General features: G+C 61.6%; 53 protein-coding genes and 1 pseudogene (2 of these 54 cut by a window edge). 27 read left to right on the top strand and 27 right to left on the bottom strand.

Translation table 11 applies throughout. From position 1 onward, the window contains the following. The 3 genes in view from hemL to ACYP2Q_RS20650 are tightly spaced (at most 18 nt apart) and all read right to left on the bottom strand, a layout consistent with a single transcriptional unit that may run on beyond the window. Positions 1–884, bottom strand: the 5' portion of a protein-coding gene (gene hemL, locus ACYP2Q_RS20660) for a glutamate-1-semialdehyde 2,1-aminomutase (protein ID WP_046815829.1). It extends 400 nt beyond the left edge of the window; the window shows 884 of its 1284 coding nt (coding positions 1–884); its start codon is at positions 882–884; its stop codon lies off the left edge, out of view. Positions 885–899: 15 nt separating this feature from the next. Further along, positions 900–1523 (bottom strand): thiamine phosphate synthase, encoded by a 624-nt coding sequence (thiE, locus tag ACYP2Q_RS20655; RefSeq protein WP_459732228.1) that lies wholly within the window; start codon positions 1521–1523, stop codon positions 900–902. Positions 1524–1541: 18 nt separating this feature from the next. Further along, the gene (locus ACYP2Q_RS20650; protein ID WP_046815827.1) at positions 1542–2339 is read right to left on the bottom strand and encodes a hydroxymethylpyrimidine/phosphomethylpyrimidine kinase; all 798 of its coding nucleotides are present in this window, start codon (positions 2337–2339) and stop codon (positions 1542–1544) included. 303 nt (positions 2340–2642) lie between these two features. Between ACYP2Q_RS20650 and ACYP2Q_RS20645 the strand changes: the two genes are divergently transcribed. The 4 genes from ACYP2Q_RS20645 to ACYP2Q_RS20630 all read left to right on the top strand — a co-directional run bounded on the left by ACYP2Q_RS20645 (position 2643) and on the right by ACYP2Q_RS20630 (position 9136). Further along, on the top strand, positions 2643–5027 hold the full coding sequence (locus tag ACYP2Q_RS20645; protein WP_459732227.1) for a 7TM diverse intracellular signaling domain-containing protein: 2385 nt from the start codon (positions 2643–2645) through the stop codon (positions 5025–5027). 75 nt (positions 5028–5102) lie between these two features. Continuing rightward, on the top strand, positions 5103–6752 hold the full coding sequence (locus tag ACYP2Q_RS20640) for an acyl-CoA dehydrogenase family protein (RefSeq protein WP_459732226.1): 1650 nt from the start codon (positions 5103–5105) through the stop codon (positions 6750–6752). 179 nt (positions 6753–6931) lie between these two features. Next, positions 6932–8431 (top strand): AMP nucleosidase, encoded by a 1500-nt coding sequence (gene amn, locus ACYP2Q_RS20635; RefSeq protein ID WP_459732225.1) that lies wholly within the window; start codon positions 6932–6934, stop codon positions 8429–8431. Between the two features lie 69 nt (positions 8432–8500). Further along, complete coding sequence (locus tag ACYP2Q_RS20630) at positions 8501–9136, top strand: pseudouridine synthase (RefSeq protein WP_459732224.1); 636 nt, start codon at positions 8501–8503, stop codon at positions 9134–9136. On the opposite strand, the gene ACYP2Q_RS20625 is transcribed toward ACYP2Q_RS20630, so the two are convergent. Beyond that, complete coding sequence (locus tag ACYP2Q_RS20625) at positions 9131–9340, bottom strand: DUF2788 domain-containing protein (protein ID WP_007937369.1); 210 nt, start codon at positions 9338–9340, stop codon at positions 9131–9133. The genes ACYP2Q_RS20630 and ACYP2Q_RS20625 overlap by 6 nt on opposite strands. Positions 9341–9534: 194 nt before the next feature. Beyond that, positions 9535–10014: an Lrp/AsnC family transcriptional regulator gene (locus tag ACYP2Q_RS20620; protein ID WP_007894448.1), complete on the bottom strand. Its 480-nt coding sequence runs from the start codon at positions 10012–10014 to the stop codon at positions 9535–9537. 438 nt (positions 10015–10452) lie between these two features. Here ACYP2Q_RS20620 and ACYP2Q_RS20615 point away from each other — a divergent pair, with 438 nt between their 5' ends. Next, on the top strand, positions 10453–11457 hold the full coding sequence (locus ACYP2Q_RS20615) for a DUF6515 family protein (RefSeq protein ID WP_459732223.1): 1005 nt from the start codon (positions 10453–10455) through the stop codon (positions 11455–11457). On the opposite strand, the gene ACYP2Q_RS20610 is transcribed toward ACYP2Q_RS20615, so the two are convergent. After that, positions 11439–12347 carry a cation diffusion facilitator family transporter gene (locus tag ACYP2Q_RS20610; RefSeq protein ID WP_459732222.1) on the bottom strand — a complete coding sequence of 303 codons (909 nt, stop codon included), beginning with the start codon at positions 12345–12347 and terminating at the stop codon, positions 11439–11441. The genes ACYP2Q_RS20615 and ACYP2Q_RS20610 overlap by 19 nt on opposite strands. A 29-nt stretch (positions 12348–12376) precedes the next feature. Beyond that, positions 12377–12796, bottom strand: coding sequence for a polyribonucleotide nucleotidyltransferase (locus ACYP2Q_RS20605; RefSeq protein ID WP_459732221.1), 420 nt, complete (start codon positions 12794–12796; stop codon positions 12377–12379). A gap of 109 nt (positions 12797–12905) precedes the next feature. Between ACYP2Q_RS20605 and hrpB the strand changes: the two genes are divergently transcribed. Beyond that, positions 12906–15425 carry an ATP-dependent helicase HrpB gene (gene hrpB, locus ACYP2Q_RS20600; protein ID WP_459732220.1) on the top strand — a complete coding sequence of 840 codons (2520 nt, stop codon included), beginning with the start codon at positions 12906–12908 and terminating at the stop codon, positions 15423–15425. A 9-nt stretch (positions 15426–15434) separates the two neighbouring features. Here the strand turns inward: hrpB and ACYP2Q_RS20595 are convergent, their stop codons facing one another. Together ACYP2Q_RS20595 and ACYP2Q_RS20590 are read right to left on the bottom strand one after the other, a co-directional pair. Then, entirely contained in the window at positions 15435–16514 is a 1080-nt protein-coding gene (locus ACYP2Q_RS20595) for an endonuclease/exonuclease/phosphatase family protein (protein WP_459732219.1), read from the bottom strand. A gap of 66 nt (positions 16515–16580) precedes the next feature. Then, positions 16581–17255, bottom strand: coding sequence for a YciC family protein (locus tag ACYP2Q_RS20590; RefSeq protein ID WP_459732218.1), 675 nt, complete (start codon positions 17253–17255; stop codon positions 16581–16583). 178 nt (positions 17256–17433) lie between these two features. On the opposite strand from ACYP2Q_RS20590, the gene ACYP2Q_RS20585 reads away from it, so the two are divergent. The 3 genes from ACYP2Q_RS20585 (at position 17434) to ACYP2Q_RS20575 (ending at position 19434) form a co-directional block, all read left to right on the top strand. Beyond that, positions 17434–18198 carry a DUF2076 domain-containing protein gene (locus ACYP2Q_RS20585; protein WP_459732217.1) on the top strand — a complete coding sequence of 255 codons (765 nt, stop codon included), beginning with the start codon at positions 17434–17436 and terminating at the stop codon, positions 18196–18198. Positions 18199–18326: 128 nt separating this feature from the next. After that, positions 18327–18806 carry a LabA-like NYN domain-containing protein gene (locus ACYP2Q_RS20580; protein WP_007946629.1) on the top strand — a complete coding sequence of 160 codons (480 nt, stop codon included), beginning with the start codon at positions 18327–18329 and terminating at the stop codon, positions 18804–18806. Positions 18807–18828: 22 nt separating this feature from the next. After that, on the top strand, positions 18829–19434 hold the full coding sequence (locus ACYP2Q_RS20575) for a 3'-5' exonuclease (RefSeq protein ID WP_459732216.1): 606 nt from the start codon (positions 18829–18831) through the stop codon (positions 19432–19434). Positions 19435–19563: 129 nt separating this feature from the next. On the opposite strand, the gene ACYP2Q_RS20570 is transcribed toward ACYP2Q_RS20575, so the two are convergent. Next, a complete protein-coding gene (locus ACYP2Q_RS20570; protein ID WP_459732215.1) occupies positions 19564–20022 on the bottom strand; it encodes an Lrp/AsnC family transcriptional regulator in 459 nt (152 codons plus the stop codon). Positions 20023–20185: 163 nt separating this feature from the next. On the opposite strand from ACYP2Q_RS20570, the gene yedA reads away from it, so the two are divergent. Continuing rightward, the gene (gene yedA / locus ACYP2Q_RS20565) at positions 20186–21115 is read left to right on the top strand and encodes a drug/metabolite exporter YedA (RefSeq protein WP_459732214.1); all 930 of its coding nucleotides are present in this window, start codon (positions 20186–20188) and stop codon (positions 21113–21115) included. Between the two features lie 64 nt (positions 21116–21179). Continuing rightward, positions 21180–22520: a DEAD/DEAH box helicase gene (locus tag ACYP2Q_RS20560; RefSeq protein ID WP_323626400.1), complete on the top strand. Its 1341-nt coding sequence runs from the start codon at positions 21180–21182 to the stop codon at positions 22518–22520. 117 nt (positions 22521–22637) lie between these two features. On the opposite strand, the gene ACYP2Q_RS20555 is transcribed toward ACYP2Q_RS20560, so the two are convergent. After that, positions 22638–23879, bottom strand: a complete 1242-nt coding sequence (locus ACYP2Q_RS20555) for a TIGR03862 family flavoprotein (protein WP_459732213.1) — start codon at positions 23877–23879, stop codon at positions 22638–22640. A gap of 189 nt (positions 23880–24068) precedes the next feature. Continuing rightward, positions 24069–24989, bottom strand: a complete 921-nt coding sequence (locus ACYP2Q_RS20550; protein WP_459732212.1) for a histone deacetylase family protein — start codon at positions 24987–24989, stop codon at positions 24069–24071. 76 nt (positions 24990–25065) lie between these two features. Here ACYP2Q_RS20550 and ACYP2Q_RS20545 point away from each other — a divergent pair, with 76 nt between their 5' ends. The 3 genes from ACYP2Q_RS20545 to ACYP2Q_RS20535 all read left to right on the top strand — a co-directional run bounded on the left by ACYP2Q_RS20545 (position 25066) and on the right by ACYP2Q_RS20535 (position 27186). Then, positions 25066–25635 carry a GNAT family N-acetyltransferase gene (locus tag ACYP2Q_RS20545; protein ID WP_459732211.1) on the top strand — a complete coding sequence of 190 codons (570 nt, stop codon included), beginning with the start codon at positions 25066–25068 and terminating at the stop codon, positions 25633–25635. Positions 25636–25726: 91 nt separating this feature from the next. After that, a complete protein-coding gene (gene tesB, locus ACYP2Q_RS20540) occupies positions 25727–26596 on the top strand; it encodes an acyl-CoA thioesterase II (protein WP_459732210.1) in 870 nt (289 codons plus the stop codon). Continuing rightward, positions 26593–27186, top strand: a complete 594-nt coding sequence (locus ACYP2Q_RS20535) for an HAD family hydrolase (RefSeq protein WP_459732209.1) — start codon at positions 26593–26595, stop codon at positions 27184–27186. Before tesB ends, ACYP2Q_RS20535 begins: the two co-directional genes overlap by 4 nt. Before the next feature lie 27 nt (positions 27187–27213). Here ACYP2Q_RS20535 and ACYP2Q_RS20530 read toward each other — a convergent pair whose 3' ends face one another. From ACYP2Q_RS20530 to ACYP2Q_RS20510, 5 genes are all read right to left on the bottom strand, one after another. Then, entirely contained in the window at positions 27214–28170 is a 957-nt protein-coding gene (locus ACYP2Q_RS20530; protein ID WP_459732208.1) for an alpha/beta fold hydrolase, read from the bottom strand. Continuing rightward, positions 28171–29064: a KPN_02809 family neutral zinc metallopeptidase gene (ypfJ, locus tag ACYP2Q_RS20525; protein WP_459732207.1), complete on the bottom strand. Its 894-nt coding sequence runs from the start codon at positions 29062–29064 to the stop codon at positions 28171–28173. 149 nt (positions 29065–29213) lie between these two features. Then, positions 29214–30083 (bottom strand): KPN_02809 family neutral zinc metallopeptidase, encoded by an 870-nt coding sequence (ypfJ, locus tag ACYP2Q_RS20520; protein ID WP_459732206.1) that lies wholly within the window; start codon positions 30081–30083, stop codon positions 29214–29216. 148 nt (positions 30084–30231) lie between these two features. Then, positions 30232–31065 (bottom strand): aldo/keto reductase, encoded by an 834-nt coding sequence (locus ACYP2Q_RS20515; RefSeq protein ID WP_459732205.1) that lies wholly within the window; start codon positions 31063–31065, stop codon positions 30232–30234. Further along, on the bottom strand, positions 31049–32791 hold the full coding sequence (locus ACYP2Q_RS20510) for an FAD-dependent oxidoreductase (protein ID WP_459732204.1): 1743 nt from the start codon (positions 32789–32791) through the stop codon (positions 31049–31051). Before ACYP2Q_RS20510 ends, ACYP2Q_RS20515 begins: the two co-directional genes overlap by 17 nt. A 175-nt stretch (positions 32792–32966) precedes the next feature. Between ACYP2Q_RS20510 and ACYP2Q_RS20505 the strand changes: the two genes are divergently transcribed. The 4 genes from ACYP2Q_RS20505 to ACYP2Q_RS20490 all read left to right on the top strand — a co-directional run bounded on the left by ACYP2Q_RS20505 (position 32967) and on the right by ACYP2Q_RS20490 (position 36746). After that, a complete protein-coding gene (locus tag ACYP2Q_RS20505) occupies positions 32967–33743 on the top strand; it encodes an IclR family transcriptional regulator (protein ID WP_459732203.1) in 777 nt (258 codons plus the stop codon). 210 nt (positions 33744–33953) lie between these two features. Then, positions 33954–35009, top strand: coding sequence for a Gfo/Idh/MocA family protein (locus ACYP2Q_RS20500; protein WP_459732202.1), 1056 nt, complete (start codon positions 33954–33956; stop codon positions 35007–35009). 2 nt (positions 35010–35011) lie between these two features. After that, positions 35012–35830 carry a sugar phosphate isomerase/epimerase family protein gene (locus ACYP2Q_RS20495; RefSeq protein WP_459732201.1) on the top strand — a complete coding sequence of 273 codons (819 nt, stop codon included), beginning with the start codon at positions 35012–35014 and terminating at the stop codon, positions 35828–35830. A 37-nt stretch (positions 35831–35867) separates the two neighbouring features. After that, positions 35868–36746, top strand: coding sequence for a DMT family transporter (locus tag ACYP2Q_RS20490; RefSeq protein ID WP_046815761.1), 879 nt, complete (start codon positions 35868–35870; stop codon positions 36744–36746). Positions 36747–36752: 6 nt separating this feature from the next. Here ACYP2Q_RS20490 and ACYP2Q_RS20485 read toward each other — a convergent pair whose 3' ends face one another. The 3 genes and pseudogenes from ACYP2Q_RS20485 to ACYP2Q_RS20475 form a co-directional block, all read right to left on the bottom strand. Continuing rightward, positions 36753–37541, bottom strand: coding sequence for a methyl-accepting chemotaxis protein (locus tag ACYP2Q_RS20485; RefSeq protein ID WP_459732313.1), 789 nt, complete (start codon positions 37539–37541; stop codon positions 36753–36755). Positions 37542–37607: 66 nt separating this feature from the next. After that, a pseudogene (locus tag ACYP2Q_RS20480) lies at positions 37608–38375 on the bottom strand (MCP four helix bundle domain-containing protein); the annotation flags it as partial. 98 nt (positions 38376–38473) lie between these two features. Next, positions 38474–39811 (bottom strand): MFS transporter, encoded by a 1338-nt coding sequence (locus ACYP2Q_RS20475; RefSeq protein WP_459732199.1) that lies wholly within the window; start codon positions 39809–39811, stop codon positions 38474–38476. 579 nt (positions 39812–40390) lie between these two features. Between ACYP2Q_RS20475 and quiC the strand changes: the two genes are divergently transcribed. Further along, entirely contained in the window at positions 40391–42292 is a 1902-nt protein-coding gene (quiC, locus tag ACYP2Q_RS20470; RefSeq protein ID WP_459732198.1) for a 3-dehydroshikimate dehydratase QuiC, read from the top strand. A gap of 102 nt (positions 42293–42394) precedes the next feature. After that, entirely contained in the window at positions 42395–43072 is a 678-nt protein-coding gene (locus ACYP2Q_RS20465; RefSeq protein WP_274074501.1) for a TetR/AcrR family transcriptional regulator, read from the top strand. A 100-nt stretch (positions 43073–43172) separates the two neighbouring features. Here the strand turns inward: ACYP2Q_RS20465 and ACYP2Q_RS20460 are convergent, their stop codons facing one another. The 3 genes from ACYP2Q_RS20460 to ACYP2Q_RS20450 all read right to left on the bottom strand — a co-directional run bounded on the left by ACYP2Q_RS20460 (position 43173) and on the right by ACYP2Q_RS20450 (position 45522). Then, positions 43173–44027: a shikimate dehydrogenase gene (locus ACYP2Q_RS20460; protein ID WP_459732197.1), complete on the bottom strand. Its 855-nt coding sequence runs from the start codon at positions 44025–44027 to the stop codon at positions 43173–43175. A 5-nt stretch (positions 44028–44032) separates the two neighbouring features. Then, complete coding sequence (gene aroQ, locus ACYP2Q_RS20455) at positions 44033–44473, bottom strand: type II 3-dehydroquinate dehydratase (protein WP_459732195.1); 441 nt, start codon at positions 44471–44473, stop codon at positions 44033–44035. Between the two features lie 137 nt (positions 44474–44610). Beyond that, entirely contained in the window at positions 44611–45522 is a 912-nt protein-coding gene (locus ACYP2Q_RS20450; protein WP_459732194.1) for a LysR family transcriptional regulator, read from the bottom strand. A gap of 253 nt (positions 45523–45775) precedes the next feature. Here ACYP2Q_RS20450 and ACYP2Q_RS20445 point away from each other — a divergent pair, with 253 nt between their 5' ends. Together ACYP2Q_RS20445 and ACYP2Q_RS20440 are read left to right on the top strand one after the other, a co-directional pair. Beyond that, positions 45776–46204 (top strand): DUF4160 domain-containing protein, encoded by a 429-nt coding sequence (locus tag ACYP2Q_RS20445; RefSeq protein WP_459732193.1) that lies wholly within the window; start codon positions 45776–45778, stop codon positions 46202–46204. Next, positions 46201–46647, top strand: a complete 447-nt coding sequence (locus ACYP2Q_RS20440; RefSeq protein ID WP_459732192.1) for a DUF2442 domain-containing protein — start codon at positions 46201–46203, stop codon at positions 46645–46647. Before ACYP2Q_RS20445 ends, ACYP2Q_RS20440 begins: the two co-directional genes overlap by 4 nt. 54 nt (positions 46648–46701) lie before the next feature. Here the strand turns inward: ACYP2Q_RS20440 and trmA are convergent, their stop codons facing one another. Both trmA and ACYP2Q_RS20430 read right to left on the bottom strand, forming a co-directional pair. Further along, positions 46702–47781 (bottom strand): tRNA (uridine(54)-C5)-methyltransferase TrmA, encoded by a 1080-nt coding sequence (trmA, locus tag ACYP2Q_RS20435; protein WP_459732191.1) that lies wholly within the window; start codon positions 47779–47781, stop codon positions 46702–46704. Then, positions 47778–49073: an NCS2 family permease gene (locus tag ACYP2Q_RS20430; protein WP_338583209.1), complete on the bottom strand. Its 1296-nt coding sequence runs from the start codon at positions 49071–49073 to the stop codon at positions 47778–47780. Before ACYP2Q_RS20430 ends, trmA begins: the two co-directional genes overlap by 4 nt. Positions 49074–49294: 221 nt before the next feature. On the opposite strand from ACYP2Q_RS20430, the gene ACYP2Q_RS20425 reads away from it, so the two are divergent. Together ACYP2Q_RS20425 and ACYP2Q_RS20420 are read left to right on the top strand one after the other, a co-directional pair. Beyond that, positions 49295–49744: a DUF4879 domain-containing protein gene (locus tag ACYP2Q_RS20425; protein ID WP_459732312.1), complete on the top strand. Its 450-nt coding sequence runs from the start codon at positions 49295–49297 to the stop codon at positions 49742–49744. A 67-nt stretch (positions 49745–49811) separates the two neighbouring features. Beyond that, complete coding sequence (locus ACYP2Q_RS20420; protein WP_459732190.1) at positions 49812–50363, top strand: DJ-1 family glyoxalase III; 552 nt, start codon at positions 49812–49814, stop codon at positions 50361–50363. A gap of 4 nt (positions 50364–50367) precedes the next feature. Here ACYP2Q_RS20420 and ACYP2Q_RS20415 read toward each other — a convergent pair whose 3' ends face one another. Continuing rightward, on the bottom strand, positions 50368–51606 hold the full coding sequence (locus tag ACYP2Q_RS20415) for an MFS transporter (protein ID WP_459732189.1): 1239 nt from the start codon (positions 51604–51606) through the stop codon (positions 50368–50370). Between the two features lie 401 nt (positions 51607–52007). Here ACYP2Q_RS20415 and ACYP2Q_RS20410 point away from each other — a divergent pair, with 401 nt between their 5' ends. The 3 genes from ACYP2Q_RS20410 to ACYP2Q_RS20400 are packed head-to-tail and all read left to right on the top strand — an operon-like array spanning position 52008 to position 54683. Then, positions 52008–53444 (top strand): cytochrome ubiquinol oxidase subunit I, encoded by a 1437-nt coding sequence (locus tag ACYP2Q_RS20410; RefSeq protein ID WP_459732188.1) that lies wholly within the window; start codon positions 52008–52010, stop codon positions 53442–53444. A gap of 3 nt (positions 53445–53447) precedes the next feature. Beyond that, positions 53448–54455, top strand: coding sequence for a cytochrome d ubiquinol oxidase subunit II (cydB, locus tag ACYP2Q_RS20405; RefSeq protein WP_459732187.1), 1008 nt, complete (start codon positions 53448–53450; stop codon positions 54453–54455). Between the two features lie 60 nt (positions 54456–54515). Then, positions 54516–54683, top strand: coding sequence for a DUF2474 domain-containing protein (locus tag ACYP2Q_RS20400; RefSeq protein ID WP_323608308.1), 168 nt, complete (start codon positions 54516–54518; stop codon positions 54681–54683). A 49-nt stretch (positions 54684–54732) separates the two neighbouring features. Here the strand turns inward: ACYP2Q_RS20400 and ACYP2Q_RS20395 are convergent, their stop codons facing one another. Beyond that, positions 54733–55474 carry the 3' portion of a methyltransferase gene (locus ACYP2Q_RS20395; RefSeq protein ID WP_459732186.1) on the bottom strand. 383 nt of this gene lie beyond the right edge of the window, so the window shows 742 of its 1125 coding nt (coding positions 384–1125); its start codon lies beyond the right edge, outside the window — the gene reads right to left on this strand; it ends in the stop codon at positions 54733–54735.

Here is a 55474-nt window from a genome sequence, read left to right as displayed (position 1 = left end):
GCCTGGTAGACCGGACCCAGCGGGGCGATGCGCGACATGATTTCGCGCTTGCCGCCGAAGCAACCCACCGGCATGCCGCCGCCAATGATTTTGCCGAAGGTAGTCAGGTCCGGTGTCACGCCGTAGTGAGCCTGGGCGCCGCCGAGGGCAACGCGGAAACCGGTCATCACTTCATCGAAAATCAGCACCACGCCGTGCTTGTCGCACAGGCTCCGCAGGCCTTCGAGGAAGCCTGGGGCGGGCGGCACGCAGTTCATGTTGCCGGCGACCGGCTCGACGATGATGCACGCCACGTCCTGGCCGACTTCGGCGAGCATGGCCTCGACGGCATCGATGTCGTTGAACGGCAGGGTCAGGGTGTGTTTGGCGAACGCCGCCGGCACACCTGCCGAGCTCGGCACGCCCTGGGTCAGGGCGCCGGAACCGGCCTTGACCAGCAAGCTGTCGGAGTGACCGTGGTAGCAGCCCTCGAACTTGATGATGCTGTCGCGACCGGTGAAACCACGGGCCAGGCGGATTGCGCTCATGGTCGCTTCGGTGCCGGAGCTGACCATGCGCACCATTTCCATCGACGGTACCAGCGAGCAGACCAGATCAGCCATCTGGGTTTCCATCTCGGTCGGCGCGCCGTAGGACAAACCATGTTCAAGCTGCTTGCGCACGGCATCCAGGACGTCCGGGTGGCTGTGGCCGAGGATCATCGGGCCCCAGGAACCGACGTAATCGACATAACGCTTATCGTCTTCGTCGGTGACATAGGCGCCTTCGGCGTGCTTGAAGAACAACGGCGTGCCGCCAACGCTCTTGAACGCGCGAACCGGCGAGTTCACGCCACCGGGAATGTGTTTCTGGGCATTGGCAAACAGCGTTTCGGAACGAGACATGATCGGGCTCTCAAATCAGATTTTCAGTAATTCGTTGAAGGCGCGGGCGCGGCGGGTCACTTCAGCCGTGCTATCGGCACCAAACAGGCCATGCACCACCGCCAGCAGATCGACGCCGTGGGTCACCAGCGCAGCGGCGTTGTCCAGGGTGATGCCGCCGATCGCGCAGATCGGCAGGTGCAACTGCTTGCGGGCCTGGTCGAGCAGGTCGAGGCTGCAGGTCGGTGCGCCGGGCTTGGTGTTGGAATTGAAGAAGCGGCCGAAGGCGACATAAGTGGCGCCCTCCCTGGCAGCTTGTTCGGCCAGTTCGAGTTGCGCGTGGCAGGTCGAGCCGATGATGGCTTTGGAGCCGAGCAGGGCGCGGGTCGGCGACAGCGGGCCATCGGTCTGGCCCAGATGCACACCCACATTCAGGCGTGCCGCCAATTCGGCGTCGTCGTTGATGATCAATCGGGTCTTGTAGCGCTCGCACAGATCGCGCAGGGCCTCTGCCTCGCGGAGTCGACGGGCCTCATCGCTGCTTTTGTCGCGATATTGGAGCAGGGTGACGCCGCCTTCCAGCGCCGCCTCCACGTACGAAAGAAATTTACCGGCCAGCAACTGGCTGTCGGTAATGGCGTACAGGCCACGTAGTTTCATCGAGCAGGCCTCATGGCGTTACGAACAGAAGTCCAGTGGCAGGCGGCGTGGCACGAATTGGCCTTTGCCCAACTGCTCCGCATCGCGCAGGGTGCGCCACGTGTAGTTAAGTGCAGTCTGTACGGCGCTGGCGAGGTTTTCACCTTGGGCCAGACGGCCGGCAAGTGCACTGGCCAGGGTGCAGCCCGAGCCGTGATAACTGCCGGGCAGGCGTTGGCAGGTGTAGGTTTCGCGCAAGCCATCGCGGCTGTACAGGCGGTTGTGGATTTCGGTTTCGTCGCCATGGCCGCCGGTGATCAGCAGGTGCTTGACGAACGGCAGGAGTTTTTCAGCGCACTGGTCTGCGGTGCCTTCAGGCAGTTCGGCAAGGATCCGGGCTTCGGGAAGGTTGGGTGTGGCGATGATCGAGAGCGGCAGCAGGCGTTCGCGCATGGCATAGCCGACTTCGTCCTTGCCCAGGCGACCACCACCGCCGGCGCGCAGCACCGGGTCACAGACCACCGGCAAGTGCGGGTGCGCCGAGAGCAGTTCGACCACGGTGTCGACCATTTCCAGGGAACCGAGCATGCCGAGCTTGACGGCTGCGACTTCGGAATCGTTGAGCACGGCATTGGCCTGGGCCAGCACCCACTCACGGTCGAGGACGCGGAAGTCAGTGACATTGACGGTATCTTGCACGGTCAGGGCGGTGACGGCCGGAGCCGCATGGCAACCCTGGGCGAGCAAGGCTTCGATATCTGCCTGCAAGCCGGCGCCACCACTTGGGTCGTGGCCGGAGAGACAGAGGACAACGGGGCGAGAGCTGTAGATATTCATGGTGCGCGAGCTTACCACCAAACATCTTTTTTCGGTGCGTGCGCATATAGGAGGCAGCGGTGCGACGGTCAAAAGATCGCAGCCTTCGGCAGCTCCTGCGTGGACGGCGGGCTCTATCTCAATAATCTTCGCTGGAACGCCCGTGCTAGAGCCTTTGTTGGAAAAATTTTGGTAGTGCTCATTAGCCATCAACGGCTATGCTAGAGTGGATCCAAACCAATAACAGGTAACACCGGTCTTACGTCTACTCAAAAGGAATGGGGGGCTTCCTGACAGGACCGGAAAGTCCACGCTGGGGCATAAATGCGCTATTTGCTGATGTTTGTGTTGTGTTTGCCCCTCTTGGCGAACGCCGTTGAGTTCAATGAACTCACCCAAAGCCTGCCCCTCGGGCGAACCCTGCAAGTGTTTGAAGACGCGGGCGGTCAAGCGACTCTCGCGGACGTCCGTGCGCAGGCGGCGGCCGGCAACTTCAAGGCGCATGATAAAGACACCCTCAACGCCGGATATTCGCGCTCGGTGTTCTGGCTGAAAATCGATTTGCAGTACCGCCCGACCAACCCGGCTGCGCAACGGACCTGGCTGCTGGAGTTGGCGTACCCACCGCTCGATCACCTTGACCTGTATCTGCCTGATGCCAGCGGCAACTATGAATTGGCCAGGCAAACCGGCGATGCCTTGCCGTTCGCCAGTCGCGAAATCCGCCAGAACAACTACCTGTTCACTGTGGATTTTACCCCTGACCAGGCGCAAACGCTGTACCTGCGCCTGCAAAGCCAGGGGTCGATCCAGGCACCGGTCACGCTGTGGTCCAGCATTGCGTATCTCGAAGACCAACCGGTGCGGCTCTATGTGCTGGGGCTGATCTACGGTGTATTGCTGGGGATGCTGGTCTACAACCTGTTCATCTACCTCAGCGTGCGCGATACCAGTTATCTCTACTACATCTTCTACATCGCCTCGTTCGGCTTGTATCAGCTGTCGGTAAACGGCGCCGCGGTGCAGTACTTCTGGCCGGACAATCCCTGGTGGGCCAACGCCTCGACGCCGTTTTTCATCGGTTGCGCCGGTTTGTTCGGCAGCCAGTTCGCCCGCAGCTTCCTGCAGACCGCCACCCTCAGCCGCTGGATGGACCGCTTGCTGCTGGCGTTGGTGGCCTTCGGTGCACTGGTGGTCGGGTTGTCCCTGATGACCAGCTACGCCCTGGCCTTGCGCCTGGCCACGACACTGGCACTGACCTTCACCGTGGTGATCTTTGCCGCGGGGATTTTTGCCTGGCTGCGTGGCTTGCGGGTCGCGCGCTATTTCATCATTGCCTGGTCGGCGTTTCTGCTCGGCGGCATCATCAATACCCTGATGGTGCTGGGTTACCTGCCGAATGTGTTCCTGACCATGTACTCCAGCCAGATTGGCTCGGCGATCGAGGTGGCGCTGCTGTCCATGGCCCTGGCCGACCGCATCAACGCCATGCGTGAGCAGCAGGCGCAAACCCTGCTCGACGCGGGTCAAAAGCTCGAGGTGCTCAACCAGCAACTGGCACACAGCAACAAGCTCAAGGACGAATTCCTCGCCACCCTGACCCACGAGTTGCGCACGCCCATGAATGGCGTGATCGGTTCGCTGGAGCTGATGCAAACCGTCGAGATGGACCCTGAGCTGGAGCAATATCAGCAAACGGCCGCGGGGTCGGCGCGGGACATGATGCGCATGGTCAATGGCATTCTTACCTTGACCGAGTTGCAGGCGGGCAAGCTCAAGGCGACCCCGGCCACCTTCAGTTTGCGCGCTGTGGTGGAGGCATTGCGCGCACAGTTCGATGGCAATGCCTCGAGCAAGTCGCTGGATTTCAAGGTCGACGTGGCGTCGGGGGTGCCGGATCGCCTGCACGGCGACAGCGCCAAGTTGGCGCAATGCCTGGAGTGTCTGCTGGATAACGCGATCAAGTTCACCCGGGTCGGCGGACTGGCGCTGCGGGTCACGGGAAAAACGGTCAACCCCGAGCGACTGACGTTGTCCTTCGCGGTGATCGACACAGGCATCGGCTTCACCGACCTTGGTGAGGCGACGCTGTATCAGCGCTTCTTCCAGCTCGACGGTTCGATGACGCGCGAGTACGGCGGCCTGGGGGTCGGCCTGGCCATCTGCCGACAATTGGTGGAGTTGCTCGGCGGGCGCCTGACACACCGCTCAGAGCCTGGGCGTGGTAGCCGTTTCCAGCTTGATGTGGAGTTCGACGTGACGGTGCCGGAGCGGCCTGCCACGCCGCTCGCGACGCGGGATTTGGCACAAATGCGCCTGCCTCAGGATTGCAGCGTATTGCTGGTGGATGACAACAACGTCAATCAGTTGGTGATGCGCGGTATGTTGCTCAAGATCGGTTTCCGCGTGCGCACGGCTGACAGCGGTCTCGCCGCACTCGATTTGCTGCAGCGCGAAACGTTCGATGCGGTGCTGGTCGATTGCCAGTTGCAGTCTTTGGACGGCGTTTGCGTGTGCTGCCAGATCCGGGCATTGCCTGGTTGCGCGCAGTTGCCCGTGTTCATGATCGCCTTGGGCACCGACCGGGAGCGCTGTCCGAGCGGCGCGCAGATCGACCATTTGAGCAAGCCGGTAAAGTTCGAGGACTTGCAGGCCGCGCTCTATCGTCGAGTGCTCTGTGCTGAGCAGGGCGAAAGCGCCGACAGTTAGGCGGATATGACACTTTGAACGGTCAAGGGGCGGTGCTTAACTGAAGTCCCTTGGCTGACCAAAGGAGCCCCCGTCATGAACCTGCATCAGTTCGCCGAAACCCACGAAGTTACCAACCAGCCGCCCTCGCTGGACGGTGCCAACCTGTATCGCATCGACTTGCCTCTGCAGGAGTGGTCACGGCGTTTCGGGGCCGGTTGGGCCGAATCGCGGATCGACGCGTACGGTGCACTGGCCGGCGGACCACTGATGGAAGCGGGTTTTCTGGCCAACCAGAACAAACCGGTGTTCAGCAGCCATGATCGCTACGGTCATCGCATCGATCTGGTGGAATTTCATCCGGCCTATCACGAGTTGATGCGCACGGCGGTCGAGCATGGCCTGACGTCCTTGCCATGGGCTCATCCGCAGGACGGTGCCCACGTCGCGCGCGCCTCCATGACGTACTTGCACAGTCAGGCTGAAGCCGGCAGCGGCTGCCCGCTGACCATGACGTTCGCCAGTGTTCCGGCGATGCGCTTGCAACCGGACCTGGCGGAAAAATGGCTGCCGAAGATCCTCGCCACGAAATACGATCCGCGCAACGTCGGCATGGCCCACAAGGCCGGGGTCACCATCGGCATGGCGATGACCGAGAAGCAGGGTGGCACCGATGTCCGCGCCAACACCACCAAGGCTTATCCGGTGGGCGCCAGCGGTCCTGGCCAGGCGTACGAACTGGTGGGGCACAAGTGGTTCTGTTCGGCGCCCATGTGCGATGCCTTCCTGACGCTGGCGCAGACCGACAAAGGGCTGACCTGTTTCCTGTTGCCGCGGCATCGTCCGGACGACACGCGCAATCAGTTCTACATCCAGCGCCTGAAAAACAAACTCGGCAACTGCTCCAATGCGTCCAGCGAAGTGGAGTTTCGCGGTGCCCTGGCGTGGATGGTCGGTGAAGAGGGGCGCGGCGTGCCGACGATCATCGAGATGGTCGCCATGACCCGCTTCGATTGCATGGTCGGCTCAAGTTCGCTGATGCGCCAGGCACTGACCCAGGCCAGCCATCACTGCGCCCACCGCCAGGTGGGCGGCAAGTTGCTCAGTGAGCAGCCCTTGATGCAGAACGTGCTGGCCGACCTGGCGCTGGAAAGCGAAGCCGCCCTGGCCTTGAGCCTGCGCATGGGCCGGGCGCTGGATCATCTGGATGACGCGCAGGAGGCGAAGTTCGCCAGGCTGGTGACGGCGGTGGGCAAGTACTGGATCTGCAAGCGCGCGCCGGCCATGATCAACGAAGCCGCCGAGTGCATGGGCGGTGCGGGATACGTCGAAGACAGCATCCTGCCACGCCTTTACCGCGAGGCGCCGGTGAACTCGACCTGGGAAGGCTCCGGCAACGTGCAATGCCTCGATGTGCTGCGAGCCCTGTCCAAGGAGCCGGGCGTGCTCGATGCGCTGTTCAGCGAGATGGGCGACGGGCATGGCGACAAACGCCTGGCCGCGCACATCAGCCAGCTGCAGAGCGCTTTCAAGGACACCAGCGACATTCAGTACCGTGCCCGGCAGTTGACCGAAGACATTGCGCTTGGGTTACAGGCCAAGCTGTTGCTGGAGGCGGGGAATGCGGCGGTGAGTGACGGGTTTATCGCCAGTCGTCTGAACGGCGGCGGCCGGGTGTACGGTGGGTTGCCGCGCGGGGTGGATGTGGAAGTCATTATCGCCCGGTCCACCCCGCAAGGATTCTGAATACGGTAAAAAACTGTGGGAGCCAGCCTGCTGGCGATAACGGTGCCACAGCCAGCAGACTTGGTGACTGTTACCGCGCTATCGCCAGCAGGCTGGCTCCCACAGTGGTTTTGCATACACCGCGATTCTTCTGCATTGCCAATACGCCACTGTTCCCGTGAAGCGACGATACAGGCAAGATGAAGGCCTGCAAGTCAGAACACAGGATGCTGATCGTGACCGAAGCTTTTATTGTCGTTCAAACCGCCGAGCAAGCTGTAGACCGGCTTGCGCTCTTGCACAATCGTGCAACTACCGCGCTGAACCAGGCGCTCAAGCGTTATCTCAAGGATCGTGTCGAGCCGGACGCCGAACAACGGGCGATGTTTCGTTATCCCGAACTGCGTCTGACCTACCACTGCCAGGGCGAAGTCCCGCAGACCACGCGTGCCTACGCCAAGGTCCAGTTGCCGGGCACCTACAGCGTCACCGTCACCCATCCCGCCGCCTTCCGTAAATACCTGCTGGAGCAGCTCGTGCCGTTGATGCACGACTTCACCGTAACCGTCGAGGTCGGTGTCAGCCAGCAGAACATTCCTTATCCGTACGTGGTCGAGCAGGGCGACGAGTTGGCCGGTTCCGGTGTCACCGCCGCCGTGCTGGCGCGGGTGTTCCCAAGTACCGACCTGTCGGCGGCGACCGACGGCATTGCCGACGGTCTGTACGATTGGGAAAACACCGATCCGCTGCCCCTGGCGCTGTTCGATGCTGCCCGGGTGGATTTCTCCCTGCGCCGCCTGGTGCATTACACCGGCAGCGACTGGCGGCATGTGCAGCCATGGATCCTGCTGACCAACTACCACCGTTACGTCGACCAGTTCATCGTCCATGGCCTGGAGCAATTGCGCAAAGACCCGCGCTTCGTGCGCATGGTGCTGCCGGGTAACGTGATCATCGAAAAGAGCATGGATCACGGCGAAGCCTCGGCGATTGCCGCTGGCGTGGTCTGGCATCGCTACCAGATGCCGGCCTACCACCTGATCGCCACTGACGGTCACGGCGTGACCCTGGTCAATATCGGCGTCGGGCCATCCAACGCCAAGAACATCACTGACCACCTGGCGGTGCTGCGTCCGCATTGCTGGCTGATGATCGGTCACTGTGGTGGCCTGCGCCAGTCGCAGACCATTGGCGACTACGTGCTGGCCCACGCCTATATGCGCCGTGACGGCATTCTCGACCGGGTGGTGCCGCCGAACATTCCGATTCCGGCCCTGGCTGAAGTGCAACTTGCGCTGCAACAGGCGGCGGCCAACATCACCGGCGAGAAGGGCGACGAACTGAAAAAGCGCCTGCGCACTGGCACCGTACTGACTTACGACGATCGGAACTGGGAGCTGCGCTGGGCCCAGGAACGGCCGCTGATCAACCTGTCCCGCGCGGTGGCGGTGGACATGGAAAGCGGCACGATCGCGGCCCAGGGTTATCGCTTGCGGGTGCCTTACGGCACGCTGCTGTGCGTGTCGGACAAACCCCTGCACAGCGAGATCAAGTTGCCAGGTTCGGCCAACGCCTTCTATGAGCGCGCGGTCAGCCAGCACTTGAAAATCGGCATCGAAGCCGTGGATTTGCTGCGCACCGAGCTCAATTCGTTGCACTCGCGCAAGCTGCGCAGCTTCGACGAGCCGCCATTCCGCTGATTTGCCGATGGTCATTTAACGGTCGGGCTACTAGCATTGGCAGCCCTGACCGTTAGATGTTTGTTCGCCATGTCCCGTCCGCAACGTCCTGTTTCCCGCCGCCCTGGCGCAAAGCCAGCCCCGACAGCCCCGCGCCGAGTCGCCAAGGCGCCACCCGCTGTGCCCAAGTTGATCCTGTTCAACAAACCCTTCGATGTACTGACGCAATTCAGCGACGCAGAAGGGCGCGCGACCCTCAAGGACTACATCGATGTTCCAGGGATCTACCCCGCGGGACGGCTTGACCGCGACAGCGAAGGTCTGCTGTTGCTGACCAACGATGGCCAGTTGCAGGCGCGCATCGCCGACCCGAAACACAAGCTGGCCAAGACCTACTGGGTGCAGGTCGAAGGCGAGCCGAGCGCCGAGCAGTTGCAGCGCTTGCGTGACGGAGTCGAATTGAACGATGGCATGACCCTGCCTGCCGAGGCGCGGCAACTGGATGAGCCGCAGTTGTGGCCGCGCAACCCGCCGGTACGCTTTCGTAAAAGTGTGCCGACCCATTGGCTGGAGCTGGTGATTCGCGAAGGCCGCAACCGGCAGGTGCGCCGCATGACCGCGGCGGTCGGGCTGCCGACGTTGCGTCTGGTACGGGTCAGGATCGGTGACTGGTCGATCGAGGGGCTCGACCAGGGCCAGTGGAAAGAGGTGCCGGCGCGCTTATAAAGTGCCGGATTCGATCAGGCCGATCACCACGCTCTTGATGACGAACGCGGCTACGCCAAGCCCCAGCACAAAAAACAGGATGAACGAGCCGAACCGCCCGGCCTTGGACTTCTTTGCCAGATCCCAGACGATGAAACCCATGAAAATGATCAGGATGCTGACCAGGCCGGTCATCATCCACTCTTCAAAAACTGCAGGATCCATTGAACATCTCCGGCGCGGGCGAGGCTAAAAGGGCGCGGCGAGTATACGCCAATGGATATTGGCTGGGAGTTGACCTGCGGCAGTGTGTCGCAGCTATTCGTCGCCTGTGCCGGCCCCATCGCTGGCAAGCCAGCTCCTACAGGACCTGTGTCGGCCACAGAATTGTAGGAGCTGGCTTGCCAGCGATGGCGTCCTCAGCTACGCAGATGAGTCAGCGGCAATTCAGTGCTGTTCAAAACCTGGTTCAGCACAAAACTCGACCGCACACTGGTCACACCCTCGATCCGCGTCAAATGCCCCAGCAGCAACTTCTGATAATGGTCCATGTCCGGCACCACGACCTTGAGTTGGTAGTCGGCATCCATTCCGGTCACCAGGCTGCATTCCAGCACCTGCGGCAAGGTGCGGATGGCGGCTTCGAAGTTTTCGAAGCGCTCCGGCGTGTGCCGGTCCATGCCGATCAATACGTACGCCGTCAGGCTCAGGCCGAGCATCTTGCGGTCGAGCAGGGCCACCTGGCGGGTGATGTAGCCATCGTCCTCCAGTTGCTTGACCCGCCGTGAGCAGGGTGAAGGCGACAGGCCGATGCGTTCGGCCAGCTCCTGGTTGGAGATGCGCGCGTCGCGCTGCAATTCAGCCAGAATGCTCAGGTCGTATCGGTCGAGTTTGCTCATCAAACGGTCCCTTGTCATAACTATTGCGAGAGATTATCTATCTAGGGTTAAAAATTGCGCAAGTGATGTTTATTTGAGCAATCTTCGCAATCCTCTGCCGGCGCTCCAAGCCTATTCTTATCACCAGAATCACTGCTCGGACAAACAGTCCAATGCGGCCCGCCGAATCAGGCCCGCCGCGGTCGCCACCCCCACAGGGGATGTGCTGGCCCCCGAGCTGCACACTGTCCAGAAGACGGCGTGAGGTGAGCCGACGTCAAAAGCGTCGAGCACGGACGAAGTTCTCAAGGGGAGGCCGACGGGTCTCCCCTTTTTCTTGCGCGCAATTTGCCACACCCGCCCTCAATAAATAAGTTGCGCGACTGATAACCTGTTGCAGAACCGGCCTGTGCATTTCCAGTCTTACGTACAAGCCCTGACCCCCCATCGAGGAAAAGCATGAGATCGCGCATCTGGCGTTTGGCCGGTGTTGGTTTGTTGTGTGCCAGTGTCAGCGCGCAATCGCTGGCCGATCAGCCGCAAAACCGCGGCCCCGATAGCGGGCAACACGGGGACGGTGGGCATCAGGGCAACAATCAGGGCCATGGCGGCAACAACCCGCCGCACCCACAGAATGGCCAGCAACAGAATCAGGACAGCGGCCAGAATCAGAATCCGCACAACAATGGCCAATGGCAGAACCGTCCGGCGCCGGATTACAACAGCCGGGTGCGTTCACCGCCACCACCACCGCAATTGCCGGCCAACGACCTGCCCATCCAGCCTCGACCGGACACGGTACGCCAGACTCAGCCGCCGCGGCGTGGTTACTATCAGGACCAGCCACGGCGCGACGATCCCAACCAGCACTGGAATGGCTACATAGGCGCACCCTCCAATGACAACAACCGCTGGCAGGGGCGCCCCAGTGGCCATGGCAATGGCTGGGGCCCCGGCCCGCAGTATCGGCCAGGGCAGGTGATCGACCGCTTCCCCGACCGTGACTACCGAGTGCCCTATGGCGGCCGGGATTACTACTATTCCGGCGGCTACTGGTATCGCCCGCAAGGCCCGCGTTATGTGGTGGTGCAGCCGCCGCGGGGGATTCGCATCCAGTATCTGCCCGATTACGCCCGTGAAGTCTGGATCGGTGGTTCGATGCTATTCCTGGCGGCCGGGTCCTATTACGCCTATCAGGAGAGCACCCAGGATTACGTGGTGGTCGAGCCGCCCGGCCAACCGCTGGCGACCGGTAATGGCATCGACGTGGAGGCTTATCCCGCCAACGGCCAGTCACCGGAGCAGGTCAACCAGGATGGCTACGATTGCTACCGCTGGGCGGTCGAGCAGAGCGGTTTTGACCCGCGGGTCGATACCTACCAACCGGACCCGACGGTGGTGCAGACCTACCGTCAGGCCCAGGGCGGTTGCCTGAGCAGTCGCGGTTACCGGGTGACGTTCTGAGCCCTGGCGGCTTTGACGACTTCCTGCGGATCGGCGTGCACCAGCACTTCGGCTCGCGGGTAGGCGGCATGAATCGCATCGGCGGCCTGATCGCTGATGCCGTGGGCGACTGACAGGGTCAACTCCCCCGGCAATTCCAGGTGCAACTGCACAAACCACTGGTTGCCGGAGATCCGCGTACGCAAATCATGGGCGCCCAACACCCCAGGCACACTGCAGGCGAGTTCCAGCATGTGCTGGCTGACATCCGGCGGCAGTTCTTCATCCATCAACACCGCAAAGCTTTCCCGGGCGATCGTGATCGCGCTCCAGAGGATGTACGCGGCAATTGCCAGGCCGAACCAGGCGTCGACCTGATGCCAGCCAAAGCCGGCGAGCACCAGCGCCACGAGGATGCTGCCATTGAGCAGCATGTCCGAACGGTAGTGCAGGGAGTCAGCGCGCACGGCATTGGAGCCGGTGGCCTTGACCACTCGATGCTGCAACGTCAGCAGCGCCAGGGTGAGGGCCAGCGAGAACAGGATCACGCCGATGCTGATCCAGGGTGCGCCCACCGGTTCCGGATGCTTGAGCCGGTCAAACGCCTGTAATGCAATCAACACCGCACTGCCGCCAATGAACAGCGCCTGGGCCATGCCGGCCAGTGACTCGGCCTTGCCATGCCCGTAGCGATGATCGTCGTCGGCCGGGCGCAAGGCGTAGTGCACCGCCAGCAGGTTGAGCAGCGAAGTCACGCCGTCGAGTGCCGAGTCGGTCAACCCGGCGAGCATGCTCACCGAACCGCTCAGCCACCAGGCGATGGCTTTGGCGACGATCAGCGTGCAGGCCACCGCCACCGAGGCACGGGTCGCCAGCCGCAGCAGGCGGGCGTGTTCGACGCTTGAGATCATGGGTGCGGATGTTCCTTGTCGTGCCCCGATTACGCGGCGGGTTGCAGGCCGAACATGGCCAGTTGCTGTGCGCTGCCCTTGGACTGGATCAGGCGTGGATCGTCCAGCGGCAGGGTGCGGCCCAGTTCACGCTGCAGAATAGACTGCAACTTGAGGTTATCGACCTTGCCGTCCGCGCCGATGGCATCCTTGAGTTTTTCCGGATCGACCTGGGCAGTCTTGCCGGGTTCGAAGTAGATCGCACCGGTGGCGAAGTCCACGGCAAACGCGATCAGGCCGGGGATGATGTAGAACAGCAGGCCCACGGCATCGAGCACGGCAATGGCCGGGTCGATCTTGCCGTCGATCTGGCCACGGCGATCCGGATAGAAGATCGAACCGCAGGCAGTCACTTGGGTCAGCAAGGTCGCGACCAGAACACCGCCGATCAGGCGAAAGGGAACACGCATATGAAATCTCCTGGGTAATCTCAAAACGAAGCGTCGTCGATAAGAATTAGGACCGCAACGAACGCCAAGCAGTTCGCCGTTATACTCGCCGCTCTGTTTGGGAGCCAGCATGATTTCTTTGCCGATTGATGAAGTTTTACCCGCCCTGCGTGAAGCCCTGGCGACACGCCACGAAGCCGTGCTCGAAGCACCGCCCGGCGCCGGTAAGACCACCCGTGTGCCCCTGGCCTTGCTCGACGAGCCATGGCTGGCCGGGCAGACCATCCTGATGCTCGAACCGCGCCGCCTGGCCGCGCGGGCAGCGGCGGAGCGCCTGGCCAGTGAGCTGGGCGAGAAGGTCGGCGAAACCGTGGGTTATCGCATTCGGCTCGATAGCAAGGTTGGCCCCAACACTCGTATCGAAGTGGTCACCGAAGGTATTCTCACCCGGCGTTTGCAGGACGATCCGGCGCTGGAGGGCGTGGGCCTGTTGATCTTCGACGAGTTCCACGAGCGCAGCCTCGACGCCGATCTGGCGCTGGCCTTGAGCCTCAATGGCCGCGAACTGTTCCGCGACGATCAGCCGCTCAAAATCCTCTTGATGTCGGCCACCCTGGAAGGCGAGCGGCTGGCCGGGTTGCTGGACGACGCGCCGATCCTGCGCAGCGAAGGCCGCATGTACCCGGTGGCGATGCGCTGGGGTCGGCCGTTCCAGGCCGGTGAATTCATCGAACCACGGCTGGTGCAGACCATCCTCGAAGCCCTGAACGATGAAACCGGCAGCGTGCTGGTGTTCCTGCCGGGGCAGGCCGAGATCCGGCGCGTGCATCAACAACTGGCCGATGCGCTGGGCGATAACCCTCAGGTCTTGCTCTGCCCGTTGCACGGTGAACTGGACCTCGCCTCGCAACGGGCGGCGATCGATCCGGCGCCGCCGGGCCAGCGCAAAGTAGTGCTGGCCACCAACATCGCCGAGACCAGCCTGACCATCGACGGCGTACGCGTGGTGATCGATGCCGGGCTGGCGCGGGTGCCACGGTTCGATCCCGGCAGCGGCATGACCCGCCTCGACACCCAGCGAATTTCCAAGGCCAGCGCGACCCAGCGCGCGGGCCGGGCAGGGCGACTGGAGCCGGGGGTGTGCTATCGCTTGTGGTCGCAGGATCAGCACGAACAACTCGCGGCCTACGGCAGTGCGGAAATACTCTCGGCGGATCTCGCCGGGTTGGCGCTGCAGCTGGCGCGTTGGGGCGTGACACCGGGGCAGCTGGTTTGGCTGGATGTGCCGCCGACCGCCGCTTATGCACAAGCCCAGGATTTGCTGGTTCGCCTTGGCGCCCTGGAGGGCGAAGCACTGACCCGTCACGGTCAGGCCATGGCCGAACTGCCGGCGCATCCGCGCATCGCGCACTTGTTGTTGCGAGGGCAGGCGCTCGGCCTGGCCGAAATGGCCTGTGATGTCGCGGCGTTGCTTGGCGAGCGCGATATCTTGCGTGGCGCTGGCGCCGACTTGCACAGTCGCTTGGCGCTGTTGTCCGGCGAACAGCGCGTCGCTCGCGGTGCCCAGGGTGGCGTGCAACGCGCCCGGCAACTGGCGCGGCAATATCGCGGCTATTTGCGCGGCAAGGCGTTGGAACCGGTCAGCGACCTCGACCATCCACGCTGGCTCGGAGCGCTGCTGGCGTTGGCCTATCCCGACCGCGTCGCCCAGCAACGCCGTGCCGGCGGCGCCGAGTATCGCCTGGCCAACGGCCGCGCCGCGCTGTTTGCCGAAGCCGACAGCCTGATGAAGCAGCCGTGGCTGGTGATCGCCGATCTCGGCAGCCGCCAGGGCCAGCGTGAAGAGCGGATTTATCTGGCGGCGGATTTCGATCCGGCGTTGTTCGATTCGGTACTGGCCGAACAGGTGCGTTGCGTCGACCAACTGGACTGGGATGAGCGCGAAGGCGTGCTGCGGGCCGAGCGCCAACGCAAGGTTGGCGAGCTGATTCTTAGCCGCGAACCGTTGACCGGCCTCGATGAAAGCGCCCGCAGCCAGGCATTGGTCAATCTGGTGCGGCGCAAAGGCCTGGAGCTGTTGCCGTGGACCCCGGAGTTGCGCCAGTGGCAGGCACGGGTGGCGTTGTTGCGCCAGCTGGACCTGGGCAGCAAGGGCGAAAGCGATTGGCCGGATGTCAGCGACGCTGCGCTACTGAAAAACCTCGAGCACTGGCTGATGCCGTATCTGGGCAAAGTCTCGCGGCTCAGTCATTTCGCCAATCTCGACCTCTCGAGCATCGTTCACAACCTGTTGCCATGGCCACTGCCGCAACGGCTGGACGAGTTGGCGCCCCATCACTTGAGCGTGCCGTCGGGTTCATCGATTCGGCTGGATTACAGCGAACAGCCGCCGATCCTGGCTGTTCGCTTGCAGGAACTGTTCGGCCTGGCCGAAACCCCGCGCATCGCCGGTGGCCGGCAAGTGGTCAAGCTGCATTTGCTGTCCCCGGCACGGCGGCCGGTGCAGGTGACCCAGGACCTGGCGAATTTCTGGCGCAGCACCTACGCCGAGGTGAAGAAAGACTTGAAGGGACGCTACCCGAAACATTACTGGCCGGACGACCCGCTGGTGGCCGAAGCCACGGCACGGATCAAGCCGCGCAAGCAATAACGCGGTGAGCTACGGCGCAGCGGGCAGCAGGAACCGCGCAATCACCGGCAGGTGATCGGATATGCGCAGCGTATCGTCTTGCCGGACCATCGCCTCGACCCGTTTGATCCGCGGGCTGTAGAACAGATAGTCGACGGTCCGGTCCGGACCGCTCAAACCGGCATCGTTCGGGTAATGGGTCAGCCAGCGCGCGCGGTCGATCCCGCCGGATTCGTTGTTGGTGGGGATCATCGGGTACTTGTCCCACAACAGATGCAGGGCGCTGTCGGCGGAGTAGGGGGTGCGTTGTTCGCTGGGCAGGCGCTGGAATTGCCCCAGCGGCAGCAGGTTGAAGTCACCACCGATCAGCCAGGGCGTGCCGCGGCTTTCGAACTTGTCGAGGACCTTGGCCACGGTCGCGATCTGGGCCTGCAGCGTCTCGTCAGGTTGGCTCGCACGGTCCAGATGGGTGTTGAGGACCGCGAGTTGACCTCCGTCGCTCAAGGGCAGGTACGTCACCAGCAAGGCGTTTTTCGGTTGGAACTGGCGACTGATCGGGTTGGCCGAAGTGAGCGGTAATTGCAGGCGCTCGGCGTGTTCGATCTGATAGCGGCTCAGGGTCGCCAGTTGCCGGCCGACGGCACCGAAAATGTGCGGATTCGGCACGAAGTCAGCCTTCCAGTCGAAGGCATGGGCACTGCAGGGATACAAATCGGCGAGCCGCTCCTGCAGCAGTTTGAGCTGGTTCTGGTAGTCGCTGGCCTTGGCGCCGTCATCGAGCTCCTGCAGCAGCACGACGTCCGGTTGCTCGTCACGAATCACCCGCGCCACTTCATCGAGGCTGAAGGCCATGTCTTCCGGCGTAGGGGAATCGTCGGTGCCGGCGGCCAGGTCATTCCAGAACACATAGCGTTTACCCGCCAGGTACTGGACGTTCCAGGTCATGACCTTCAGTGCCTGACCGGGTGCCAGGGTGGGCGCTTGAGCATTGCAGCTGATCGGCGCCACTTCCCGCGCCTCGGGGCGCCAGGTCAGGCTGTAGACCGTCACGCCGGTCAAGCCGATGACGATCAACAATCCCAGCAAGGTGTAGCGCAGCAGTCGGGTCATGGCTGGGCTTATCGCGTTACGGAAGTTGACCCCGAGCATACCCGACTGACGAGCGGTCGCCCACGGTCAACGTGGACCCTCGATTTTTTCCGGCACTTCACTGATGAGCATGAACAGGCGGAACAGCACCACGCTGGTGAACAGCTGCAGGAAGCTGTGGGCGCTGTCGATCAGCAGTGAGATCACCGGGTTTTGCGGCTCGGGGTACGCCGCCAATGTGGCGCCCTTGAGCAGCCACAACGGCCCCATCACACACAGGATGCACACCAGGATGCGCATGAAATGGCCGCGGGTCAGGCGCAGGCTTTCCTTCATGGCCGCAAGCGGCGCCAGGCCGCGCAGCACCAGGAGGTACTCGCCGAAGGCCAGGGTCACCATCAGCCAGATGCCCGGCAGGAAATACAGCGACAGGCCAAGCAGGATCAGCAGGGTGTTCAGGGCAGTCAACAGGGCGAAACGCGGCCACAGATAGGCGGACCTCGATAGCAGCTCGCGGTTGCTTGGTGATTCGCCGCGGCTGCGGGCGTCGAGGAACAGGATCAGGGCGGCGGTGTACAGCGGATAAACGAGCAAGCCGACGATCACACTGATACCGGGAAAGCTGTCCGGCTCGGTGGAGCGGTCGACCACTTGTTGCAACAGGGCCTCGATGATCACCAGGGGCAGGCATAGCTGCACGATCTGGCCCAGATTGCGTTTGAAGAAATACAAGGAGTCACGCAGTACATCGAACGGATTCATCAGTTGGTATCGCAGGTTGGAAGCAGTGGCCCACTTTAACCGATGATGCGCGGGTCGGCGCAAACGTAAACGTTCGGTAAAAGTCATTGAAACAACTTGTTTCAGCCTCCATTAAGGTCGGGCACCTTATCCTTTGTGGGTAAAGGCAATGATTTCCCCGGCAATCTACGAGGTCGCCATGAACAGCGAAGAACAAACCCTGATCGATGGACTGTTTTCCCGGCTGCAACAGGCCGAAACGGACTCAGCCCCGCGCGACGCCCAGGCCGAGGCGCGGATCAAGGAACACCTGGTGCGCCAACCGGCGGCAGGTTATTTCATGACCCAGGCGATCCTGGTGCAAGAGGCGGCAATCAAGAGCCTCGACGGACAGAACAAGCAACTGACCGCGCAAATCCAGCAATTGCAGGCCGAACTGCAACAGGTCAAGGCGCAAACGTCCGCTGCGGCGCCGAGCAGCGGTGGCTTTTTGTCGAGCATCTTTGGTGGCAGCAGCCGTGATCCGCAGCCTGCGCCCGCGCAACCGGCGGCGTCGAGTGGTGGCGGCTGGCGTGAGCCGGCGCGCCCGTCGTTCAACACGCCGCCGCAGAACTTCGGTGCCGCTCCACAGCAGGGCTATGCACCCCAGCAACAGGCCCCGGCAGCGGCGGGCAGCGGCTTTCTCGGCGGTGCGCTGAAAACGGCGGCCGGTGTCGCGGGTGGCGTGATGCTGGCACAAGGCATCAGCAGCCTGTTCCACCACAATCAGCCGACCCAGGAAATCGTCGAAGTCATCAAGGAAGAACCGGCCCAGGTCAACGACCAGGGCAACAATGGCTGGGGCGATGACCAGCGCTTGGCCGGCAATGATACCAACGGCAACGACCAGGGCGGTTTTGCCGACGCCGACTACAGCGATGACAGCTCATCGTTCTTCGGCGGCGACGACGACTCCTTCGTCTGATACGCCATTCGTCCGGGGCGCTGCGGCGCTCCGGGCCGATTATTCGCGAAACTCACCTTTTGGCTGGCATACTGGGCGACTTTTCGGGCCTGGTGCCTGATCCTGCCTGCGCGTTAATGAGGTGTCCGGTGAAAAAAATCGCAGTGTTCGCCGATGTCCAGAACCTCTACTACACCGTGCGCCAGGCTTATGGTTGCCACTTTAACTATGCCGCGTTGTGGGCTGACATCAGCAAGCAGGGCGAGATCGTCGAGGCCTACGCCTACGCGATCGATCGTGGCGACAGCAAACAGCAGCAGTTCCAGCAGATCCTGCGCAACCTCGGTTTCACCGTGAAGCTCAAGCCCTATATCCAGCGCAGCGACGGCTCGGCCAAGGGCGATTGGGACGTGGGCATCACCCTCGACATCATGGATGCCGCCGACCATGTCGATGAGGTGGTGCTGGCCTCCGGCGACGGTGATTTCGACATGCTGCTGGAACGCATCATCAGCAAACACGGGGTGCAAGCGGTGGCCTACGGGGTGCCGGGCCTGACGGCCAACTCACTGATCCGCGCCGCCAGCCGCTATGTGCCAATCGAAGGCGCGTTGCTGCTCAAGAATTGATTTTTACGGAGTTGAAACAGGTTTGGAACGCATAGCAGTCATCGACTTTGAAACCACCGGCATCTCTCCGAGCAGCAGCTGCCGGGCCACGGAAATTGCCGTGGTGATCCTCGAGCAAGGGCGGATCGTCGAGCGTTACCAGAGCCTGATGAACGCCGGCGTGCGCGTCCCGGGCTTCATCGAACAACTGACCGGTATCAGCAACGCCATGCTGCGCACTGCGCCTTCGGCGGAGCAGGTGATGAACGAGGTCAACGAGTTCGTCGGCACCACGCCGCTGCTGGCGCACAACGCGGCGTTCGACCAGAAATTCTGGGACTTCGAGCTGGGGCGAATCAAGCGCACGCGCTTGCAGAACTTTGCCTGCTCGCTGCTGCTGGCGCGTCGCCTGATGCCCGCGGCACCGAACCACAAGCTCGGCACCCTCACCACCTTCGCCAACCTGCCCCACACCGGCAAGGCCCACCGGGCCATGGCCGACGCCGAGATGGCGGCCAACCTGATGACGCACTTGGCCGGGGAGTTGCGGCACAAACACGGATTGCGCGAGTTGTCCCATGACTTGCTGTGCAAGTTGCAGAAAGTCCCGGCGGCCAAAGTAACCGAGCACCTCCAGCGCTATCGCTGATCCCGAGTCCTGCAAGTAATCCTTGTGGGAGCTAGCCTGCTGGCGATTACGGTGTGTCATTCAACCTCTTGGTTGGCTGATCCACCGCAATCGCCAGCAGGCTGGCTCCCACATTGATATGTGTTGATTTCAGGTTTGTTTGCCATTGCCTTCGATATGCCCCAATGGCACCCGCTTTTCTATCGCACTCGACAACACAATCGACGTCTTGCTGAACCCAAACGTGGCAATCCGGTTGATCAGCTCTTCCAGCTCCGGCATCGACCCCACCGCCGCCTGCATGATCACGCACGGATCGCCGGTGACCCGGTGGCATTCGGTCAGCTGCGGGATTTTGATCAGGTCGTCGTAGGCCTTCTGGTTGCCATGCTGGTTCAGGCGCAATTCGATCACGCACTGGATCGGCAGCCCGAGCTTGGCCATGTCGACTTTCGCCTGGTAACCGGTGATCACGCCGTTGGATTCGAGTTTGGCCACGCGTTCGGCCACGGCCGGGGCGGAGAGATTGACCTTGCGCGCCAGGTCGGCGTAGGACGCGCGACCATTTTCCAACAGAGCGCTGAGCAGCATGCGGTCGTATTTGTCCATGGTCGAACTCCTGAAAATAACGAACTTTCGAAAACACGGTTTATAGCGCTGAACTCCGTGTTTTGAAAAGTGTACCGACGCTTTAAACAGGTTTTGTAACTTATTTTCCCGCTTCAGCCTTTCTAGAATAGCTATTCACTTGTCCTGCCTGTGAGCTGCCCCCATGCCTGGTCTACGTCGTTTTCCCTTACCGTTAATCGCTGCCTTTTTCGCGTTGTACGTGATTTGGGGCTCGACCTACCTGGTGATTCGCATCGGTGTGGAGTACTGGCCACCGTTGCTGCTGGCGGGGATTCGCTTCGTCATCGCCGGGACGCTGATGTATGCCTTCCTGCGCTGGCGCGGGGCGCCGGCGCCGACCTGGGCGCAATGGAAAGCCGCCGGGATCATCGGTGTCTTGCTGCTGGCTTGCGGTAACGGCGGGGTCAGCCTGGCCGAACACACGGGGGTGGCCTCCGGTGTCGCTGCGCTGGCGGTAGCGACGGTGCCGCTGTTCACCTTGCTCTGTGGTTATTTCTGGGGCGCGCGTAATACCCGTCTCGAATGGGCCGGGATTGCGCTCGGAATGATCGGCATTGCCATGCTCAACTTAGGCTCCAACCTGCAATCGAGTCCGCTGGGTGCGGCGTTGCTGATCTTTGCCGCGGCGACCTGGGCGTTCGGCTCGGTGTGGAGCAAGCACTTGCCGTTGCCTCAAGGCGCCATGGCCAGCGCCGTGGAAATGCTGGTGGGCGGCGTGGTGTTGCTGATCGGTAGCGCCGTGAGCGGTGAGCACCTGGAGCAGATCCCGCCCATCGAGGGTTGGGCGGCGCTGGCGTACTTGACCGTGTTCGGTTCGATCATTGCCTTCAACGCCTACATGTACCTGCTCAAGCATGTGCGTCCGGCGGCGGCCACCAGTTATGCCTACGTCAACCCGGCGGTGGCCGTGTTGCTGGGGATCGTGTTTGTCGGCGAAACCATTGGCATCGAGGAAGCGCTGGCCATGTTGGTGATCATCAGTGCCGTGGTGTTGATTGGCCTGCCTCAGTGGCGCCGCACACCGCAGCGGCCAGTGGTCAAGGCAGTGCCGACAGAAACCCGTGTGAATTAGGGTAAACTGCGCGCCATTGCATACTCGTTTGCACAACTGCGCTGAATTTTCCTACGGTACTCCCATGACTTTCGCCACCCTTGGCCTGATCGAACCCTTGCTGCGCTCCCTCGAGACGCTCGGCTACCAGACTCCGACGCCGGTTCAGGCGCAAGCCATTCCGGCGGTGCTGGCCGGTCGCGACCTGATGGCCGCCGCCCAGACCGGCACCGGCAAGACTGCCGGTTTTGCCTTGCCGCTCCTGCAGTTGCTGGCCATGGAAGGGCCGAAAGTCGCCGCTAACTCGGTACGTGCACTGATCCTGGTGCCAACCCGCGAGCTGGCCGAGCAGGTTCACGAAGCTGTGCGCCAATATGCCGAGAACCTGCCGCTGCGTACCTACGCGGTGTACGGCGGCGTCAGCATCAACCCGCAAATGATGAAGCTGCGCAGCGGCGTCGACCTGCTGGTGGCGACGCCGGGGCGTTTGCTCGACCTGTTCCGCCAGAACGCACTGAAGTTCAATCAGCTGCAAACCCTGGTGCTGGACGAGGCCGATCGCATGCTCGACCTGGGTTTCTCCGAGGAGCTGGCGAATATCTACAAGGCGTTGCCGAAGAAGCGCCAGACGTTGCTGTTTTCCGCCACCTTCTCCGACGACATCCGCCTGCTGGCCGGGCAAATGCTCAATGACCCGCTGAGCATCGAAGTCAGCCCGCGCAACGTCGCCGCCAATACGGTCAAGCAATGGATCGTGACGGTGGACAAGAAGCGCAAGCCGGAGCTGTTCGTGCACTTGATGCGCAAGGGCAAGTGGAAGCAGGTGCTGGTGTTCGCCAAGACCCGCAACGGCGTGGACGCGCTGGTGGAAAAACTCCAGGGCCTGGGCATCAACGCCGATGGCATCCACGGCGACAAGCCCCAGGCGACCCGTCAGCGCGCGCTGGATCGTTTCAAGCTCAGTGAAGTGCAGATCCTCGTTGCCACCGACGTCGCGGCCCGGGGCCTGGATATTGAAGACCTGCCATTGGTGGTCAATTTCGATTTGCCGATCGTGGCCGAGGATTATATCCACCGCATCGGTCGTACCGGGCGCGCGGGGGCGACCGGCGAGGCGATTTCCCTGGTGTGCGCCGATGAAGTGAACCTGCTGTCGGCCATCGAGATGTTGACCCGCCAGACGCTCAAGCGTCAGAACGAGCCGGACTTCGAGCCTGAACACCGCGTGCCGGACACCGATGCCAGCGGCCAGGTGGTCAAGAAGCCGAAGAAGCCGAAGAAACCCAAGGCTTCGGGCGGTGGCGGTGGCAAGCGCAATCTGGGCAAGTGGGTGGACAGCGGGGAAGTTGCACCAGCGGAGCCTTCGATCAAGCCTGTGCGCAAGGTGCCGGTGTTCAACACTGGGCCGCGTAAGCGTAAGCCTTGATTAACGGCGGCGTCTGTTAGGCCCCCATCGCCAGCAGGCTGGCTCCCACAGGTTTTTTGTGAGCGACACAAATCCCCTGTGGGAGCCAGCCTGCTGGCGATGGGAGCGGCGCTGTCTTCAGCCCGTGCGCTGCAACCACTCAACCATTCCAAGTCCCGCCGCTCGCCCACTGGCAAAACACGCGGTCAGCAAATAGCCGCCGGTTGGCGCTTCCCAATCCAGCATCTCGCCCGCGCAAAACACGCCAGGCATTTGCTTGAGCATCAATCGCTCATCCATCGCCTCGAACAACACACCGCCAGCGCTGCTGATGGCTTCATCCAGCGGTCGGGTTTTCACCAGCGTCATGGGCAACGCCTTGATCGCCTTGGCCAGCAATGCCATGTCGGTGAAGGTGTCGGCAGATGTCAGCTCGCGCAATAGCGCCGCTTTCACCCCATCGATTCCTAACTGGCTGTGAAGATGCTTGGCCATCGAGCGTGAGCCGCGCGGCTTGCTCAAGGCCGCCTGGATTTTATCCACAGGTCGGCCGGGCAGAAGATCGAGGTGAATGGTCGCTGAACCGTGCTGGTTGATCGCTTCACGGATCGGAGCCGACAAGGCATAGATCAGGCTGCCTTCGATCCCCGTGGCAGTGATCACACATTCACCGAGCCTCGGCACGTCGTCGTTGAGGCCGATGGCGATGTTTTTCAGCGGGGCGCCGGCGAATTTGCTGATCATCAAATCGCTCCAGGCCTGCACCTCGAAGCCGCAATTACTCGGTTGCAGTGGCGCGAGTCCTACACTCTTTTGTTCCAGTGGCAGCATCCACGCGCCGTCCGAACCCAGGCGTGACCAACTGCCGCCGCCGAGGGCCAGCAGGGTGGCATCGGCCTGGACGGTTTTTTCGCCTTCCGGGCTGTCGATGCGCAATCCTCCAGGCTCGCCCCAGCCCAACCAGCGGTGGCGGGTGTGGATAACCACGCCACTGTCGCGCAGGCGCTTGAGCCAGGCGCGCAGCAGGGGCGCGGCCTTCATGTCGGTGGGAAAGACCCGCCCGGAGCTGCCGACAAAGGTGTCGATGCCCAGCTCATTTATCCACTGGCATAGCGCATCGGCACCGAAGGCCCGCAACAGCGGCGCAATCTGCGGTGCCCGTTCCGCATAACGCGCGAGGAACGCCGGGTAGGCCTCGGAGTGGGTGATGTTCATGCCGCCGACGCCGGCCAGGAGGAACTTTCGCCCCACTGAAGGCATGCCGTCGTACAGGTCGACCTTGATCCCGGCCTGGCTCAATACTTCAGCCGCCATCAAGCCGGCGGGGCCGCCGCCGATGATGGCGACAGTAGAAGGGGAGGAGGCGGAGTGCTGGGTCATGGCGTGCGCTGTGGTTCTGCGAAAGAAGACGGGCATTCTAGCAGCCCAAACCCGGTGGGGCGGCGTATTCAAGCTCTGGTCAAAAAACAACCACCGCGCTGGAGCCTATACGGAACATAGCCTGCAGTCCCTTGCCCGCAGGTTATCCACAGGCAGTTCCACAGGCATTGTGGGTAAAGCATCCACAACTCAGTGACAGCCTGATGACTGCCAGACCCGCTCGGCGCTGTGATGGAGGATGCCGTGGCGGCGGGCGAGGGCCCTGCGGTCCTTGCTGTAGCCGCCGCCAATCACGCCGACTACGGGAATGTCCCGACCCAGGCAATGGCGCATGACGGCTTCATCGCGGGCGGCGACGCCTTCGTCTGTCAGCTTCAGGTAACCCAGCGCGTCGTCCTTGTGCACATCGACACCGGCGTCATACAACACCAGATCCGGTTGATAGAGGGGCAGCAGGTAGTTGAGCGCATCGTCCACCACCTTCAGGTAATCGGCATCGCCCATGCCGTTGGGGAGCGGGATGTCCCAGTCACTTTCGGCTTTGCGTGCAGGAAAGTTCTTTTCGCAGTGCAGGGAAACGGTCACCGCTTCCGGTGTGTTGTGCAGGATCCGTGCAGTCCCGTCGCCCTGATGCACATCGCAGTCGAAGATCAGCACCCGATTCACCCGACCACTCTCCAGCAGGAAACGGCTGATCACCGCCAGGTCATTGAAGATGCAGAAACCGGCGGGGAAATCGTAATGAGCATGGTGCGTGCCGCCAGCCAGGTGGCAGGCCAGGCCATGCTCCAGCGCCTGCTCAGCCGCCAGCAGTGAGCCGCCGACCGCCCGCACGGTGCGCCGGGCCAGGGCTTCGCTCCAGGGCAGGCCGAGGCGGCGCTGGTCCTCGCGGGACAAATCGCCGCTCATGTAGCGCTCGATATACGAAGGGTCATGGGCGAGGGCGAGAATCTGCGGCGGGCACAACTGTGGGCGCAGCAGGTCGGCATCGCGAGTCAAGCCGCTGTCCACCAGGTGATCGCGCAGCAGGCGAAACTTGTCCATGGGGAAGCGGTGATCCGCCGGGAACTCGGGACTGTAGTCTTCGTGGTAGATCAGCGGCAGCGGCATGATGATTTCGTTTCGGAATGAGTGAAGGATCCTACCAGCGTTGTAGACTGGCGACATGGAATTGGGGGAGGGGACGATGGAGCCGATACTGGAACTGGCGAGCGCGCGATTGCTGTTACGCCAGTGGCATGATGGCGACTTGGTGGAATTTGCCGCGATGTGCGCCGATCCACTGGTCATGCGCTATTTTCCGGCGCCCTTAAGCCGATCCGAAAGTGCTTCGTTGATTGACAGGGTGCGCGAACACTTTGCCAAGCATGGCTTTGGCCTCTGGGCGCTGGAGCGCAAGGACACCGGACAGTTCATCGGCTTTACCGGTCTGGGCGTGGTCGGTTTCGACGCGCCTTTCACCCCGGCCGTTGAAATCGGCTGGCGCCTGGCGCGCGAGCACTGGGGTCTGGGTTATGCCAGCGAAGCGGCATGGACCGCTCTGCGTTGCGGGTTTGATCGCCTGGCGCTGAACGAAGTCGTTTCCTTTACCGCCATCAGCAACCTGCCGTCGCAGAAAGTCATGCAGGCGATCGGCATGCATCACGATCCGGCCGATGACTTCGATCATCCAAGGCTGGCCCTCGACCATCCCCTGCGTCGCCACGTGCTGTACCGCATCAGCCGTGAACAATGGCTGCAAACCTTGCATGGATAACATGGCACGGACGTTTACAATGGCCCTTATGTTGGCACCCGACCGTCGCAGCCAGGACTGCGCGGCATTGCGTTGTGTGAGGAGAGTCTGAATGAGCCAAGTGTTGGATGATCTGGTCGACCTGCTGAGCCTGGAACCGATCGAAGAAAACCTGTTCCGTGGCCGCAGCCAGGACCTGGGCTTTCGTCAGCTGTTCGGTGGCCAGGTACTCGGTCAGTCGCTGTCGGCGGCCAGTCAGACCGTTGAAGAAGCGCGTCATGTGCATTCGATGCATGGTTATTTCCTGCGGCCGGGCGATGCCAAGTTGCCGGTGGTGTATTCCGTTGACCGGGTGCGCGACGGCGGCAGTTTCAGCACGCGGCGGGTGACGGCGATCCAGAAGGGCCAGCCGATCTTCACCTGCAGCGCCTCGTTCCAGTACGACGAAGAAGGTTTCCAGCACCAGAGCGAAATGCCGCAAGTGGTCGGACCGGAAAACCTGCCATCGGAACTGGAGCTGACCCAGCAACGCGCTCACCTGATCCCCGAGCACATGCGTGAAAAACTGCTGTGCCCGAAACCCATCGAATTCCGGCCCGTCACCGAGGACGATCCCTACAACCCGAAAGCCAGTGATCCGATCAAATACGTCTGGTTTCGCGCCGACGGCGCCTTGGCCGACTCCCCGGCCCTGCACAAATATTTGCTGGCTTACGCTTCGGACTTCGGTCTGCTGACCACCTCGATGCAGCCCCACGGCAAATCGGTGTGGCATAAGGACATGCAGGTCGCCAGCCTCGACCACGCGTTGTGGTTCCACGCCGACCTGCGCGCCGATGACTGGTTGCTGTATGCGATGGACAGCCCATGGGCCGGCAATTCCCGCGGCTTTTGCCGTGGCAGCGTGTTCAACCGCGCCGGGCAACTGGTGGCCTCGGTCACTCAGGAAGGCCTGATTCGCCATCGCAAGGATTGGGCATGAGCCTGGCCGATGTGCGCCACTGGGTGTTTGACATGGACGGTACCCTGACGGTGGCTGTGCACGATTTCGCGGCGATTCGCGTAGCGTTGGCGATCCCGCCTGAAGACGACATCCTGACGCATCTGGCGGCACTGCCGGCCGAAGAAGCCAGCGCCAAACACGCTTGGCTGCTCGAGCACGAGCGCGATCTCGCGCTGGGCTCGAAGCCGGCTCCGGGGGCGGTGGAGCTGGTGCGTGAATTGGCTGCCCGCGGTTATCGCCTGGGCATCCTCACGCGTAATGCCCGCGAACTGGCACATGTCACGTTGGAGGCTATCGGCCTGGCCGACTGCTTCGCGGTGGAGGATGTGCTGGGCCGCGATGAGGCGCCACCCAAGCCGCATCCTGGTGGCTTGCTGAAACTGGCCGACGCCTGGAAGGTGTCGGCCAGCGAGATGGTGATGGTCGGTGATTACCGGTTTGACCTGGACTGCGGTCGCGCGGCGGGAGCGCGTACGGTGTTGGTCAACCTGCCGGATAATCCGTGGCCGGAGCTGACCGATTGGCATGCGGCGGATTGTGTCGAGTTGCGGCAGATGCTGTCGGCTTGATTTGTCGAGAGCAAAAGATCGCAGCGGTTACTGAAACAACGCCTGCTGTCCCTGCGGCGATGTAAACATCCCGTCCCCGTTATGCCCGACCCCGGGCACTTCAATCAGTTGCTGCTGCAACCCTTGCGGTTGCAGCCGCTTCAGATAGTCAAAATAGTAGCGCCCCCGGGCCAATCGATACGGACCCTGGGCCTTTGCCTCACAGCTTTTATCCAGCGCCGGATGATTCGGATCGACGTCCTGCTGCCCCAGCAGATAAACGATGTCGCGTTTGAGGTACTTTTCCTGCAGCAGCGCGGCAGTTTGTCCTTCTGCGTAGGCAGGCAAATCTGTCAGCCCGTACTTCCAGCGGTTGAATTGCGGACAGCCTGCATGACTGAAGGCCACTGGCCGGCGCTCATCGAAATAGGTGTAGGACGAGGGGTTGGCGATCACATAGCGCAGCTGCACGCCGGCGGCTTCCAGGGCCGCCTTATCGTGGCCCAGCAAGGCGTAGCGCTGAACTACCTGGGCGCCTCCCGAGTGACCGGCAACGACGATTTGCTTCAAATCGGGAAACTGCTGGCGATCCCCCAGGCGAGCGATGATTTCGTCCAGCGCGTCGTAGGAACTCAGGCGAAAGGGGGCGGTGGATTCACCGCCAGCCATCCACTCATTGCCCTGCCAACGCAAGACGGTGTCCGCCACCGGGTGCTGCGCGACGTCATTTTCATTGAGAAACTGCGGGGCGATCACCAGGGTCGTGGCGCTTTGCCCGGCCAGTTCGGCTGCGTGCTCGCCACTGTGAAGATAGGTTTGCGCGTTGCGCAAGCGACCATGGACGATGATCAATACCCGCTCTATTTTTGCCGGGGCCGGGCTGATGCCCACCGCGATTTCACCGGACTTCAACAGCAGTCGCCCGGGGCTGAGTTCCTTGACAGCGTGCTCGGCCGCCTGGGACGTTGCGCATGTGAACAGTAGGACTAACCACCACTTCTTCATCTACAGATTTTTCGCCGCAAAGGTATCGCACTGGCCAACCTGGCCCTGGGCGAATCCGGTTTTGAACCAGCGCACCCGTTGCGCTGACGTACCATGGGTAAACGAGTCCGGCACCACGCGGCCCTGACCTTGTTGCTGCAAGCGATCGTCGCCAATGGCGTTCGCCGCGTTCAGTGCTTCTTCAATATCGCCGGGTTCCAGCCAGTTCAGACGCTTCTGTGCATTGTTGGCCCAAACCCCGGCCAGGCAGTCCGCTTGCAGCTCCTGGCGCACCAGCAAGCCACCGTCGCCTTCCATCTGCCGGCCTTGCTGGCGGGCGGCCTGAATCTTCGCCGACACTCCGAGCAAGGTTTGCACATGGTGTCCGACTTCGTGAGCGATCACGTAGGCCTGGGCGAAATCGCCAGCGGCAGCAAAGCGTTGCGACATCTCCTGGAAGAAGGCCATGTCCAGGTAAACCTTCTGGTCAGCGGGGCAATAGAAGGGGCCGGTCGCCGAGGTTGCCAGTCCGCAGGCCGAATTGACCCGGTTGCTGAACAACACCAGGGTCGGGTCCTTATATTGCCGGTCCGCCTGCTGGAAAATTTGCCGCCACGTATCCTCGGTGTCACCGAGAATCGAGCGGACGAACTCGGCCCCTTCATCATTGGCCGGTGGCGCCTTGCGCGTCTGGGACGTGGTCGACGCCGATTGCTCACCCATCTGTCCGGTCAGTTGTCCGAGAATCTGCAGCGGGTCCTGGCCGGTGATCCAGCCGATGCCTACGATCAGCAGGATCGCTGTCAGGCTCAGGCCTTTGCCACCACCAAAACGCATCCCGCCGCCACCGCCGCCGACATCATCGCCACGGGCATCGACCACGTTGTCGCTGCGTCGGCCTTTTTTCCATAGCATGTGGGAATCCTCTGATGTTGCGGGTAAAGAACTGTGCGATGAGTGTTGCTGCTGAGCAGGAGCGGCGCCAGTCCGGTCGTCAGACAGCCGGGAGCGGCAGCGGTTCTATCCAGGTGGCGACATCAGAGGTTTCATGGACAGGCGGGGTTTCACAGGGCCTCGGCGGTGAAGGTGTCACAGGCCTCCGGCAGCCCTGCGGCAAATCCTGTCTTGAACCAGTTCACGCGCTGGCTGGAAGTACCGTGGCTGAATGTCTCTGGTCTAATCCTGGCATTTCGCGAAGCTTGCAGTTGGTCGTCACCGAACACTGCCGCGGCGTGCAGGGCGGCTTCGATATCACCGGGTTCCAGCCAGTCCAGGCGCTGTTGCGCGTGGTGTGCCCAGACCCCGGCCAGGCAGTCGGCCTGCAACTCCGCGCGCACTTCCAGTCCGCCGTCGCCGCTGACCGCTTGTTGCTCAAGCAAGGCTTTTTCGAAGGGGTCGGAAAGTCCCAGTTCAATCTGCACGTGATGGCCGATTTCGTGAGCGATGATGTAGGCCCGCGCGAAGTCACCGACCACTGCGAACTGCTGCTCCAGCTTGTTGAAAAACTCGAGGTCGAGATACACCTGTTGATTGCTCGCGCAATAGAACGGGCCACTGCTGGAACTGGCGAAACCACAGCCGGAAACCACGCCGTTGTCGAACAGCGTCAAGGTGGGTTGCGGATAGTGCCGGCCCATTTGCGCAAACAGTTGTTGCCAGGTGTCTTCGGTATCGCCCAGCACCGACTGGATGAACATCAGTTGCAGATCTTCTTCAGGCTCGATCGAGGGTTGAGGGAGGGGACGGTTCAGGGTGTACGAGGGTGCGGGCGCAGTAACGTCCGCTGGCGTATCCAGCGTCGAATAGAGCCCTGCGCCGGCCAGCGCGACGGCGGCCAGCCCGGCAGCCAGTGTTGTCCCTGCAGGTAGGCGGGCATCCTTGCCCTCGCGAGTGTCGCTCACGTTTTTGCTGCGTCTTGCCTTGTTCCATAACATGTTGACGGTCTCTCATAGATGGGTGGGGCGTGTAGCGCCGGGTCTATGAATAACCGCACTGGCCAAGGCGTGTGGATGAAATGTGTAAGGTTTGGTAAGCCACAGTCATTGCGACGGGTGTCGCACATCGAAAGTGCCCTTTTCGCGGTTATCGATCGAACGCGTCCCACACGGGCGCAAAGTCCGGACTGACCTGGCGCTCACGCTTGGACAGGCCGGCGATCAGCGCACGATCCTGGTCATCAAGGTTGACCGAGAGCGATGCCAGGTTGGCCAATTGGTTGGCCTCGCTGCTGGCCTTGGGGATGGCGGCCACGTTCGGTTGATCCAGCAGCCATTTGAGTGCGACCTGGGTCGGCAATACCCCGTGTTTGGCAGCGATTTGCTGGATAGCCGGAATATCCGAGACCTTGTTGCGTGCCAGCGGCGAATAGGCCGTCAGCGCCAGATCGTGCTGACGGGCGTAATCGAGCAGTGCGTTTTGTCCGAGCAGCACGTGGTACTCGACCTGAATGGCGGACAGCGGCGCGCCCAGTTCCTCGACCACGGTGCGCAACAGCGGCAGCGGGAAATTCGCCACGCCGATATTGCGCGCCAGCCCCTGTTCCTTGAAGGACACCAGGGTTTCGATCGTCCGGGGCAAGTCCCAATCGGTGCTGGGCCAATGGATCATGAACAGGTCGATGTAATCGCTGTGCAGAGCCTTGAGGCTGCGGTCCATGGAATGGCGCATGGCGTCCGGTTGCAACTGGTCCCACCAGACTTTACTGGTGACGTGGATGTGTTCGCGGGGGATGGGACTATTCACCAATGCCTGACCGACAGCGTCCTCATTGTTGTAGGCCGCAGCGGTATCGATGTGGCGATAACCCAGCGCCAGGGCCTGTTCCACGGCCCGCGTGCATTCTTCACCGAGCATTGGCCAGGTGCCGAGGCCGAGCTTGGGCATGTTCAAGCCCTGTGCATTAACGATGTGCAGCATGGTCGATCTCCTTTTCATAAGCGCTGATGCCGGCGATATGGCGCGCGGCGATGTAGCCGAACGTCAGCGCCGGACCGAGGTTGATGCCGCCGGCGGGGTAGTGGCCGCCCATGATGCTGGCCATGTCGCCTCCCGCCGCATACAGGCCACTGATGGCCTGTCCCGAGTCATCGAGAACCTGGGCGTGCTGATTGACCTTGAGCCCGGCAAAAGTACCGAAACAGCCCGGTTCGACTTTCACGGCATAAAACGGCCCTTGTTCGATCGGCGCGACGCAGGGGTTGGGCTGGTGCAGCGCATCACCCTGTTTGCGGTTGTAGGGGGTTGATCCGCGGCCGAACTGCGGATCCTGGCCATTGCGGGCGTGCCGGTTGTAGTCCGACACGGTGGTGCGCAAGCCGATCGGGTCAATGCCGCAGGCCTGGGCCAATTCCTCCAGGGTCTTGCCGGTTTTCAGGTAACCGCTGCGGATAAAGGATGACAGCGGTACCGGAAACGGCCGGGAAATACCCAGGCCATAACGTCGCTGAAAGCCATGGCTGCAGATCAGCCAGGAAGCCACTTCTTCGCCGGGCGGGGCGCAGGCGACCATGGCCGTTACATAGTCGTAGTAGCCGTTGGCTTCGTTGACGAAGCGCTGGCCATTGCTCAACACGCCGATGATTCCCGGCTTGCCGCGTTCGATGATGTGCGGGAAGTGGCCGCTGTTGCCATCGCGGTAGGGCACGCGTGATACCGGTGCCCAGGCCACGGACGATACCTGATTGGTGTCGACCCGGGCGCCGACGCTTTCGCCCAGCCGCAGGCCATCGCCGGACACGCCGAGGGGTGGCAGTGCCAGGTGTTCGTGCCCGGTGGGCGTGCGGGGGAACAGGGCCTTGCGCCGTTCGATGTCATTGGCGAAACCGCCGGCTGCGAGCACCACCGCCCGGCGTGCCTTGATGCGTATCGATCCTTTGCCGGTGCAAACGACCGCGCCCTTTACTTGATTGTTTTCGCGCAGCAACTCGGTGACTGGTGCCGACTCCCACAGCAATACGCCAAGATCGTCGGCGGATTTCGCCAGGCGCGCCACGAGCGCCACGCCGTTGACCAACTGCATCGCCCGGCCATGCACGACGAGGTCGAGCAAATGGCGAGTGAAGCGCTTTGTAACGTGCCAGGCCGCCGACAACGACCGGGTCAGGTTGAGAAACGCAGTCAGGTCGGCCCCCGCCATGATCGGCATGCCCATGAAGGCTGTTTCGCGCATGGTTTTGCGCAGGCGCTTGAGCAGCTTGCCGACGTTGCGCGCGTCATAGGGCGCGGCGATCACCGAACGCCCACCGGTGCCGGCGCCGGGCGTGTCGCCATGAATGTCGGCGATCGCGTTGCCGTCGGCGAATTGCAGCGAGGTGTGTTGTTCGAAGAACGCCACCATGCGCGGAGCGGCCTCGAGGAAGGCATCGATCATCGCCGGGTCGTACCGATCGCCCAGTTCGTGTTTCAAGTAAGTGCGCGGTTGTTCAACATCCTCGACGATGCCGGCCCTCCGGGCCAGGGGATTGCAAGGTACCCATGCCCAGCCACCGGACCAGGCGGTAGCACCGCCCAATACCGGGTCTTTTTCCACCACTATCACCTTCAGGCCATGCCATGCCGCCGTCACGGCGGCGGCCAGTCCGGCCGCACCGGAGCCGACGATCAGCACATCGCAGTCGATGGCGGGAAGGGGTTGGGCAGGCATTGTTGAAACTCCGCTGGTTATTATTGTGGAATTTGGTTCCAGAAAATATATAAAGGCTGAAGAGGGTCGGCAAGTCGAAGCTGGGTAAAGCGGGCGGTTATCGGACAGTCAGTTCCAGATTTCGCATTCCTCAGGTTGTCTTCTAGAATCGAGCAAATTTTGCGTGGATACCCCCATGGCCGGCAGTCAGATCGAACGTGTTTTCAGTGTGCTTGAAAGCCTCACCAGCGACCCTCGCGGCCTGCCGATGCAGGTGTTGGCGGAACAACTGGACATTCCTAAAAGTGCCACGCACCGCTTGCTGGCCGAGCTGATCCGGCTCGGCTATGTGCGGCAGAATCCGGAGAACTTGCGTTATCACTTGTCGACCCGGCTGGTGGCGATGGGTTTCCGTTACCTGTCGAGCAGCGGTGCCGATATCGTGCAGCCGGTACTCGATCGGCTGGCTCAGGAAACCGGCGAACTGGTGCGCCTGGGTGTCATCGAAGGCGAGCGCCAGACCTGGATTGCCAAGTCCCAGGGGGCTCGTTCCGGGCTGCGTTATGACCCGGACATGGGCCGGGATGCGCCACTGTTCTACACCGCCTCCGGGCATGCCTGGCTGGCATGCATGAGCGATGCCGAAGCCTTGTCGCTGGTGGAGCGCCAGGCGGCGGACCGGCCATTGGAGCTGGGCCCGAATGCCCCACGGTCCAATATTGAACTGCTGGAACGCCTGCGCCTGGCGCGGGAGCAGGGCTACGCCTGTGTCGAGGAAAGTTCGGCGGTGGGCACTTCGGCCATAGCCGCGGTGGTGCGTCATCCCGGTGATGGGCGGGTGATCGGCGTGCTCAGCATTGCAGGGCCGAGTGCGCGGATGCCGGGGGCGCGGCTGCATGAACTGGCGCCTTTGTTGTTGGCATTTAGCGATGAGTTGTCGGCGGCGAGCCTGGCGTCGGAGCTATTTAGCTAAGTCCTGCACTACATCCCTGTGGGAGCGGGTTGAAATTGCATGACACACCGCTTTCGCGAGCAAGCCCGCTCCCACCTTTCAGTTGGTGGTGAGCTTGCTAAAGCTGTGCGCTGTTCGAACACTTTCAGTGCGCGCTTGTGTAAGAATCTGGAACCAGGTTCTAAATTGTTGAAATTCACCTTCCAACAATAACCACAAGAGGACCGCACCTTGAGTTCACCACTGCGCATAGCCCTGATCGGTACTGGCAACATGGGCCAGCAGCATTACCAGCAAATGCAAACACTGACTGAAGCGACCCTGTGCGCAGTGGCCGACCCCGGCCCGCAAGCGGCGGGCCTAGCTAGGGAATGGGGCGTGGGATATTTCGCCGATCATCGTCAGATGCTCGAGCAGGCAAAACCCGAGGCGGTCATTATCGCCAACCCGAATTCGCTGCACGTCAGCACCGCGCTCGATTGCCTGGCTGCCGGGGTGCCGGTGTTGCTGGAAAAACCGGTGGGTGTGCACCTGGATGAGGCCCGAGAGCTGGTGGCTGCCTCGAAGTCGAGCGGCGTTGCGGTGCTGGTCGGCCATCATCGACGCCACAACCCCTTGATCGTCCGCGCCCATGAACTTGTCCACAGCGGCGCGTTGGGCCGGTTGAGCACCGTCACCGCGCTCTGGCAATTGCGCAAGCCCGATAGTTACTTCGAAACGGCCTGGCGCCGCGAGCCCGGTGCGGGGATGTTGTTGACCAACCTGATCCACGACCTCGACCTGCTTCGGCATCTGTGCGGCGAAGTGCGCCAGGTGCAGGCCATCACCAGCAACGCCGTGCGCGAGTTTGCCAACGAGGATTGCGCGGCCGTGCTGCTGCAATTCGACAACGGTGCGTTGGGCAGCCTGACCGGGTCCGATGCGGTGGCGGCTCCCTGGAGTTGGGAACTGGGGTCCGGGGAGAACCCGGTGTATCCACGCCAGGCCGATCAACCGTGCTATTTGCTGGCGGGAACCGCCGGGGCGCTGAGCATCCCGCAGCTCAAGCACTGGCGCTACACGCAAGCGGACGGTGGCTGGCATCAGCCGCTGGTACCGACTGACGTGCCTTTCAGTGTCGAACCCGCGCTGCGCTTGCAGTTGCAGCATTTCGTGCGCGTGGCGCGGGGGGAGGTCGAACCACTGGTCAGCGCTGCCGATGCAGCCCGCACCCTGGCGCTGGTCGAGGCGATTCGCCACGCCGCTGAAACCGGGCGCGCCTGCGCACCGGCCTTGATCGAGGATTGAACATGAGTGAACGAATCTTTTCCCTGGCCAGTCTGACCGTGCTGGAGTTGTCACCGCCGGACATGGTCGAGGTCGCGGCGCGGGCTGGTTACAGTCATGTCGGCTTGCGCCTGGTGCCGGCGACGCCGCAGGAACATCATTTTCCGCTGGTGGCGGATGGCGATCTGCGGCGCCAGACCCTGGCGCGTCTGCGCGATACCGGCATTCGTGTCCTGGATGTTGAAATCCTGCGGCTGAAACCGGACACCCTGGTGGGCGATTTCGAGCAGGTGCTGGCGGTGGGCGCCGAATTCGCTGCTACTGAATTGCTGGTGGCGGGCAACGATCCTGACGAGCAGCGGCTGACGGAGAATTTTGCCAGGCTGTGTGATCTGGCGGCGCCTTACGGGCTGCACCCGCATCTGGAATTCATGCCCTGGACCGACGCTCGCGATCTGCAGCAAGCGGTGCGCATCGTTGAACAGGCTGGGCGTGAAAACGCGGCGGTGCTGGTCGATGCTTTTCACTTCGATCGCTCCGGGTCGCGGCTGGAAGATCTGGCCAGGGTTGCCCCCTCGCGGTTACGGTATGCGCAGTTGTGCGACGTGGCGGGGCCCAGGCCTGCCGACATGGCAGAGATCTTGCGGCAGGCGCGTAATGAACGGCGTTTTCCTGGCGATGGCGATTGTGATCTGCCAGGGCTGTTGCGGTGTTTGCCGGCTAACATTCCATTGAGCCTGGAGATTCCCACCGTGCAACTGCTGGAGCAGGGCGTGAGTGGGCTGGATCGGGCGCAGATGGCATTGAGCAAAACCCGTGAATTGCTGGCGCGGCTGACATAGGTCACGCGCAGCTTTTGACTTTGAACAAGGAACCCCAATGACCGTCAGCACCCCGCTATCCGGCGTCAATCAGCCCTTTAAAGGGATCCTGCTGATCGTTGTCGCAACCTTCCTGTTTTCCAGCCATGACGCCCTGTCGAAGTACCTTTCCGGGTTCTATCCGATTGTCATGGTGGTCTGGGCGCGTTATGTGGTGCACACCTTGCTGATGGCCGGGATATTCCTGCCGCAATCCGGGTTGCGCGTGCTGCGCACCAAGCGGCCGTTGCTGCAACTGATTCGGGCGTTGTGCCTGCTGGGCACCAGCCTGTTTTTCACCACGGGGCTGATGTACATCCCGCTGGCGGAGGCAACGTCGGTGAACTTCCTGGCACCGGTGCTGGTGACCGCGCTGTCGGTGCCGTTGCTGGGGGAGAAGGTCACTCGTGGCCAATGGCTGGCGGTGATTTGCGGTTTTATCGGCGTGCTGATCATCGTGCACCCCGGTGGTGATCTGTTCACCCCGGCGGTGTTATTGCCGTTGTGCTCGGCACTGTTTTTCTGCTTCTACCAACTGCTGACCCGCAAGCTCAGTGAGATCGACAGCCCGACCACCAGCAACTTCTTTGCCGGGCTGTGCAACACCCTGGTCATGAGTGCGCTGGTGCCGTTCTTCTGGCAGGTGCCGACCTTGCTGCATGGCGCGATGATGCTGGCGCTGGGTGCCTGCGGGATGACGGCGCACCTGTTCCTGACCCAGGCCTTTCGCCATGCGGCGCCGGCCTTGCTGGCGCCCTTCAGCTATTGCCAGATCGTGTTTGCCGGACTGCTGGGCTGGCTGCTGTTTTCCCACACGCCGACCCTGACCACCGTCGTCGGGATCGCCGTGATCTGCTGCAGTGGCCTGGCGGCGGCATGGCAACAGAGCCGTCGTTGAGAGAGCTTAAAACCTGAAACGCAGCACCAGGTTTTGCAGGCCTGCAGCCAATTGCGACAACTGCTGGCTGGTGGTGCTGGTGCGGGTCGAGGCGTCGGCACTTTGCAGTGACAGGTCGCGGATGTTCAGCAGATTCCTGTCCACCTCGCGGGCCACGGCGGCTTGCTCTTCCGAGGCGCTGGCGATCACCAGGTTGCGCTCGTGGATCTGCTCCATGGCGCGGGTGATTTGCGCTAGCGCGAGGCCGGCCTGTTCGGCAATCGACAGGGTGGCGGCGACGCGCTGACTGTTGCCATGCATCGACAGCACCACACTCTCGGTATCGCCCTGGACCCTGCCGATCATCTGTTCGATTTCCCGGGTCGATTGCTGGGTGCGATGGGCCAGCGCGCGCACTTCATCGGCGACCACCGCAAAACCGCGCCCGGCTTCCCCGGCGCGGGCCGCTTCAATCGCGGCGTTAAGCGCCAGCAGGTTGGTCTGCTCGGCGATGGCGCGAATCACGTCCAGTACCTTGCCGATTTCCCGGGATTGCTCGGCCAGGGTTTGCACTTGCTGCAGGGCCGTGCCGGCATCGGCGCTCATGGCCTGGATTGAGTCCAGTGTTTCGATGACCCGCGCCTGACCCTGACTGGCCTGCTGTGTCGACTGGCGCGTGCTGTCAGACGTCGACACGGCATTGCGTGCGACTTCTTCCACGGCAACCGTCATCTCATTGACCGCGGTGGCGGCTTGTTCGATTTCGTTGTGTTGCTGTTGCAGGCGCCCGGAGTCCTGATGAGTGCTCTGCTGCATTTGCTCGGCGGCTGCGTTCAGTTGGGTCGATGCAGCGCTGATCCGTTGCAGGGTTTCGCGCAGACTGGTCTGCATGATCGACAGGGCTGTGAGCAAGCGCGCGGTTTCATCGCCACCCTGGCTGTGTATCGGCGTGCCCAGGTCGCCGGCCGCCACTCGCTCGGCCACTTCCACCGCTTGGCGGATGGGCACCACGATGCTGCGAATCAACAGCCAGGCGAGCAGAACGGTCAGCAGCGACACGGCAAGCAAGGCCCCGATCACGGTGACCTTCACCTGGCTGTAGAGCGAGTCGGCTTGCGCGGCGGACTGACTGACTTCGTTGGCGGTGAGCGCCACCAGTTCGGCGAACTGGTCACCCGTTTGTGTCGAGTAATCCTGGATTTTGCCATTGAGCAGCGCGGTCATTTCTTCGACGCGGTTGGCCTGGGACAGGCTTTCGTATTGCGCCAGCGCCTGACGGTAAAGAGTGACCGTATCGACGAACTTTTCGTACGGTGCCCGGTTGTAGTCGCCTACGAGCGGGGTGAACTTTTCCAGTGCCTGGGCAAGCCAGCCCTGCACTTGATGCAGGCGCGTGACGGTCGCGTCGAGCACCTTGGGCTCACGGTTCAACGCCATGCGCAGGCTGAGCACGCGAATGCTCAGGACGTAGTCGCGGATCTCTCCCAGATAGCGGGTACTGGGCAGGGAGACGTTCTCGGTGTGCTGGCCGGTGGTGCGCACTTCGGCGACTTGCTTGAGGGAGAACAGGCCTTGCAACAGGACCAGCACGGCGATGAGTCCGAAGCTGATCACGGCGCGCTTGGCGATGCTCAGGTGACCTGGCGACATGGTTTGACCTCCTTGGCGTTGAGCGAACATTCATGGATTCATGAAAAGCAGGCACAAAAAAAGCGCAGGCCCGAAACCGGGCCTGCGCCGAGGGAACATCAGCCTTCTACTTTCGGAATCTTGCGCGGTGCCATGAAGTACAACCAGATCAGCGCGATGAAGTACATCGCCGGGATCAGGGTGAACAGCACGGTGTAGTTGTTGTTGGTGGCGGTCAGGATGTGGCCGACCAACTGGGTCATGAACATCCCGCCAATCGCCGCACACATGCCGCCGAAGCCGAACACCGTACTCATCATGTATTTGGGCGTGTAGTCCATCACCAGGCTCCAGATGTTCGCGGTCCAGGCCTGGTGTGCACCGATGGCCAGGGAAATGGCGAACACCGCGACCCACAGGTTGCTGGAGCCGGCCGCCATGATCACGCCGATGATGCAGCAGGCGAACAGGAGCATGGACATCAGGCGCGCCTTGATCGGGTTGACGCCGCGGCCGATCAGGAACGAGGAGAGGATCCCGCCACCGACACTGCCGAAGTCGGCGGTGAGGTAGATGATGATCAGCGGAATACCCATCTGGGTCACGTTGATGCCCAGGTTGTATTGCTGGTTGAGGAACGGTGGCAGCCAGTACAGGTAGAACCAGAACACCGGCGCGGTGATCGAGTAGGCCAGGGCGAAGGCCCAGGTGCCGCGCATGCGCAGGATTTTCGAGAAGGGTACGCGGGCTTGTTCCGGCTCCACTTCGTTCTGGATGTAGTCCAGTTCCGACTGTTTGACGCTCGGGTGATCTTCCGGGTTGAAGTATTTCAGGCCCCAGAACACCAGCCAGATCCCGCCCAGTGCCGACATGCACAGGAACGCCGCCTGCCAGCCCCAAACGTGGAGGATCAGCGGCAGCAGCATCGGCGTGAACATCGCCCCGACGTTGGTGCCGGCGTTGAAGATACCGGTGGCCACGGCGCGTTCACCCGCCGGGAACCACAGGCGCGTGGTCTTCACGCAGGCCGGGTAGTTGGCGGCTTCGGTCAGGCCGAGGATGAAGCGGCAGACCATGAAGCCGACCGCCGAAGTGGCCAGGCCGTGGGCGCCAGTCGCCAGGCTCCAGAGCAGCACGGCGCAGAAGAACACGCGCTTGACGCCGACCCGGTCGATCAGGCGGCCTTGCAGCACGAAACCGATGGCGTAGCCGACCTGGAACCAGAAGTTGATGTTGGCGTAGTCCATCGCCGTCCAGCTCATTTCCTTGGCCAGGATAGGCTGCATGACGCCAAGGGCGGCGCGGTCGATGTAGTTCAGGGTGGTGGCGAAAAACACCAGCGCCAGCATGCCCCAACGGGTTTTGCCAACAGCCATGGCGCCGCGGATCTTGTCGCCGATGCCGCCAGTGGCAGCGCTCATGGCCGGAGCCATGCGTGAGCTATGTGTAGGATTCATCTGTGCCATCCGTTCAATGACTGACAAGCGAAGCTCGTCGGGACTTCAAGGGCGCGTGATCAATCGAGGGCGACAGGCGCGGTTGGACTGATCGGCTGTGTTCGTCGGCTGACGAGTTATTCAGCGAGCGGCACGTGTGTGCCAGCGGTGCGCGGGGTTCGGATGGACGCCAGGCAAGGCGTAATGACGGTGGTGTAATCGAGCAAGGCGTTTAATGAGCGCATGAGCGTATACCCGTTTTTTGAAATTTTTATGTGGTGTTCAGGGTCTTGTTAACTGGAACCGATGATTCATGACCGGACCCAATGTGGTGTTGATGTTGCGCAGTGGACGAAAAATCGTCAATTCGCTAACGGCCATTCTGTTCGATAATCGCACGCAAAACTAACTGGATAGTACACTTTGAATTGCCGTGTGGAATCACCAGGCCAATAATTCAATCAAAGCTAAACGCAATCCCTGTAGGAGCCCGGCTTGCCGGCGATGGCGTCCGCGAGATCGCCATCGCCGGCAGCCGGGCCCCAGCAACAAGCGTGCGATGCCCCTAACAAGATTGTCTCCACCACCGGGAGTCGAAATATGCAGCGTTCCATTGCCACCGTGTCCTTGAGCGGTACCCTGCCGGAGAAACTCGAAGCCATCGCCGCCGCCGGTTTCGACGGCGTAGAGATCTTCGAGAACGACCTTCTCTACTACGACGGCAGCCCGCGAGAAATTAAACAGATGTGCGCCGATCTCGGGATCGCCATCACGCTGTTTCAACCGTTCCGGGACTTCGAAGGCTGCCGCCGTGACCGTTTGTCGCGCAATCTGGAGCGGGCCGAGCGCAAGTTCGACCTGATGCAGGAGCTCGGCACTGACCTGGTGCTGGTGTGCAGCAACGCCTCGGCCGATTCGATCGGTGATGAACAGATCCTGGTCGACGACTTGCGCCTGCTGGCCGAGCACGCCGGAGCGCGAGGCCTGCGTATCGGTTACGAAGCGCTGGCCTGGGGACGTCACGTCAATACCTGGCAACAGGTGTGGAATATCGTCCGTCAGGCCGATCATCCGAGCCTCGGCGTGTTGCTCGACAGCTTCCACACCTTGTCGCTCAAGGGCGACCCGAGCGCCATCGCCGAGATTCCCGGCGACAAGATTTTCTTCGTGCAAATGGCCGATGCTCCGATCCTGGCCATGGATGTGCTGGAGTGGAGCCGGCATTTTCGCTGCTTCCCGGGCCAGGGCGAATTCGATCTGCCGGGCTTCCTCGCGCCGATCATCAAGAGTGGCTACACCGGGCCGCTGTCGCTGGAGATCTTCAACGACGGTTTCCGCGCCGCACCGCCACGGGCCAACGCGGCTGACGGTTTGCGCTCGTTGCTATACCTGGAAGAAAAAACCCGTGAGCGCCTGGCCCAGGAAACCAAGCCAGCGGCCAACCCCGAGATTTTGTTCGAGACGCCGAAGGCCAGCGAATACAACGGCATCGAGTTTCTCGAATTCGCCGTGGACGAAAGCCTTGGCGCCAAGCTCTCTCACTGGCTGGAGCGGCTGGGTTTCGTCAAGGCCGGGCAGCATCGCTCCAAGAGCGTCAGCTTGCTGCGCCAGGGCGATATCAACCTGATCCTCAACTCCGAACCGTACTCGTTCGCCCACAGTTTCTTCGAGGCCCATGGTCCATCGCTGTGCGCCACCGCCGTGCGAGTCAAGGACAGTGCCAGTGCGCTGGCCCGGGCCGTGGCCTACAAAGGCCAGCCGTATCGCGGACTGGTTGGCCCCAATGAGCTGGAACTGGCCGCCGTTCGTGCGCCGGATGGCAGCCTGATCTACCTCGTCGATCAAGATGCCGATGTCTATGGTACCGACTTCAACCTGCAGCCGGCGGCGGTGACCGGTGGCGGCCTCAAGCGCATCGACCACATGGCCATGGCCCTGCCCGCCGACAGCCTCGACAGTTGGGTGCTGTTCTACAAGAGCCTGCTGGACTTCGAGGCCGACGACGAAGTGGTGCTGCCTGATCCCTATGGCCTGGTGAAAAGCCGCGCGCTACGCAGCCGTGACAGTTCGATTCGTCTGCCGCTGAATATTTCCGAAAACCGCAACACCGCCATTTCACACGCCTTGTCGAGTTATCGCGGCTCCGGTGTGCACCACATTGCGTTTGATTGCGATGACATCTTTGCCGAAGTCAGTCGAGCCAAGGCGGCGGGTGTCCCGCTGCTGGACATTCCGCTCAACTACTACGATGACCTGGCGGCACGCTTCGATTTCGACGACGAATTTCTCAGCGAACTGGCCTATTACAACGTGCTGTACGACCGTGATGCCCAGGGCGGTGAGCTGTTTCATGTGTACACCGAACCGTTCGAGGGGCGGTTCTTCTTCGAGATCATTCAGCGCAAGAACGGTTATGCCGGTTACGGTGCGGCCAATGTGGCGGTGCGCCTGGCAGCCATGGCCAAATCCCGCAGCGGCGCTGTGCGTCAGACAAAGTTGTAGGAAAATCGTAACCACTCCGACAAACCGCTGCCGCACGGCTTCCTTCGCTGTGCGGCGCGGCTCATAATCGCCAGCCTGTGCAGTGATGGCCGTGAGCCCGCAATGACAATGACTTCAGAACTCTCCGCAGCACCCGATCAACCGGTTGCCGAACCGCGCAAGAGTCGTAAGAACAATCCGGAAAAAACCCGCGAGAACATCCTGCAGGAGGCGATTGTCGAGTTCGTCCAGCAAGGGCTTTCCGGGGCTCGCGTCGATGCCATCGCCGAGCGCATCCACACCTCCAAACGCATGATCTATTACTACTTCGGCAGTAAGGAGCAGCTCTACGTCGAGGTGTTGGAGAAGCTCTACGGCGATATCCGCAACACCGAAAACCGGTTGCACCTGGCCGAACTACCGCCTGTCGAGGCGATTCGGCGGCTGGTGGAGTTCACCTTCGATCACCATGATCGCAACGTCGATTTCGTGCGCATCGTCAGCATCGAGAACATTCACAACGCCGAATACGTGAAACGCTCCGATGCAATCAAGGCCATGAACAACACCATCCTCGATTCACTGGGCGAGATCCTGCGTCGCGGTGCCGAGCAAGGGCTGTTCCGCACCGGCCTGGACCCGTTGGATGTGCATTTGCTGATCAGTTCGTTCTGCTTCTATCGCGTGTCTAACCGCCACACCTTTGGCGAGATCTTTCAGATCGACTTGCCGGACGAAAGCATCAAGCAGCGTCATCGGGAGATGATTTGCGAGTCGGTGTTGCGATACCTGCAGGCATAATCCAGCTGTGTGAATCGCCTTTGTAGGAGCGGGCTTGCTGGCGATAGCGTCTGCACGATCGCCATCGCCATCGCCAGCAAGCCGGCTCCTACAAGTTGTATCAACCGTTCATGCTTTGGAAATGCTCAAGCATTCGCTTGGCATCCGGCACCACGCCGCTGAACAATTCAAACGCCTTCACCGCCTGGAACACCGCCATGTTACCGCCATCCAGCGTCCGGCAGCCCAGCGCGCGGGCGTTGCGCAGCAGTTCGGTTTCCAGCGGAAAATAAACAATCTCCGCCACCCACAATTCAGCCCGAAGCAACTCGACCGGAACCGGCATGCCTGGCAGTTTCTTCATGCCCATGGGCGTGGTGTTGACCAGGCCATCGGCCTCGGCCAGGGTCAGTGCCAGATCATGGCCGGCCACCGCGCGGTTACTGCCGAAATGCTGATTGAGGTTGTCCGCCAGGCTCTGGGCGCGGCTGATTTCCACGTCGAAAATGCTCAGTTGCCGCACGCCTTCGCTCAACAGCGCGTGGGCCACCGCCGCACCAGCGCCACCGGCGCCCATTTGTACGACGCGCTCTACGGCAACGCCCTGCAAGCCACGCCGAAAACCCTCGGCAAACCCCAGGCAATCGGTGTTGTGGCCGATGCGTTTGCCGTCCTTCAGCACCACAGTGTTCACCGCGCCAATACCCCGGGCTTCGGGCGACAGTTCGTCGAGCAGCGGGATGATCGCCTGCTTGCACGGAAAGGTGATGTTCAGGCCGGTGAAGTTCATTCGTTCGGCGGCCAGCAGCAACTCGGGCAGGGCGTTGCTGTCGAGTTGCAGCTGATCGAGATCAATCAGGCGATACAGATAACGCAAATCCTGGGCATCGCCTTCGTGCTCGTGCAGGGCAGGGGTGCGGGAAGCCTGGATGCCGGCGCCGATCAGGCCGGCCAATACCGTCTTGGTCTTGTTCATCACGCTCACCCCTTCAGACGTTGGCTGAAATGTTCCAGTGCCAGGCGATAGCCATGGCTGCCGAAGCCGGCCATTACCGCAGTGGCAATGCCCGAGACGAAGGAGTGGTGCCGGAATTGCTCTCGGGCATGGACGTTGGACAGGTGCACTTCGATCACCGGCAGTTCGCTGGCAACCAGCGCATCGCGGATCGCCACCGAGGTGTGCGTCCAGGCGGCCGGGTTGATCACGATCCCGGCACAACGGCCGCGGGCGGCATGAATCCAGTCGAGCAGTTCGCCTTCATGGTTGGTCTGGCGAAACTCCACCGCCAGGCCGAACTCTTCGGCGGCACGGCCGCACATGGCGGAAATATCAGCCAGGGTTTCGTGGCCGTAAGTCGCCGGTTCACGGGTGCCAAGCAGGTTCAGATTCGGGCCGTTGAGCACCAGAATGATAGGGGACATCAAGGTTTCTCCACTTATTATTTTTGGCGTTGGCCGAGGTTTCGGCCTGTGGAGATAAAATGTACCAGATGGTTAATTTGGTCAATTGGACCGCCCGTATACGGTCCTTTTGTGTGCGGTGATCGGACGGTTTCGATTCAGCGTGGCAACTGCTCCACCAGGAAGTCGATAAACGCGCGCAATCGCAGGGGCATGTGGCGGCTTTGCGGGTAGAGAAGGGTAAACGGCCTTGATCGTCCCCCATAAGGCTTGAGTACTTCCACCAGCGAGCCATCGGCCAGTTCCTTCTCGACGATGAATCGATAGGTCTGAAACAACCCCGCACCATGTTTCGCCAAGGTCACGCCACCCAATACATCGTCGGAGCAACTGAAGTTGCCCTCGGCGAGAATTTCGCGCTGCACTCCACCGTCATTGAACAGCCAGGCAATGCGCCGGCCGCTGCTGGGCAGTTCGTATTGAATGCATTCATGCTGTTGCAGGTCGTCGAGGGTTTGCGGCATGCCGGCTCGCTTGAGATATTCAGGGCTGGCAATCATCACCAGCGCGGCATCTTCCAGCTGCCGGGCGATCAGCCCAGAGTCCGGAATGGCGCGCACACGAATCGCCATGTCATAACCTTCGCCGACGAAATCGATGTTGCGGTTACTGATATGCGACTCGACCTTCACCGCCGGAAAACGCGCGCGAAAGGCCGGCAGCAACGGCAGGATGCGGTGGTGGGCATAAGTGGTCGGGATACTGATGCGCAGGGTGCCTGAAGGTGCCTGTTGCTGGCCCATGACCTCGCGCTGGGCTTCGACCAGTTGCGCCAATGCCTGGCGGCATTCTTCGTAGTAGCGCCGACCGCTGTCGGTCAGCTTGACGCTGCGGGTGGTGCGCGCAAACAGCCGCACGCCCAGGCGTTCTTCCATGCGCGACACCGAACGGCTCACCGCGGCCGGCGTGACCCCGGCCACCAGCGCGGCGGCGGTGAAGCTGCCGGCTTCGGCAGCCAGGCAAAACAGCTCGATGCTGCCCAGTTGAAGATCGTCGAATTGTCGCTGCATGATTGATTACACCGAGGATCAAATGAAGTCTGTGAATCAGTATTTATCAAATGCCCGCACGCAGATACAGGCAGGCGTATTTAACGGTTGTGTGAAAGCAATGCTTACGATTTTGCCGGGACCTCCATCAGCCCAAGGCCCCGCTGAGCGCTAGTCTCAGAGGCGTGCTGACGATTGAGTGCCCGGCACCGGTCGTCAGCTTTTCCTGTAAATGACGAATCTTTCGACTCAATAACCTAACGGATGGGTTAGCATGAAAGTATGCAGCTACAAAGGGCTCTCGGTGGTGATCATGCTGCGTGATGAGCATTGCCCTCCTCACGCACATGTGGAAGCTGGTGCGTGGAGTGCGCGTTTCAGATTCAGCTTTTGGCACAACGGTGTCGAACTCTGGGATGTGGTTCCACTCTCGCGCCGGCCACCGATCGCAGTACTTGAGGGATTGCGCCAATCGCTCAAGCTGCCTGCCCATTTGCTGCGTGCCCGTCGCCTCTGGTGGCGAAAACTGCAAACGGCCTGTCTTGATAATCAATTGTGGGATTGGCAAACCAGTGAGGTCGTTGTGGTGAAAAGGATTGTCAGTACCACCAACATGATTGGTTCGGCTTGTTATGAGCCGCAAACGAACAGGACGCGGTTGTTCCTGATAGGTGCACAGGAATGTGTGGAGATCGAGTTATGAAAACGGTAAAAGCCAAGGTCCAGATAGATCGGCCGGTGACAGAGGCCCGTCTTGATCGAGCGATTGAACGCGGCAAGGCACGCCGAAGCAATGGGTTGCAGGCGACGTCGGTAACCTTTCAGGCTCCGTGTCTGGCGGTCAGCTTCGAAGACGGCAGCGGAGTGTTGCTGCCCGTTGGAAATTACTCTGAGTTCGATGGATTCGAGATCGAAGATTTTGCCGGTTTCGAAGTAGGTTTCACCGGTACCGCGCTCTGCCACGAAGGCAAGGACCTGCAGATCTCCATCGCCGGAATGATCTCGGTCAGCGAGCCGTTGATGGCGATGGCAGCGTCGGTGATAGCTTCGCGCAACGGACGGCAGAGCAGCGCCGCCAAGGCCGAGGCGGCAAGGGCCAACGGCAGGAAAGGCGGACGCCCACGCAAGGTCGATGTCGTGCTTTGAACAGGCACAAAAAAGCCGTCGCGATGACGGCTGATTTGTTTGTGGCCTGCGCAATCACCGGCGGGTCAACAACACCCCGGATTCCATGTGATGCGTCCACGGGAACTGGTCGAACATCGCGCATCGGGTGATGCGGTGGGTGTCGTGCAACTGGGCGATGTTGGCCGCCAGGGTTTGCGGGTTGCAGGAAATGTAGAGGATGTTGTCGAAGCGTCGGGTCAACTCGCAGGTGTCCGGGTCCATGCCGGCGCGAGGCGGGTCGACGAAGACGCTGCCGAATTCGTAGCTTTTCAGGTCGATGCCATGCAGGCGGCGGAACGGGCGCACTTCGTTCAAGGCTTCGGTAAGCTCTTCGGCGGACAAACGCACCAGCGTGACGTTATCCACAGCGTTTTCGCTGAGGTTGCTCAACGCCGCGTTGACCGAGGTCTTGCTGATTTCGGTGGCCAGCACCTTGCGCACGCGTGTCGCGAGCGGCAGGGTGAAGTTGCCGTTGCCGCAGTACAACTCCAGCAAATCGTCAGGGCGATCACCGAGGGCGTCGTACGCCCAGTTGAGCATCTTCTGGTTCACGGTGCCGTTGGGCTGGGTGAACGCGCCTTCCGGTTGGCGGTAGCTGAAGGTCCGGCCGCCGACGTCCAGTCGCTCGACCACGTAATCGTGACCGATGACTTCGCGCTTGCCCTTGGAGCGCCCGATGATGCTGACATTCAGATCAGCCGCCAGTTTGCTGGCTGCCGCATGCCAATGCTCGTCCAGCGGGCGGTGATAACACAGGGTGATCATCGCGTCGCCGGCCAGGGTCGTAAGGAACTCGACCTGGAACAGCTTGTGGCTCAGGGGCGCACTGGCTTGCCAGGCGGCCTTGAGCTGCGGCATCAACTGATTGATGCGCTGGCTGGCGATCGGGAACTCTTCGATCAGGATCGGCGTGCGTTTGTCTTCCTGGGAAAACATCGCGTAGTGGCGCTCGCCGGCCTCGCGCCACAGGCGGAATTCGGCACGCAGGCGAAAGTTCTGCAGCGGCGAGTCGAAGACCATCGGCTCGGGTGCGTCGAACGGGGCCAGCAGGTCACGCAGGCGCGTGACCTTGTCTTCGAGCTGGACGGTGTAGGCCTGGGAATCAAAAGTCATGCGTTGAACCAACCGAGCTTGATCACGAACAGAATCGACAGGATCACCAGCGCCGGGTTCAGTTCACGGCCACGACCGGACATCAGCTTGATGGCGGTCCAGGCAATGAAACCGAAGGCGATGCCATTGGCGATGGAATAAGTGAACGGCATGGCCAGCGCGGTGATGACGACCGGCGCGGCGACGGTGATGTCGTCCCAGTCTATTTCGGCCAGGCCGGATGTCATCAACACGGCGACGAACAGCAGCGCCGGTGCGGTGGCGAAGGCTGGAACACTGGCGGCCAGCGGCGAGAAGAACAGCGCCAGCAGGAACAGGATCGCCACGACGACAGCGGTCAGGCCGGTGCGGCCGCCCGCACTCACGCCAGCGGCGGATTCGATGTAGCTGGTAGTGGTCGAGGTGCCCAGCAGGGAGCCGGCCATCGCAGCGGTACTGTCGGCGATCAGCGCGCGGCCCATTTTCGGCATGTGGCCGTCCTTGCCCATCAAGCCGGCGCGCTTGGCGACGCCGATCAGGGTGCCGGAGTTGTCGAACAGGTCGACGAACAGGAAAGCGAAGATCACGCTGACCAGGCCGATGTCCAGTGCGCCCTTGATGTCCAGTTGCAGGAAGGTCGGGGCCAGCGACGGCGGCATCGACATCACGCCGCCGAACGGAGTGAAGCCCATGACGATGGAAATGATGGTCACCACCAGGATGCCGATCAGCACTGCACCACGCACGGCGAGGGCTTCGAGGGCGACGATCAGGGCAAAACCGAGGGTGGCGAGGATCGGTGCCGGTTGCTTGAGGTCACCGAGGCCGACCATGGTCGCCGGGTTGCTGACCACGATACCGGCGTTGTGCAGGGCGATCAGCGCCAGGAACAGGCCGATACCGGCGGCAATGGCCGAGCGCAGCGGCAGCGGAATACTGTTGATGATCCATTCCCGGATACGGAAGATCGACAACAGGAAGAAACACACCGCCGAGATGAACACCGCACCCAGCGCCACCTGCCAGGTATGGCCCATGTGCAGGACCACGGTGTAGGTGAAGAAGGCGTTCAGGCCCATGCCCGGCGCCAGTGCGATCGGGTAGTTGGCGATCAGGCCCATGACCGTGGAGCCAATGGCTGCTGCCAGACAGGTGGCGACGAACACCGCACCCTTGTCCATGCCGGTCTCGCCGAGGATGCTCGGGTTGACGAACAGAATGTAGGCCATGGCCAAGAAAGTCGTGACGCCCGCCAGAATCTCGGTCCGCACGTTGGTGTTGTGTGCCTTGAGTTGAAACAGCCTTTCCAGCATGTCTGCTCCCCGTGGCGCGCCCGGCGCCGTGAATGTATCGACCTCAACAGCAAAGCACAGACCGCTGAACGCGCCTGGGAAATTACTGTGGGCCGGAAAAAGCCGCGCATCATACCAGCAGCGTGGGGTTATGGCTGCTTATGGCGGTGATCGTCGTCGATGTTTTGCGTTCAGTCCAAACCAGCCATACTGCGCGTTGGTTTTTTTGGGGTGGCAAATGGATGAAAAAGCGTCTGACGATCATGTCCGCTGCCTTGATGGCGTTGTCGCTGGCGACACAATCCGCGTCGGCGGCATCGGCACCGCGGTTGACCCAGGTAAAAGTGCTCAAGGTCGAGTCGCCAGGCTGTGGTTTTGAGACGATTGACGAAGGACAGACGCAGACCCGCTGCAATCACGCAGGTCCCAACATCAGGATCTATGTGCTGGAACTGGGCTACGGTCGCAGCCAGCCCCATGTCGCGTTGGATGGCTTCGAAGTGGATGGCACCCGCACGCCGGTTTGTGCATATGACAACGGCAACCTGACCGACTGCTCGCAAAGGACCAAGGTCGTCGGCAACCTGTACATTTTCAATCTGGCGGGTAAGCAGGAGGGCACGTTCACCTTCAGCAATACCTCGATCAACGCGCCGGGCAACACGCTGTCAACCCAGCTTTACATCAAGTAACGACAGGGCTCGAACAGGTGTCAGGAAAGCTGACTACGCTTTAAGAACCATCCCCTGGATTGTTCCCATGACCTTTCGAGCCTTGATTACCCTCGCCGAGGGCGCCGATGACCTGCAGACCGTCACCTTGATCGATGTATTGCGCCGCGCCAAGGTCGAGGTAGTGGTCGCCAGCATCGAGGGGCGGCGCATGCTCACCTGTGCCCGAGGCACGCGCTTGACCTGCGATGCGATGCTGGTCGATCTGCTGGCCCAGCCATTCGATCTGATCGTCCTGCCTGGCGGTGCCACAGGGGCGCAACATCTGAGCGCTCATCAACCCCTGCAACAACTCGTCAAGGACCAGGCAGCAGCGGGTCGCCTGTTCGCCGGCATTGCCGAAGCCCCCGCAATAGCCCTGCAAACCTTCGGGGTGCTGCGCCAGCGGCGCATGACGTGCCTGCCCTCGGCTAGCCATCAACTGTCGGGCTGCAACTTCGTCGATCAGCCGGTGGTGGTCGACGGCAATTGCATCACCGCCCAAGGCTCCGGTGGCGCTTTGGAATTTGCCCTGACCCTGGTGGAACAACTGTGCGGCAAAGTCACGCGGACGGCGGTGGCGGGGGAGTTGATGATTTAGAAACTCAGACCTTCGCCTCTTCCACCGGCACATGCATCCGGTCGCGGTTGGCCAGGGTCGGGAAGAGTTTGATCCAGGTCCCTGTCACCACCAGCGTGCCGATACCGCCCATGACGACTGCCGGCACGGTGCCGAACCAGTGGGCGGTCAGGCCGGATTCGAATTCACCCAGTTGGTTCGAAGCGCCAATGAACAGACCGTTCACGGCGCTCACTCGGCCGCGCATTTCGTCCGGGGTTTCCAGTTGTACGAACGAGGCGCGGATTACCATGCTGATCATGTCGGCTGCGCCCAGGACCACCAGCACGGCCAACGAAAACCAGAACGAGGTCGACAGGCCGAAGGCGATCGTCGCCACGCCGAACACGCCCACAGCGGTGAACATCACCCGTCCGACATTGCGTTCCACGGCAAACCGCGCCAGGAACAGCGACATCAGCAGCGCACCCACCGCCGGTGCCGAACGCAGCAGGCCCAGCCCCCACGGGCCAGTCAACAGAATGTCCTTGGCGAACACCGGCAGCAACGCCGTCGCCCCCCCCAGCAGGACAGCGAACAGGTCAAGGGAAATAGCCCCGAGAATGTCCGGGCGACTGCGGATGAAGCGGATGCCCGCCAGAAGTGAATCCAGAGTGGCCTTGCCCTTGTTCAGAGGCGTTTGCCGGGCGGGCAGGTTCAGCATCAGCGCGCAGGCGATGATGTACAGGATCACCGTCGGGCCATACACCCAGACGCTGCCGAATGCGTAGAGCAAACCGCCGAGGGCCGGGGCAACAATCGTCGCTGATTGCTGGGCCGATTGCGCGGCGGCCACGGCCCGGGGAAACAGCGCGCTGGGCACGATGCTCGGCAGCAAGGCCTGAGTGGTCGGCATTTCAAAGGACCGCGCGGCGCCAAGCAGAAACGCGAGGATGAAGATCATTTCCCGGGTGACATGATCGGTCGCGCTACCGATGGCCAGCGACAAGGCTATCAGCGCTTGCAGCGACTGGCAGATGGCCGCGACCTTGCGCCGATCGTAACGATCGGCGACATGCCCGGTGTGCAGCATGAACAATACGCGCGGCGCGAACTCCACGAGCCCGACCAGGCCCAGGTCGAGCACGTTGCCGGTCAGTTGATAGAGGTTCCAGCCGATGGCCACGGTGAGCATCTGAAAACCGCTGGCGGTGAAGACCCGGGCCAGCCAGAAGGCGATGAAAGGGCGATGGTGACGTAACAGCAAGGGCTCTTGGCTGGACATTTGAAGGCAAGTCTGGAGAGGGAAAGGGCGAGATTATCACCAACCTGTAACAGGAAGTTGCGACCCGAGGAAATTTCGTTAGCCAAGCATCGATTCCACTGACTGTTTGGCCAACTGCCTTCCGGTACTTCATTTCAACCTGTGACTGAAGCCGTGAGGCAACTTGTCACGCGGCAAAAGACCACGCGGGTCATCCCCGCAAATGGGACTACTCTTTCATCGTTGATTGATCCAGATCAAAACCGACAAAAGGAATTGATCCGGCGGCCGTGAGGCCAGACTCCCTGCGTTGTGATGCGTACAAAAAAAGAACAAACAGAGATTCGCCACACTCCATATCCGTGGGGGCCGTGGGTGCAGGCTTCGAGCCCGCAGCCGTACTACCTGACAGAGGAAGACTTATGTTCGGTTTAGAGGCACTTGATCTCGCCCGAATTCAGTTCGCGTTCACTATCTCGTTCCACATCCTGTTTCCAGCCATCACCATCGGCCTGGCGAGTTACCTGGCGGTACTCGAAGGCTTGTGGCTGAAAACCCATAACGACACCTACCGAGACCTCTACCATTTCTGGTCGAAGATCTTTGCCGTCAACTTCGGCATGGGCGTGGTCTCCGGGTTGGTCATGGCCTATCAGTTCGGCACCAACTGGAGTCGCTTCTCGGACTTCGCCGGCTCGGTGACCGGTCCGTTGCTGACCTATGAAGTGCTCACGGCCTTCTTTCTCGAAGCCGGTTTCCTCGGCGTCATGCTGTTCGGCTGGAACAAGGTCGGGCGCGGCCTGCACTTCTTCGCCACGGTCATGGTCGCCATTGGCACGCTGATCTCGACCTTCTGGATCCTCGCCTCCAACAGCTGGATGCAGACGCCCCAGGGGTTTGAAATCATAAACGGCCAGGTCATTCCCACCGACTGGCTGGCGGTGATCTTCAACCCGTCGTTCCCGTACCGCCTGATGCACATGGCGACGGCGGCGTTTGTCGCCACGGCGTTCTTTGTTGGCTCCTCGGCGGCCTGGCATTTGCTGCGCGGCAAGGACAACCCGGCGATCCGTAAAATGCTGTCGATGGCGATGTGGATGGCCTTGATCGTTGCGCCGATCCAGGCGGTCATCGGCGACTTCCATGGCCTCAATACGCTGGAACATCAGCCTGCCAAAATCGCCGCGATCGAAGGCCATTGGGAAAACAAAGGCGACGAGGCGACTCCGTTGATCCTGTTCGGCTGGCCGGACATGAAAGAAGAGAAAACCAAATTCGCCGTCGAGATACCGTACCTGGGCAGCCTGATCCTGACTCACTCGCTGGATAAGCAGGTGCCGGCGCTCAAGGAATTCCCACCCGAGGACCGACCGAATTCGACCATCGTGTTCTGGTCGTTCCGGATCATGGTCGGCCTCGGCTTCCTGATGATCTTCACCGGTTTGTGGAGCCTTTGGCTGCGCAAGCGCGACAAGTTGTATTCCTCGCGGCCTTTCCTCTACCTGGCGTTGTGGATGGGGCCGTCCGGGCTGATTGCGATCCTCGCCGGCTGGTTCACCACTGAGATCGGTCGCCAGCCTTGGGTGGTCTACGGCCTGATGCGCACGGCGGATGCGTCCTCCAACCATAGCTTCATGCAGATGAGCATCACGTTGGTCCTGTTCGTGGTGGTGTATTTCGCGCTGTTCGGTGCAGGTCTCGGCTACATGATGCGCCTGGTGCGCAAAGGGCCGAAGATCGACGAAGGCAAGGAAACCAACGAAGGCGGTCCCGGCCAGAAACGCACACCGGCGCGTCCGTTGTCCGCCGCCGACGACGAGCACACCGATGACGACCACATCGTGACCAAGGAGATTTGAATCATGGGTATTGATCTTCCGCTGATCTGGGCCGTGATCATCATCTTCGGCATCATGATGTACGTGGTCATGGACGGCTTCGACCTCGGTATCGGCATTCTCTTTCCGTTCATTCCCGGCAAGACCGACCGCGACGTGATGATGAACACCGTGGCCCCGGTCTGGGACGGCAACGAGACCTGGCTGGTCCTGGGTGGTGCGGCGTTGTTCGGAGCTTTCCCGCTGGCCTATTCGGTGGTGCTCTCGGCCTTGTATCTACCGCTGATCTTCATGCTGATCGGGCTGATTTTCCGCGGTGTGGCGTTCGAGTTTCGCTTCAAGGCCAAGGACGACAAGCGCCATTTGTGGGACAAGGCATTCATCGGTGGTTCGATCGCCGCAACGTTCTTCCAGGGCGTAGCGCTGGGGGCGTTCATCGATGGCCTGCCGGTGGTCGATCGGCAGTTTGCCGGCGGCTCGCTGGATTGGCTGACCCCCTTCACCCTGTTCTGCGGCGCGGCGCTCGTAGTGGCGTATGCGTTACTCGGTTGCACGTGGCTGATCATGAAGACTGAAGGCAAGTTGCAGGAGCAGATGCACGATCTGGCGCGACCCTTGGCGTTCGTGTTGTTGGCAGTGATAGGTGTCGTCAGTATCTGGACGCCTCTGGCCCACGCCGAGATCGCCGCCCGCTGGTTCACCTTGCCGAACCTGTTCTGGTTCCTGCCGGTGCCGATCCTGGTGTTGGTGACGCTCTATGGCCTGATCCGTGCGGTGGCCCGCAACGCGCACTACACGCCATTTTTGCTGACACTGGTGCTGATCTTTCTCGGGTACAGCGGTCTGGGGATCAGCCTGTGGCCGAATATCGTGCCACCGTCGATCTCGATCTGGGACGCCGCGGCACCACCGCAAAGCCAAGGCTTCATGCTGGTGGGCACGCTGTTCATTATCCCGTTCATCCTGGGTTATACCTTCTGGAGCTACTACGTGTTCCGCGGCAAGGTCACCCACGAGGATGGTTATCACTAGGCCCCTGCTCGCGATGGCGCCAGCGCAGGCGCCATCCGACCTTTATTGGAGAAATGTGCCATGCCCGGCAAACATTCCCTGCACGACATTGAGCAAGCCGAAAAAAAACCGCTGTGGCAGCGGCTCGGCTGGTTGGCCTTGATCTGGGCGGGCAGCGTCGGTGCGCTGTTCATTGTGGCCAGCCTGATGCGCATGTTCATGAACGCCGCAGGCCTGACTACTCACTGAAAGACCTATGGCGAAAAAAAACCCTCCAGCTGGAGGGTTTTTTTGCGCGTTACTTGCGCGCCTTGAGGATTACGAATTTCGGGGTGGCAGCCACCTGCTCGACCCCGCGAAACAAACGCGCCAACTTGCTGTGATAGCCCAGATGACGGTTGCCGACGATGTACAGCGCACCACCCACCACCAGCGCCTCCCGGGCTTGCTGGAACATTCGCCAGGCGAGAAAGTCGCCGACCACCTGTTGCTGGTGGAACGGTGGATTGCACAGCACCACATCCAGCGACTGGGGTTCCTGCCCGGCCAAGCCATCGTCCGCCCGCACGATCACCTCGCGCTCACCCAGCGTGGCGCGCCAGTTTTCGGCGGCCGATCGCACCGCCATGAACGACTCATCTACGAGCGTGTAGCGGGCTTCGGGGTTTTGCAGGGCGCTGGCGATGGCCAGCACGCCGTTACCGCAACCGAGATCGGCGACCCTTGCGTTGCCGAGGTTCTTCGGCAGGTGCGGCAAGAAGGCTCGCGTGCCGATGTCCAGGCCTTCACGGCAGAACACGTTGGCGTGATTGAGCAGTTCGATTGCAGGATCATCCAGTCGATAGCGGCTCGGGTAGGGAGACTCGACGGCGGCTTTGGCTTGAGCCGTGGCGATCAACAGCCGGGCTTTTTTTACCGCCAACGAGGCCTGTACCGGACCGATATAGCGCTCCAGCAGATCGCCGGCCGCGCGCGGCAGGTGTTTGACCATTGCCCCGGCAATCACCTGGGCGCCGGGAGTCAATTGCCCTTGCAGGCGG

The organism is Pseudomonas sp. MHK4 (assembly GCF_054600775.1).
This window is presented reverse-complemented; position numbering and strand designations above follow the sequence as displayed.

Bases quoted from the DNA above. Each gene is read 5' to 3' on its own strand.
- thiE (WP_459732228.1), bottom strand. From the start codon at position 1,523: ATGAAACTACGTGGCCTGTACGCCATTACCGACAGCCAGTTGCTGGCC.
- ACYP2Q_RS20650 (WP_046815827.1), bottom strand. From the start codon at position 2,339: ATGAATATCTACAGCTCTCGCCCCGTTGTCCTCTGTCTCTCCGGCCAC.
- ACYP2Q_RS20645 (WP_459732227.1), top strand. From the start codon at position 2,643: ATGCGCTATTTGCTGATGTTTGTGTTGTGTTTGCCCCTCTTGGCGAAC.
- ACYP2Q_RS20640 (WP_459732226.1), top strand. From the start codon at position 5,103: ATGAACCTGCATCAGTTCGCCGAAACCCACGAAGTTACCAACCAGCCG.
- amn (WP_459732225.1), top strand. From the start codon at position 6,932: ATGAAGGCCTGCAAGTCAGAACACAGGATGCTGATCGTGACCGAAGCT.
- ACYP2Q_RS20630 (WP_459732224.1), top strand. From the start codon at position 8,501: ATGTCCCGTCCGCAACGTCCTGTTTCCCGCCGCCCTGGCGCAAAGCCA.
- ACYP2Q_RS20625 (WP_007937369.1), bottom strand. From the start codon at position 9,340: ATGGATCCTGCAGTTTTTGAAGAGTGGATGATGACCGGCCTGGTCAGC.
- ACYP2Q_RS20620 (WP_007894448.1), bottom strand. From the start codon at position 10,014: ATGAGCAAACTCGACCGATACGACCTGAGCATTCTGGCTGAATTGCAG.
- ACYP2Q_RS20615 (WP_459732223.1), top strand. From the start codon at position 10,453: ATGAGATCGCGCATCTGGCGTTTGGCCGGTGTTGGTTTGTTGTGTGCC.
- ACYP2Q_RS20610 (WP_459732222.1), bottom strand. From the start codon at position 12,347: ATGATCTCAAGCGTCGAACACGCCCGCCTGCTGCGGCTGGCGACCCGT.
- ACYP2Q_RS20605 (WP_459732221.1), bottom strand. From the start codon at position 12,796: ATGCGTGTTCCCTTTCGCCTGATCGGCGGTGTTCTGGTCGCGACCTTG.
- hrpB (WP_459732220.1), top strand. From the start codon at position 12,906: ATGATTTCTTTGCCGATTGATGAAGTTTTACCCGCCCTGCGTGAAGCC.
- ACYP2Q_RS20595 (WP_459732219.1), bottom strand. From the start codon at position 16,514: ATGACCCGACTGCTGCGCTACACCTTGCTGGGATTGTTGATCGTCATC.
- ACYP2Q_RS20590 (WP_459732218.1), bottom strand. From the start codon at position 17,255: ATGAATCCGTTCGATGTACTGCGTGACTCCTTGTATTTCTTCAAACGC.
- ACYP2Q_RS20585 (WP_459732217.1), top strand. From the start codon at position 17,434: ATGAACAGCGAAGAACAAACCCTGATCGATGGACTGTTTTCCCGGCTG.
- ACYP2Q_RS20570 (WP_459732215.1), bottom strand. From the start codon at position 20,022: ATGGACAAATACGACCGCATGCTGCTCAGCGCTCTGTTGGAAAATGGT.
- yedA (WP_459732214.1), top strand. From the start codon at position 20,186: ATGCCTGGTCTACGTCGTTTTCCCTTACCGTTAATCGCTGCCTTTTTC.
- ACYP2Q_RS20560 (WP_323626400.1), top strand. From the start codon at position 21,180: ATGACTTTCGCCACCCTTGGCCTGATCGAACCCTTGCTGCGCTCCCTC.
- ACYP2Q_RS20555 (WP_459732213.1), bottom strand. From the start codon at position 23,879: ATGACCCAGCACTCCGCCTCCTCCCCTTCTACTGTCGCCATCATCGGC.
- ACYP2Q_RS20550 (WP_459732212.1), bottom strand. From the start codon at position 24,989: ATGCCGCTGCCGCTGATCTACCACGAAGACTACAGTCCCGAGTTCCCG.
- ACYP2Q_RS20545 (WP_459732211.1), top strand. From the start codon at position 25,066: ATGGAGCCGATACTGGAACTGGCGAGCGCGCGATTGCTGTTACGCCAG.
- tesB (WP_459732210.1), top strand. From the start codon at position 25,727: ATGAGCCAAGTGTTGGATGATCTGGTCGACCTGCTGAGCCTGGAACCG.
- ACYP2Q_RS20535 (WP_459732209.1), top strand. From the start codon at position 26,593: ATGAGCCTGGCCGATGTGCGCCACTGGGTGTTTGACATGGACGGTACC.
- ACYP2Q_RS20530 (WP_459732208.1), bottom strand. From the start codon at position 28,170: ATGAAGAAGTGGTGGTTAGTCCTACTGTTCACATGCGCAACGTCCCAG.
- ypfJ (WP_459732207.1), bottom strand. From the start codon at position 29,064: ATGCTATGGAAAAAAGGCCGACGCAGCGACAACGTGGTCGATGCCCGT.
- ypfJ (WP_459732206.1), bottom strand. From the start codon at position 30,083: ATGTTATGGAACAAGGCAAGACGCAGCAAAAACGTGAGCGACACTCGC.
- ACYP2Q_RS20515 (WP_459732205.1), bottom strand. From the start codon at position 31,065: ATGCTGCACATCGTTAATGCACAGGGCTTGAACATGCCCAAGCTCGGC.
- ACYP2Q_RS20510 (WP_459732204.1), bottom strand. From the start codon at position 32,791: ATGCCTGCCCAACCCCTTCCCGCCATCGACTGCGATGTGCTGATCGTC.
- ACYP2Q_RS20505 (WP_459732203.1), top strand. From the start codon at position 32,967: ATGGCCGGCAGTCAGATCGAACGTGTTTTCAGTGTGCTTGAAAGCCTC.
- ACYP2Q_RS20495 (WP_459732201.1), top strand. From the start codon at position 35,012: ATGAGTGAACGAATCTTTTCCCTGGCCAGTCTGACCGTGCTGGAGTTG.
- ACYP2Q_RS20490 (WP_046815761.1), top strand. From the start codon at position 35,868: ATGACCGTCAGCACCCCGCTATCCGGCGTCAATCAGCCCTTTAAAGGG.
- ACYP2Q_RS20485 (WP_459732313.1), bottom strand. From the start codon at position 37,541: ATGCAGCAGAGCACTCATCAGGACTCCGGGCGCCTGCAACAGCAACAC.
- ACYP2Q_RS20475 (WP_459732199.1), bottom strand. From the start codon at position 39,811: ATGAATCCTACACATAGCTCACGCATGGCTCCGGCCATGAGCGCTGCC.
- quiC (WP_459732198.1), top strand. From the start codon at position 40,391: ATGCAGCGTTCCATTGCCACCGTGTCCTTGAGCGGTACCCTGCCGGAG.
- ACYP2Q_RS20465 (WP_274074501.1), top strand. From the start codon at position 42,395: ATGACAATGACTTCAGAACTCTCCGCAGCACCCGATCAACCGGTTGCC.
- ACYP2Q_RS20460 (WP_459732197.1), bottom strand. From the start codon at position 44,027: ATGAACAAGACCAAGACGGTATTGGCCGGCCTGATCGGCGCCGGCATC.
- aroQ (WP_459732195.1), bottom strand. From the start codon at position 44,473: ATGTCCCCTATCATTCTGGTGCTCAACGGCCCGAATCTGAACCTGCTT.
- ACYP2Q_RS20450 (WP_459732194.1), bottom strand. From the start codon at position 45,522: ATGCAGCGACAATTCGACGATCTTCAACTGGGCAGCATCGAGCTGTTT.
- ACYP2Q_RS20445 (WP_459732193.1), top strand. From the start codon at position 45,776: ATGAAAGTATGCAGCTACAAAGGGCTCTCGGTGGTGATCATGCTGCGT.
- ACYP2Q_RS20440 (WP_459732192.1), top strand. From the start codon at position 46,201: ATGAAAACGGTAAAAGCCAAGGTCCAGATAGATCGGCCGGTGACAGAG.
- trmA (WP_459732191.1), bottom strand. From the start codon at position 47,781: ATGACTTTTGATTCCCAGGCCTACACCGTCCAGCTCGAAGACAAGGTC.
- ACYP2Q_RS20430 (WP_338583209.1), bottom strand. From the start codon at position 49,073: ATGCTGGAAAGGCTGTTTCAACTCAAGGCACACAACACCAACGTGCGG.
- ACYP2Q_RS20425 (WP_459732312.1), top strand. From the start codon at position 49,295: ATGAAAAAGCGTCTGACGATCATGTCCGCTGCCTTGATGGCGTTGTCG.
- ACYP2Q_RS20420 (WP_459732190.1), top strand. From the start codon at position 49,812: ATGACCTTTCGAGCCTTGATTACCCTCGCCGAGGGCGCCGATGACCTG.
- ACYP2Q_RS20415 (WP_459732189.1), bottom strand. From the start codon at position 51,606: ATGTCCAGCCAAGAGCCCTTGCTGTTACGTCACCATCGCCCTTTCATC.
- ACYP2Q_RS20410 (WP_459732188.1), top strand. From the start codon at position 52,008: ATGTTCGGTTTAGAGGCACTTGATCTCGCCCGAATTCAGTTCGCGTTC.
- cydB (WP_459732187.1), top strand. From the start codon at position 53,448: ATGGGTATTGATCTTCCGCTGATCTGGGCCGTGATCATCATCTTCGGC.
- ACYP2Q_RS20400 (WP_323608308.1), top strand. From the start codon at position 54,516: ATGCCCGGCAAACATTCCCTGCACGACATTGAGCAAGCCGAAAAAAAA.